Origin of the sequence: Enterobacter sp. BIDMC92, assembly GCF_001030225.1 — a bacterium.
Lineage (GTDB): Bacteria > Pseudomonadota > Gammaproteobacteria > Enterobacterales > Enterobacteriaceae > Enterobacter > Enterobacter sichuanensis.
The window spans coordinates 2,511,414-2,569,084 of the sequence record NZ_KQ087598.1 but is presented as its reverse complement, the minus strand read 5'-3'; the positions used below and the strand labels follow the sequence as shown (position 1 = coordinate 2,569,084).

The window sequence follows — 57,671 nt, the reverse complement described above, 5'->3', positions numbered from 1 at the left end:
CTCAGCCTGTTCGATTCCCTTCTGCCATCACAGGTCCTGTCTCACTATCCGTTGCAGGGCATCACCGCCGATATGGTGTATGCCGCGGCGATGGCGCAGCCCTTTCAGGGGCGGCTGATGAGTGAGTGGGCGGAGAATCTGGAATCGGACAGGTTGGCGCGGATAGTGAACGCCGTCCGCAGGGGGTATCTTGCCGGCGACTCGGTAGAAACAATCGCGCGCAGTGTTCGCGGCCACGCCAATAAAGATTATCGCGACGGCGCGCTGCAGATGAGCAGGGCAAACGCCGCCAGCATCGCTAAAACAGCTGTGAATCATCTGGCTGCCACAGCACGCAACAGCTTCACCAGCGCCAACAGCGATATCGTAAAAGGTAAGCAGTGGCTGTCCACACTGGACAATAAAACCAGCCACGACTGCATTATTCGTGACCTGCTGCGCTACACACTGGATAACAAACCGGTCGGGCATAAGGTGCCTTACCTTCAGGGACCCGGGAAGATTCATTTCTGCTGCCGTTCTACCGAAACCCTGATCCTCAAGTCGTGGCGCGAACTTGGCATCGATATCGACGAGATGGACGAGGGGACTCGTGCCAGCATGGATGGGCAGGTACCGGGGAAAACCTCGTATCTGGAATGGCTCGCACGCCAGCCGGCACAACGCCAGGATCAGGTTCTGGGTGCCGAGCGTGGCCGTCTGTTCCGCTCGGGTGAAATCGACCTGGCTGATATGTTCACTGACAAAGGCGAATGGATCAGCCTGGAACGTCTGAAACAGCTCTCAGGCACAGACAACTAACAATCACATCTTACTCCACGCCCTGGCATCCGCTGGGGCTTTTTTATGGGCGAGGCCCGGCAAAATCCCGAGGGGAAATTATGTTAATTCGAAACATGCTTCTGAAATATTACGCACCAGAAAGCGGCGGTGAGGGCGGCGGTGGCGGTGGTATCGAAATCACTCCTGAAATCCAGAAGCTGATTGATGAGCGTGTGACCAGCGAAGTCACGGGACTGAAATCGAAAAACTCTGAGCTGCTGGGAACCATTAAGCAGCAAAAAGAAACTCTGTCACGCTTCGATGGTATCGATCCTGATGCAGTGCGCGGGATCCTCCAGCGTTTTTCCGACGACGAAGAGGCAAAGCTGATTGCCGCCGGAAAAATCGATGAGGTGCTCGATAAGCGCACCGAGCGTCTGCGTGCTGACGTTGATAAGCAAATCAAAGCCGCAAATGAACGCGCCGACAAAGCCGAAGCGTTCTCCAACAAATTCCGGGATCGAGTTCTGGGGGATGCAATCCGTGCAGCAGCGTCCAAAGCTGGCGCGCTGCCGGAAGCATCTGACGATCTGATCCTACGTGCCAAAGGCACATTCCAGCTCAACGACGAAGGCGAGGCCGTAGCAGTTGATGCAAATGGCGATGTTCTGTTCGGTAAAGACGGTAAAACTCCACTAAGCCCACTTGAGTGGGCGGAGTCTCTTAAGGAGACGGCTCCGCATCTCTTCCCTCGCGCAGAAGGAACCGGCGCGGGCGGACACAAACCAAACGGCGGTGGCAGCCTGAAACGTTCCGAAATGAGCGCCAGCGACAAAGCGGAATACATCCGCAAGCATGGCCAGCAGGCCTTCCTCAAACTTCCGAAATAAGGGATTAACCCATGTCTACCACTGTTAATAGTGACCTGATCATTTATGACGATCTGGCGCAGACCGCTTTCCTCGAGCGCCGTCAGGACAACCTGGCAATTTTCAACGCGTCCTCCAACGGTGCGATCCTGCTAGATAACGAGCTGATTGAAGGCGATTTCCGCAAGCGTGCCTTCTACAAAGTGGGCGGCTCAATCGAATCGCGTGACGTTAACTCCACCGAAAAGGTGACGGGTAAGAAGATTGGCGCCGGTGAAGCCGTATCCGTCAAAGCACCGTGGAAATACGGTCCATACGAAACTACTGAAGAAGCGTTCAAACGCCGCGGCCGCTCGGTTGATGAGTTCTCAGAAGTAATCGGCACTGATGTGGCTGACGCGACGCTGGAAGGCTACGTGAAATACGGCCTGAAGGCGCTAACGGCTGCTATTGGCGCCAACGCCGACATGGTCGTAACCGCCGATATCGAAACAGACGGCAAGAAGACCCTGACACGAGGCCTGCGTAAGTACGGCGACAAGTTCAACCGTGTCGTGCTCTTCGTTATGCACTCCGCCACTTACTTCGACATCGTGGATGAGGCGATCGCAAACAAAATCTACGAAGAAGCGGGTGTGGTGGTTTACGGCGGGCAGCCAGGCACCCTGGGCAAACCTGTGCTGGTTACCGACACCATGGACGCTGATGCGATCCTTGGGCTCGTAGCCGGAGCGGTTACCGTCACCGAGTCTCAGGCGCCGGGGTTCCGTTCCTACGACATCAACGATCAGGAAAACCTGGCAATCGGGTACCGTGCTGAAGGCGTTGTGAATGTCGACTTGCTGGGCTACAGCTGGGACACCTCGAAAGGTGACAACCCGGACCTGACTAAAATCGGCACCGCAGGCAACTGGAAGAAGCATTTCACCAGCAACAAATCAACGGCAGGCGTGCTGATCAAACTGGAATCCGCAGCGGGGGAGTAACGCTGTCAGCGGATAAAACCTCCGCAACCGCTGACAGCACCGATGCGGTCACCATTTCCCTGAAGTACACGCTAAACGGCGCAGGTGTTTCCGGTAAAACTGTTGTATGGAGTTCAACGGGCGGCACGCTCAGCACGGCCAGTTCTCAGACCGGTTCTGCTGGTGGGGCGACGGTCAAACTTACCTCTGATATGGCAGGTACTTTCACAGTCACCGGTACTGTTGATGGTATTGCTAAATCGAGTGAGGAAATCACCTTCAACGCACCTGCTGCAGGCTAACCGATGGGGCGTAAGCCCCATTCAACGGAAGTTCAGATGATTATTACTGATATTACCGCCGCTGACGTTAACAGTTACGCCAGCGAAGATGAACTGGCGTCATTTGCCGCGCTGAGAGGGATTGAGCTGCCTGAAAAGCTCGCACCGTTGCTGATTAAGGCGATGGACTACCTGGAAGGGCTTGATTGGGTAGGTTCCAAAGCAGACCCTCAACAGTCTCTGGCCTGGCCACGCGCAAATGTCAATCTGGATGGACACGACTTCCCACCCGACCAAGTGCCGCGGCAGGTTATCACCGCACAATGCATGCTGGCTATCGAGGCAATTGATGGCGATTTGCTTTCAAGCGTTCGTGAGGCCGCGGTTAAAACCGAACGTGTCGAAGGCGCCGTTACCATGACCTATGCGGTTGCCGATGGTGAGGTGTTCACACCATCCTACCCGGCGGTAATGGCTATTCTCGGCGACCTGGCTGGTGGGCGTGGATATGAAATCAATGCTTTCGCGGAGCGCGCGTAATGACCATCAACTATCAGCGAATGCAGGCGACAACGACTCGTATGCTCAAGCAGAACGGCATTGCATACAACGTCACGCGTAAGGGCACGTTAATCGTCATCGGTGGTGTGGAACATCGTTCCGATGATATCCAGTTCACCGCCATAGGAGTGAAGACGGATTACGCGCCAGGCGAAATTGATGGAACCGTCATTGAAAACGGCGATGTTCGGATTGTCTTCACCGCTGAGAAGGAAATTAAAACCGGCGATCTGATCGTCGTGGACGGCGTAAGCCACCGCGTAGTTAAACCTAACCCCGTGAAACCGGGTGCGGTGGTGCTCTGCTACAAATCTCAGTTGAGGACATAGCATGAGCGATAATAAGGCGTTTACGGCTGCCATCACCGCGTTCGTGGACAAAGCCAAAGCGAATCAGGAAGCGGTCGTACGTGCTGTCGGCATTCGGATCCTTAATCAACTGGTGATGATGTCACCTGTCGGCAATCCCGAACTCTGGGGCATCAACCAGACGGCAGCTTCTTACAATCAGGCGGTATACGACCATAACGAAGCGCAAAAATCGGACCCTGCCAACCTGACCAAAACAGGACGGCTTAAGAAAAAGGCACGGCTGGTGGATGGGATGGATATCAAAGCGCCGCCCGGATATACCGGTGGACGGTTTCGGGGCAACTGGCAGGTGTCTTTTGATGCACCGACAACAGATGAAACAGGCCGTATTGATAAAACCGGAAATCTGACAAAAGCAGCAGGGAATAACACGCTGTCGCTGTTCAAAGTCGGGATGAAGGCTATTTATTTCTGCAACAACGTCCCTTACGCGTATCGACTGGAGATGGGGCACTCTTCCCAGGCTCCGGGAGGGATGGTACGCATTACTGCTGCTGAGTTTCAGCGATTTTTTGAGGATGCAGTAAGGGAGGTGACTAAATGATCCCCGATATCGCGGCGGCGCTGGCCGCCAGGCTCGGCGAGTGGGCTGATGCTGAAGGTATCCCGGTTGCCTGGGAAAACGTGCCTTTTACACCGCCGTCTGATGGGCTCTATCTTGCAGTCCATGACATGCCCGCCACGCCGCGTACGCTGGACCTTGGATTGCACTGCCGCATTTATTCAGGTGTATACCAGATTAACGTTGTGGCCCCAGCAGGCACTGGCCGTACCTCCGTCGTTGCCCTGGCGAGCAGAGTGGCGGAATTGTTCCCCGAGGGGCAGGAAATTGCAGGCAAAGACTTTACCTGTTGGATTAGCAGCGCACCTGGCATATTCCGCGGCGTCCCTACACCTCTGTCCTACACCATTCCTGTCAGCCTGAATTATCGGGCAGACATTACCAGCTGATTCCCCTCTGATGTCCCACAACTGACCGGCCTTGAGCCGGTTTTCCCGTTTCTGAAGGAGAAACCATTATGGGCTTTGCACTGCCTAACGGCGCTCATGTTTATCTGGCGTCGGGCTACGGCCCGGCCATTACTTTCACCGGCGCGACGAATGCTGAGCACGCGGTGATCACCGTCAGCGCCGCAGACGATATCGCGGTCGGCGATATCGTTCACGTTAACTGCAACTGGTCGGGTATTGATAACGTTATCGCGAAAATCGACGCGATTGCGGAGAATGCTGTCACTCTTCGCAATATCAATACCACCAACAAAAACAAATATGCTGCTGGTGGCGGTACCGGTTCGATCCGCAAGGTGCTTGAATGGACCGAGTTGCCGCAAATCACTGAGGTATCGAAATCCGGTGGCGATCAGAACACAACGCAAATTCAGTTCCTCAGCGATGATCGCCAGCGCAACCTGAACACCTATAAATCCGCAGTCTCGCAGACCTACTCGATCGCGCATGACTCCACGCTCCCGGTATATCCATTGCTGCGCCAGCTGGACGAAGACGAAGAGACCGTGGCGGCTTACATGTACGTGCCGAAGGCGAAGGAGAACCGTTACTGGGCAGCCACGGCATCTTTTGACGACACGCCGACTACTGCGGTTAACGAGGTAGAGACAGTAAGTGTGGTACTGAACCTGCAGTCACCGGCGATGACGTTCTACAAGGTGACTGACGCTGCCGCCTGACCCGTCAGAGCTTTCAATATTCTATGCCTCCCTTTGCGGAGGCTTTTTTTTCTTAAGAGGTATCAATGGCGACTAAATTCACCCTTCAGCCCAAACCAACTTTCAAGGCCAACGTCTCGATCCCGCGCGCTGGGGATGAAGATGGCGTGCTTACTTTCACGTTTAATCACAAGCCACTTAAAGAGCTGGCTGATCTGGAAAAACTGGAAGGCAAAACCGCCACTGATTTTCTGATGGAAATTATTTCTGGCTGGGCGCTCCCCGATGCATTCAACGCGGAAAACCTGTCGGTGCTGCTGGAAAACTATCCGGCGGCGATGAAGGCCATCCCGGAAACCTACTACCGAGAGCTGATGGGGCAGCGCGAAAAAAACTGATAGCGGTTGCCTCTGCATTCTATACGCCTGAACCCACAGCGGCAGACCTGGCGCCATATGGCCTTTCCCCGGATGACTACGACGATCAATACATCGAAGTCTGGCCAGATGTATGGCCTTCATTCCTGGTGTTTCAGGCTGTCAGCACGCAGTGGCGCACGGGCATGGGAGGCGCATCAGGGCTTGATTACAACGTGCTGCCCTGGGTGATGCGCCTGCACCACGTAGAGGACGAGGCAACCGCACTTTCGGACATCCGAATCATGGAGAGCGCCGCACTAAAAGTTATGCATAAAGAGAGGGCGGAATGAGTAACGATATCGCCACGATTTCCCTGCGCGTAAATACCAGTGAGCTGGAGCGCGGTAACCAGGCACTGGATCGCTTTCAGGAGACCGCGTCCGCCGCGGCAGGTAAAGCGGATGACCTGAACAGCACGTTCCGCACCGGTATCGATAACCAGAAGAAAAACAGCGAAAGCCTGAAGCAGCAGCGTCAGGAACTGCAGAACCTGCTGAATAAAATCAGCCCGGTAAACAAGGCGCTGGATGAACTGGACACTATCCAGGAGAGCCTGGCGAAATTTCGCGGTAAAGGGCTGGTGGGAGACGAGGACTTTACTCGTTACAACAGCGTGCTTGAGACGACGCGGGCAAAACTGGCACAGGTAATGGAGTCTGAAACCGCAGAGGGTCGGGCTCGCATTGAACAGGCTCAGGCAGCGCAGCGTGCAGCTGCGGCGGGCAAAACCTTTATCGATTCGCTGGAGGAGCAGGTCACAGCAATCGGAAAAACGCGCGCAGAACTGTTAGAGCTAAAAGCTGCCCAACTCGGCGTATCCGATCGTGCTGCACCAATGATCGCAAAGCTGAAAGAGCAGGAGGATGCGTGGAAGTCTGGGGCTATCAGCGCGGGGCAATACCGCAATGCTATGCGTTATCTCCCGATGCAAATTACCGACATTGTGACCTCACTGGCTTCCGGTATGCCGGTTTATATGGTTGCTATTCAGCAGGGCGGTCAGCTACGTGACTCGTTTGGCGGTGTAGGCAATGCGCTGAAAGCGATGTTGTCGATGGTGACCCCTGCCCGAGTGGCAATTGGCGGCCTGGCCGGTGCTGTACTGATTGCGGCCAAAGCGGGATCGGACTACTTCACCGCCTACGACGAAATCAACAAGGCCATTATCAGGACTGGCAACATTGCCGGCACGTCAGCGCTCCAGATCATGGCTTCCTCCCAGTCTATTGCTGCCTCTACTGGCGCTACTATAGGAACCGTTCAGAGTTTGATGACTGAGCTGGTTGGCATTGGATCGCTGACACAGCAGCAACTTGAAAAAGCAGCGGGCTCCACGGCGCTGGCGGTTCAGACCGGTATAGTCTCGGCGCAGGACATCACCAAAGCCTATAAGGACATCGAAAAAGACCCTGTTAAAGCGCTGCAGAGTCTCAACGAACAATATAATTTCCTGACAGTTTCACAACTTAAGCATGTTGACGATCTGATAAAGCAAAAGGACCAGACCGCGGCTGTTACGCAGGCTATGGACCTGTTTGGCGATACGATGGCAAAACGTGGAGAGCAGGCTTACGACTCGCTGACACCGTTTGGTCGCCTGTGGCTGGATATCAAGGGCTGGGCGTCTGAGGCCATGCAGAGTATCGGTCAGTGGGTAGCTGAGCTGGCATCAAACACTCTGAAGGAATTCAACGCAATTTATTACAGCGTTGCGATCGTTTTCCAGAAGCTGAACCAGATCATTTCATCCTCTATCGCTGCCGCGATTAACCTCGTTCCCGACTGGGCGAAAACAGATACTTTGCAGGGATGGCAGGACTACAACGAACAAATGGCCGGCGCTTATGGCGACAGCGTCTCTCAGCTGAAAAAAGACTGGGATGCCGCTGATATCAGTGCAGGTAAATACCTCGATACGACCAGAAAGATAAGTACCGCAACCACCCAGAAGGATCGGGAAGGAGTCGCTTCTTTTGGTAAAAAGACGCAAACCGGAAAGCAGGGCACTTTATCGGCTGGCGATCGCAGCACGGATGCTGCCCAGGCCGAGTTGCTGGCGCTTCAGTCTCAGTTACGCGCGCTGCAGCAGCATAAAGGGCTGAACGACACTATCAGCCAGCAGCGCAAAGATCTGTGGACGACTGAAGCGAAATTTCAGGTGCTGGAGGAGGCCTCCCGATCTCGCTCTCTGACAAAGCAGGAGCAATCCCTGCTGGCGAGTAAAGACCAGGTGCTTCAGTTGGCACGGCAGAAAGCCCTGTTAGGTGATCAGATTACCGCACAGGAACAGCTGAACAAGCGAATGGATACCTCGCAGAAATACGTCACACAGATGGCAGAGAAGCAGGCTGCATTAGTGAACGGTGCCGGGATGAGTGACCGTCAGGCTCAACGTGAGCTGGCAAAGAGCCAGCTTTCCTCTGGCTGGTTCAACTCCGGCGGCACGCTTGACGACGAGGGCTATCAGAAGCAGCTTAAGGCGGCGAATAATTACTATGATGCAGAGGACAGGTTGCGTGGCGACTGGTTGACCGGCGTGAAAAAGGGTTGGGCTGAATTTGAGGACAGCGCGACTAATGTTTACTCGCAGGTGCAGACGATTACCAGCAATGCGTTCACCGGGATGGCCAGCACGCTCACCGACTTTTTTACTACAGGTAAATCTAACTTCTCAGACTTCCTTTCTACTTTCCTCAAGGGCATCGCCCAGATGCTGACACAACTGGCTTTGGTTAATGGAATGAAGTCAGCGTTTGGTGGAACGGGTATCGGTGCGTTCTTTGGTTTCTCTGGTGGTGGTCTGGTGCCGGGATTTGATAGCGGCGGTTACACCGGTGATGGCGGTAAATACCAACCGAAAGGCGTAGTTCATGGTGGTGAGTTTGTATTTACGAAGGAAGCAACCAGTGCACTTGGTGTTGGCAATCTCTATGCGCTTATGCGTGGAGCTCAGGGGTATGCAAACGGCGGCTACGTCGGAAACGCACCGATGTTCGGGTTACAGGGAGGTAGTTCCGCTATAAATGTTAATGTCGGTGGTGTTGTGATTCAGGGACGTGAGCAACCAACGACAAGGTCGGCTCCAGCAAATAATGTGGATATCATCAAACAGCTCAAGCCGGCAATAGTTAACGTAATATCTGAGCAGGCGCAGCGGCCGGGGACGCCTTTATGGAATGCAATAAAAGGAACGCGATGAAGCTTAGTCAGTCCTTCGAAATACCGTTCCATGGCTCTAACGATTAGCACGACAAACAGCCTACTCAGGTGGGCTGTTTGTCGGTGATCAGTTGTAATAACTTACAATGCTCGTCAATTGCATCCCATATCATATCCTGCTGATCTCCATCCCACTCTTCAACCATCGCTAGTTCAGAGCGGAACTGTTTGAGCCTGATGTTAATGGCGGCTATTTCATTGCGGCCACATTTCTTAGCCATTTTAATCAATGATGCTTCAGGTGTCTTTTCATAGGGAGACAGCCCGGCCCGCGCTTTAATATATAGTGTCGTCAGTCTGTTCATAGGACTTCAATCGCGAATATTGGGTTGCTCTAACCTAAATTTATAGTGGGGTGTTTTTAACTGCCTGAGACAGGTATCTTTCCATAACCCGCATTTTGCTAGATATGTGAAGGGGTGACCGCTTCGACTTTTTTTGAGTTTTTTTATCAAATCACAAAAACGCACGGTTCGTCGACAACATTTCAAAAGATTAATATTAAACGAATCCCACTACTGTTCTTTGTGATAACTAACCCTTCAATCGTAGGTATTTAGCATTCTTTCTATGCGATAATAGTGTTAATGCAATGAATGGATGAAGGGCGATGGGATTTTCATATTGGTTTACCGTATGTGCTTGTTTTTTGATTGGTCCTATAACATTGGTTCAGTCTTTCGGCTACCTGCGCAAGGGAATCTATACCAAAACATTCAAGGGAACGAGTCGAAAGGAGTACATTCACAAGGATGCCAGGCCCTTTGAATACTGGTTCAGCATTATCTTTGAGTTTGGAGCGAGCTTCTTGCTAATTGGCGTAGGATTCTGGCTCTTAAGGGATATCCCCGCTGTCAACGAATGGTATGCTGAAATCCGCGCGATGTTACCTTATTGATTTTATGGCCAGACAGCACTTCAACGTTACTCCATTTAAGAACACATCATTTTTGTTAAGCAATTGACCCGCTTCGGCGGGTTTTTTTATACCCGGAGGAAAGTTGGCGATCGAAACATTTATCTGGCGAACCCAGATTCAGGCGGGCATGGAAGGGGAGTTTACTTACGTAACGCGCTCTGCTTCCTTTGGAGACGGCTTTGAACAGATCGCCGGTGAAGGCATCAATCCTGAAAAACAGTCATGGCCGATGACCTTAACGGGAAAAAAGGCAGAGATGCTCGATGTGCTGAGTTTTTGCCGCAAGCACATCACAAAATCCTTTATCTGGACGTCTCCTGTTGGCGAAACCGGTTTATACCGGATTGAAGCTGATTCCATTAAAGCCCAGCCGCTATCCAGCAAAGTGATGACCATAAAAGCAACCTTCAAACAGGCATACGCACCATGATTACTGAAGATTATCAACGCCTCGAACCGGGTGAAAAAATACGTCTTCTTGAGGTAGACGGTTCTGCGTTTGGTCTGGACGATGTCCTGCGCTTTCACGCTTATAACCTCCCGCATACTGAAGAAGAGATTGCGGCTGCTGGTGGCGACGAATCAAAGTTAAAGGCGAAGAGTATCTGGTGGCAGGGCGAAGAGTTTGGTGCCTGGCCATATAAGCTAGAGGGACTGGAAGCTTCAACCGATGGCAGTAGCGCCCAGCCGACTCTCACCGTTGCCAACATTGACAGCTCTATCACTGCGCTCTGTCTGGCCTATGACGATATGCTGCAGGCCAAAGTTACGATTCATGACACTTTTGCGCATTACCTGGATGCGCGCAATTTCCCGGATGGAAATCCCACAGCAGATCCCTTGCAGGTGAGGAAGCGGGTTTTCTATATCGACGGTAAAAATAGCGAGCTTCCCGGTGAAAGTATCGAGTTTGTTCTTACCAGCCCGATGGATCTACAGGGATTGATGATCCCGACCAGGCAGCTGCATTCCCTTTGCACATGGTGCATCCGGAATAGGTACCGCACCGGCGATGGGTGCGATTATGCCGGCACGCTTTACTTCGACAGAAACAACAATCCGGTAAGTGATCCCTCATTGGATGAATGCAACGGCACGCTCACCGCCTGTAAGCTCCGGCATGGAGACGGCAACGAACTGCCGTTCGGTGGGTTCCCTGGCACGTCTTTGATCAGGAGTTGATATGCGTCAGAAAACCATCGATGCGATTATGGCTCATGCTGCAGCTGAGTATCCTCGCGAGTGTTGCGGCGTGGTGGCGCAGAAAAGCCGTGTTGAACGTTATTTCCCGTGCCGGAATCTTGCCGCTGCGCCGGAGGACAATTTTGTACTTTGCCCCGAAGACTATGCAGCTGCAGAAGACTGGGGGAAGGTGATCGCCATCGCTCACAGTCACCCGGATGCCACGACGCAACCGAGCGAGCTGGATAAAGCGCAATGCGATGCAACCCTTTTACCCTGGCATATCGTGAGCTGGCCGGAGGGGGATTTACGGACCATCCAGCCGCGTGGAGAACTGCCGCTGCTGGGGCGCCCGTTTGTGCTTGGTCACTTCGACTGCTGGGGTCTGGTGATGAGCTATTACCGGCAAACGCACGGGATAGAGCTTCACGATTACCGGGTCGATTATCCCTGGTGGGAAAACGACTACCCAGACAACTTCTATCAGGATTGCTGGTATGAGTGCGGATTCCGTGAATTCGACGGGCCGCCAAAACCTGGCGATATGGTGATCATGCAGGTTCAGGCTGATAAGTGGAATCATGCGGGGATTCTGCTGGAAGGCAACATGCTACTGCATCACCTTTATGGGCATCTGAGCCAGCGCGTGCCGTATGGAGGTTACTGGATGGAAAGGACCATGAAGATACTCAGACATAAAATTTTATTAGGGCGCGGTTAAAAACTGAGCGCCACATTCAAGGGGGCCGAAATATTACAGCAATCTTTGTTGTCGTGCATTCCAACCAAGTCATGCATTTTGTGCAAAAAGTGCTATTTTTGGCCTTCTTGAACTCTTCAAGCAGATCATAGGCACAGCCTATCTCCTGAGAAAGTGATAATAGTTTACTATTACCTGAGGGGTAAGTTCTGCGAAAAGGTGGCTAACTTGCAAAATGGCCACGATAAAGTTCGTCGAACTTGCATCTATCTTCAGACATGGGCCCATTGCTCAAAAATGAGCAATGGTATTAAATAACTCCATATATATAGCTGCGGCTATCAAGATGGAGGTGTGTTTATGCTTACTTGTTTTGATGTTGCCGACTACTTCTTGGCGCATTGCGATGAAGAAAGTGGCGACATTATCTCGAACATGAAAATTCAGAAGCTTGCCTATTATGCGCAAGGATTCTCCCTTGCATTACTAGGGAAACCTCTATTTGATGAAAAAATTGAGGCGTGGATGCATGGTCCGGTAGTACCGGAGCTTTACCATCGCTTTAAGGAGCATGGGAATGGCGCTCTTCCAGTTCCGCAGGCAATTGAACTGGACAAGTTTTCTGAGGACGAGATCGAATTGCTAGATGAAGTCTACAAGGTTTATGGCCAGTTCTCAGCATGGAAGCTTCGCAACATGACACATGAAGAGGCTCCTTGGAAACAGGCGTATGTCGAGGGTGCTCCGAGCCAGGAAATTAAACCCGATACAATGTTAGATTTCTTTAAAACTCTGATTAATTGAAGTTTATTCAATGGGTAAGTCTAAGGGTAGGATTAGGTCCAGGGAAAAGGAAAGCTCTGCGTCAGTAGGGCTTTCGGCTCAGGTCAATGCTCATGATATTGATAACAGCCCACCCGTTTTCTCATTGAGATATCTTCAGCGAGATTTTTGTATTGATTGCTGTGAAAAAAACGAAAAGGCAGCGTTTGCTGACAGGCTCTTCAGGTTAAGTCAATTATCTTGGGCTGATATTCGAAAGGCTGATAGGCACGGGCTTGGTACCGAAAAGATCTCAAGGGACTCGATTAAAGCGGCGATACCAGTACACATATCCCCGGATGTAGATTTTTTAGCATTTAGATTTTGTGCGAAAGCTCCTATGGTCGGCTATAAACTCGGCTCAGTCTTTTATATTCTATGGCTTGATAGAGCTTTCAAACTTTATGACCATTAGATAATAAAAACACGACCCGCCTTCTGGCGGGTTTTTGCTTTCTGATATCTGCCACACCCGCTTCGGCGGGTTTTTTATGGAGTAAATATGACCATTTCGCTAGATATGGAGCAGCTCAGAACCGTCCGGCTTTATGGTGTTCTTGGCGCCACCTTCGGGCGTGAATATCATTTATCAGTAGCTTCACCAAAAGAAGCCATCCGTGCATTGTGCATTATCGTGCCAGGCTTCGAGCGGTTTTTGAATACCAGCAAGCAGCGTGGGCTTACTTACGCTGTATTCAGTGGAAAGCGTAACCTGAACAATGATGAACTCGTCATGGATCAGAGCTCCGCTGATATTCGCATCGCACCAGTTATCGTTGGTAGTAAGCGAGGGGGTATTTTCCAAACCATCCTCGGCGTTGCACTTGTTGCTGCTGCAGTATGGATGCCTGGAGTAGGTATCGCAGCGAGTAACATTATGTTCCAGATTGGAGGGGCAATGGCCTTGGGCGGTGTCGTACAAATGCTCTCTCCACAGACAACCGGACTTGCCAGCAAGCAATCGGCAGACAATAAGGCCAGTTATGCCTTTGGGGGAGTAACCAATACGACAGCCCAGGGTAATCCTGTGCCGCTCCTTTACGGCAAGCGCCGCATCGGTGGAGCGATCATTTCTGCTGGCATTTATGTTGACGATCAGCAGTAGCTATAGTGCCAAACTAAGAGTATCTTCTTGAAAGAACGCATTATAATACTGGAAATGCTTATGGATGGTTATGCTATAGACTTTCAAGATTTGCTTGGATTAAGAAAATTAAACGAGCCTGGTTTGGACAGAAGGGCGTTCACAGACTGGGCTGAAAACCAGATTTCTGCCGGCAATGAGTCTTCAAATCTTTTGATTTTGGCATCTTTGGGATTAGATAAGGAAATCTCGAAAGATGAGGTGTTTCGCTATTTTGATGGCTACGTTGATGAGATTGGAGAAGTGATGCCAACTGAACGAGTCGCGTTCATATTGGCAATGAGACTAACATTCAAAAAGCTCGCCTATGCTGAACTTGAGGATGAGGTCTGGAGTGAATTAACTAGAACTTTTGTTAAATGGTATGACTTGCCAAATGGCCTTTTATATAGAGCAATGACGTACTGGAGCGCATTGCATGATGATTTTATAAATAATTATGAATATGAGGTTGGGTATTATTACCTGAACTATCCGCGACACGGTGACATTCCTCGCTCGAAACAATTAGAGTACGTTCGTAATTGTGCAATTCGCTTTCTCCGTATTTTCGATGAACACTATTATTTTGGTTTGCTTATCAAATAATATTTAATTCAACATTGTTCTAATCATGGCCACCTCTGGATGGCTTTTTTTATGGGCGCAATATGGCTATAGCAACCGCTATTAAAGGCCGCAAGGGCGGCAGTTCAAGCTCAAGAACTCCTACAGAACAGCCAGACGATCTGCAGTCAGTAGCCAAGGCAAAAATCCTTCTCGCGCTGGGAGAGGGGGAATTTGCTGGTGGCCTTACTGCGCGCGATATTTATCTCGATGGCACTGCACTTGAAAACGCAGATGGTTCGCAGAACTTCAGCGGTGTGGCGTGGGAGTTTCGTTCTGGAACTCAGGCGCAAAAATACATTCAAGGGATCCCGGGTACTGAAAACGAAATCAACGTGGGAACTGAGGTATCGAGCGCTACAGCGTGGACGCGCACGTTTACCAATACGCAGCTTTCAGCGGTTCGCCTGCGCCTGAAATGGCCTTCGCTTTTCAAGCAGGAGGACGACGGCGATCTGGTCGGTTACTCGGTTAATTATGCGATTGACCTGCAGACGGACGGTGGCACATGGCAGACGGTACTCAATACCAGCGTGACCGGCAAAACGACTTCAGGTTACGAGCGCAGCCACCGTATTGATTTACCTCAGGCTGGCAGCAACTGGACAATCCGACTCCGTAAGATTACGTCTGATTCCAACAGCGCGAAGATCGGCGACACGATGATGCTGCAGAGCTTCACCGAGGTAATTGACGCCAAATTACGCTATCCAAACACAGCGCTGCTTTATATCGAATTCGATTCCAGCCAGTTTAACGGCTCAATCCCGCAGATCTCCTGCGAGCCCCGAGGCCGCGTTATCCGCGTTCCGGATACTTACGACCCCGACACCCGCACTTATAGCGGTACGTGGACTGGGACATTTAAATGGGCCTGGACCGATAACCCTGCCTGGATTTTCTACGACCTGGTGGTTAGCGACCGTTTCGGACTTGGGGATCGTCTTACAACGGCCAACATAGATAAATGGACGCTCTACCAGGTTGCGCAGTATTGCGATCAAATGGTACCGGATGGCAAAGGCGGAAGTGGTACCGAACCACGCTATACCTGCAACGTGTACATTCAGGAACGCAACGACGCTTATACGGTCCTGCGTGATTTTGCTGCCATCTTCCGTGGGATGACCTACTGGGGGGACGACCAGATTGTGGCGCTGGCGGACATGCCGAGAGATGTAGATTTTACATATACGCATGCGAACGTTATAGAAGGGCGCTTTACCTATTCCAGCAGCACCACAAAGAACCGTTACACCAATGCGCTGGTGTCCTGGTCTGATCCTGATAACGCTTATTCTGATGCGATGGAGCCTGTTTTTGAGCAGGCGCTGGTTGCACGTTATGGGTTTAATCAACTCGAGATAACTGCGATCGGTTGTACCCGTCAGTCGGAAGCGAATCGCAAAGGGCGATGGGGGATCCTCACCAACAACAAAGATCGCGTTGTTACTTTCAATGTAGGGGAAGATGGCAACATTCCACAGCCTGGCTATGTAATCGCCGTAGCGGACCGAAATCTCTCCGGGCGCGACCTGGGCGGCCGTATCTCTGCGGTGAATGGTCGCGTGCTGACGCTGGACAGGGCGCCGGATGCTTCGGCAGCCGACAGGATGATTGTCAATCTTCCATCGGGTGTTTCACAGTCACGCACCATTCAGTCGATAACGGGCAATAAAGTGACCGTTACGACCGCTTACAGTGAAACACCTGTGGCTGAGGCCGTATGGGTCATTGAGTCTGATGAGCTCTACGCACAGCAGTATCGCGTTATTACGGTAACTGATAATAACGACGGCACGTTCACAATCGTCGGTGCAAATCACGATCCGGATAAATTCGATCGCATTGATACCGGAGCCATCATTGACCAGCGGCCGGTTAGTGTGATCCCTCCGGGTAACCAGTCACCGCCTGCAAACATCGCGATCAGCTCGTTTTCCGTGGTGCAACAAAATATCAGCGTCGAAACGATGCGCGTGAGCTGGGACCAGGCGCAGAAAGCTATAGCCTATGAAGCGCAATGGCGCCGCAATGACGGGAACTGGATTAACGTGCCTCGCAGCTCCACCATGTCATTCGACGTCCCGGGGATTTATGCCGGGCGCTACCTGGTGCGCGTGCGCGCAATCAATGCCGCTGAAATTTCATCCGGATGGGGCTATTCAGAAGAGAAAACGCTGACAGGTAAAGTGGGCAATCCACCGAAGCCGGTTGGCTTCATCGCTTCTGAAAACGTGGTTTTCGGAATCGAGATGAACTGGGGATTCCCGGCGAATACCGACGACACGCTGAAGACGGAAATTCAGTACAGCCTGACTGGTACCGAAGACGATGCGATTCTGCTGGCCGATGTGCCTTACCCGCAGCGCAAATATCAGCAGATGGGCCTTAAGGCTGGGCAGATTTTCTGGTACCGCGCGCAGCTGGTGGACCGTAGCGGCAACGAGTCTGGTTACACAGAGTGGGTGCGTGGGCAGGCCAGTATCGATGTCTCCGACATCACCGATGTGATCCTGGAAGAGATTAAAGACTCGGATACCTTCAAGGACCTGATCGAGAGCGCCGTGGATACCAACGAAAAAATTGCTGGTATGGCTGACGATATCCTGCAGGCGAATAATGAACTCGAACAGCAGGCGCAGGAAATTGCCAAAAACGCGCATGACATCGGGCAGGTTCAGACCGATGTGAAGGAACTGACAAGCAACGTTGGAGATGTGTCGTCATCTCTGTCTCAGCTTGAGCAGACCGTGGCGACGGCTGACACCGCGCTGGGTCAGCGAATCGACAGCATCAGCGTGTCTATGGACGGCATGACGGGCGGGGTGAAAAACTCGGCCATTGCCATTATCCAGAACGGGCTGGCACAGGTGGCCGCGCGTAAAACCCTGTCCGCAACGGTCGCCGGTAACAGTGCGCAGATGGACCGTCTCGACGAAGTGATCGTCAGCGAGAAGGAAGCCACAGCACGTTCATTGCTGAGCCTGCAGACGGACGTTAACGGCAACAATGCATCCATCAACAGCCTCAACCAGACGTTCTCTGATTACCGGCAGGCGACGGCCACCCAGATAAACGGTATTACGGCAAAAGTCGACGGACATACTGCGGCAATCACCACCAACGCGCAGGCTCTCGCGAGCATGGATGGTGATCTCAGTGCCATGTACAACATCAAGGTAGCAGTCGATGCTAACGGTAGGCAATACGCTGCCGGAATGGGGATCGGCGTAGAGAATACGCCAGAGGGCATGCAGTCACAGGTAATGTTCCTGGCTGACCGTTTTGCTGTCATGACCCAGGCAGGCGGTAATGTTACGCTCCCGTTCGTTATCCAGAATGGCCAAACCATTATCAGGGATACGGTCATCGGTGACGGGACAATCGGCAACCTTAAACTCGGTAACTATATCCAGTCCTCAACATGGGACGGAACCGGTAATGTTGGCTGGCATATCAACAAATCGGGTTATGCCGTTTTCAATAACGTAACCGTGAGAGGAACGGTTTACGCCACGAACGGTGAGTTCACCGGGAAGGTAACTGCAACGAGTGGTTCGTTCAAAGGCACAGTGGAGGCTGATAGCTTTGTAGGGGATGTGGTTAACGCTGGCGTTGGTGTGGATAAATCCAAATTAGGGGCAGGTGGTGTAACTACCAGTCTGACCTATACGGATACAACCGGAACAAGCAAACCCAAGACTGCAATAGTGTCGGCTGTAGTGATGATATATGGCGTCTCAGCAGGCGATGCTACTGCACGGATATCTGTGACCATTGACGGCACAACAAAAGATTATCAGTGGGTAACTTGTCCAAGTAGAAACACCACCAATGCTATTGCGGTCCCGGTATTTTTTGCGAAAAGCGGAATTACAAAGCAAGTAGTCACCGCATCAATAAGTGTTAATGATATGTCGGGAGGAACAAACGCCTCAAGGAAAGATATTCTTTCACCTGTATTACAGATAGCTCGAGGTTCGGGTTCTTTTTCTGCCTCATAAAAATAAAGCCCCGTGAGGGGCTTTATTTGCTTGTTTATTTAAAAGGAGCTTTATATTTTTGGTCCGGGAGTTTTTGGCTTTTGTAAGATGCGCCGCCTACACATGGCTTAACATGAGAGCCATTGTCGTAAGAAGTCACACTGGACGTGTTTGCGTTTACGCAGGCATCAATCTGACGTTTTTGTGCGGTTCCGCCATTGCCATAACCAGGGTCTGATTTTTGCCCCTGTTCAGAAGCAAAAGATACAGAAGAAAGGGTCAGGAAAGTCACGCCAAGTAACACCGATAAATAATTCTTTTTCATTCTATATATTCCATTGGTTAGTGGGATATCCATATTCACAAATAAACGCCCATTATTCAGATCGTTTATATGAATCAATATTCATTTATTGATCGTTTCTAGCGATCGATAAATTCATGGAGCGCAAAATGCTTTATAACACTGGCACTATCGCAATTAACGGAAATACGGCAACCGGCACCGGCACGAACTGGACGGCACCCGCCAGCCAGGTTCGCGCTGGCCAGACGATTATTGTCATGTCTAACCCGGTGCAGCTGTTCCAGATCTCATCCGTGAACAGCGCCACGACAATGACGGTAACACCTGCTGCATCACCGGCGCTGAGCGGCCAGAAGTATGGAATCCTTGTGTCGGACAATATCTCGGTCGACGGTCTGGCACAGGCCATGTCACAGCTCATCAAAGAGTATGACGAGAATATTGGTGCCTGGGAGGCGTTCGCCACTACCTCGGCAAACCAGAGCATCACCGTTACCATCAACGGCACCCCTGTAACCATTCCTGGTATCGGTAAACTGGCGCAGAAAGGGGCCAACGGTGCGCTTGCAATTACTGACGGCGGGACCGGGGCAACGACTGCAGAAGCCGCTCGCACAAACCTCGGTTTGGGAAGTAGTGCTTTACTGGATGCTCAAAGTTCCTGGGGTGATTCCGGTCAAAAGAAAGTTCTAACTGTGGGGGCTTTTGGTCTGGGGCGTGAAATTACTGAATCAGTTCCACTTAATACTATGAGCGAGTCCTACCCCTCATCGTTTATATGGTCAGTAGAGGACGCCAGCTACATGGGGGTCTCAGGAAGTCAGAGCATTACCTCAATCGTAATAGCTCGCGGAGGTAGACCAACTCGCATTCATCAAATCTACACGTTAGGGCGGACTTTCTTCAGTTACCGAACACCTACAGGGTGGCTGTATCAGGAAGCCTACACAACGGGGAACACCACTAAGGCGAGCGACGGCACGCTAAAAGCGGCCTCACCAGTTGCGCGCATAGTGACGAGTCGGGATGCATGCCAGCGCGCTGACGTAGCCGAAGATGGTTTCTCCTGGTGCGGCTGTGGGACAGCAAACGCAGAGGCGGAGGGCATAACCCTTTCTCGCCTCGAGGCGGGCGTTTACCTGCTGACAGGTTCAGCAGGACTGGCTTCAGAGGGATGGCAGTTACTGCCACCGATGGACCCTGGTGGCACGGGAGAACTTGGCGTGGTTGAAGCTGAGCAGACGGAAAGCGGAGGCCTGACAATCCGTCTTTTCAAGCAAAAATACATCCTGAGCGGTAAAAGTGAGATCATTAAAACCAAAGGTGAACCGATGGACGTACCGGCGAACAGCTGGATCGATGTTCGCCTTGATATGCCTGACGATTCCCTGTTTAACCAGCGGATGAGCCAGGAGCCGCAACGTTGATCTCTTCCTCTAAGGCGCTGACGCGGACAGCCAGCGCTTTGATTGCCGCCAGCGCATCGAGCATCAGAGGATTGAGGTCGAGCGTCATTTTCCCCGACTCCTCAGCCGAGTGAACATATTGCGGATCTATCTTTTCAAGTTCCTGAGCAATGACGCCGCGGCGAGTCGTTTTGGCTTCATCTGCGAGGTAGTAGAAGGTCTTAAAATCCATTGCCACGATGTTGGCCAGAGACACTTCTAAATCCAGATCCCCTGTCACTTTCTTAAAGTTAATGTCCGATGTACCCGCAGACTGCAGCTGCACCCACGGCACTGAGGATTTTGGAGTTTGAGGGTCAGTGGTTGTAAGAAAGCGGCTGAATACCGCACTACCGGAAGTGATCCATAACTGCGCAATTCGCTGTCCAGTGTACGAACTCTGGAACCCACAGCCATTCGCAGGAGCCCACAGAGTATTGCCATCAGCATCACTGATGAAGGATGAACTGGCATCTGTGGGCTTATTTTGGAGAGCCGAACCAACCCCAAAATCCCCAACCGAAAGCATGTTGCCTGACGAGCTATAAGCATTCCTCGTCGCGCTACTTCCTAAACCGACGTTTTATAGATTGCCCTGGGCCAGCCTTGCCGATAACTTCACCTGATTTTTTTGAAGAAAAGGTGACTAAAAAACATGCAATATGGGTACGCAAGGGTGTCAACTTTTGACCAAAATCTTGAATTACAGTTAGAGGCGCTCAATCGATTAGAATGTGACCACATTTTTGAAGACAAAATATCCGGTGCAAAGGCCAAACGGCCAGGGCTGGATAAGATGATGAAATTATTGCGGCCAGGAGACACCGTCATCGTTTGGAAGCTGGACCGGCTTGGACGCTCACTCATACACCTCGTCGATTTACTGCGTTATTTCCGTGCGAACAACATTGAGTTTGTATCAATCACCGAAGGGATAAGAATCAGCACTTCAATAGGCCGTTTTGCATATACCATGCTGAGTGCAGCTGCCGAAATGGAAAGGGAAAACATTATTGAAAGAACGCGAGCAGGGTTAGCAGTGGCCCGGTCAAAGGGGCGAATCGGCGGCAGGCGTCCAAAGCTTACCCAGGAACAATGGGACCAGGCGGGCCGACTGATAGCTAACGGCGTAGACAGGAAGCAGGTAGCGATAATTTATGACGTTGCAGTATGCACGCTTTATAAAAAATTCCCCGTTTCAAAACCGGCTTAAATTTGCTCACACAGAGTTACTGTCACAAAATTTACAAAAATCATAATTCGAAGCGACATAGAAACTTAGAAACGAAACGGCGAAGCTTTAATCATTCATGGCAGACCCTCTGTCTTGCGTGCATACTCAAATGAAACTACTGTATATAAAAACAGTATTCGAGGTATGCAACATGGAATTTATCAGGCCTGCAGAACTGCGAGAAATTATTGCTCTCCCGCTTTTCAGTGACTTAGTGCAGTGTGGTTTCCCAAGCCCCGCGGCTGATTATGTTGAACAGCGTATCGATCTCAATGAGTTACTTATCGCTCACCCGAGTTCAACATATTTCGTTAAAGCCGCGGGTGATTCAATGATCGAAGCCGGGATCAGCGACGGTGATCTGCTGGTGGTCGACAGTTCGCGGACAGCTGTGCATGGTGACATTGTAATCGCTGCAGTTGAAGGCGAGTTCACTGTTAAACGACTGCAGCTGCGCCCGACCGTTCAACTCAATCCTATGAACAGTGCGTACAGTCCGATCGTTGTTGGCAGCGAAGATACCCTTGACGTTTTCGGCGTTGTTACTTTCATCGTGAAATCGGCGAGCTGAATATGTTTGCGCTCTGTGATGTGAATTCGTTCTACGCATCATGCGAGACTGTATTCAGGCCGGACCTGAGAGGGCGCCCGGTTGTCGTTCTCTCAAATAACGATGGCTGTGTAATCGCACGAAGCGCCGAGGCCAAGGCCGCTGGAATTACTATGGGAGAGCCGTTCTTCAAGCAAAAGGAGCTTTTCCGGCGCGCTGGCGTTGTTTGCTTCAGCAGCAACTACGAGCTGTACGCAGACATGTCGAACCGGGTAATGACGACGCTTGAGGAAATGAGCCCTCGCGTCGAAATTTACAGTATCGATGAAGCTTTTTGCGACCTGACAGGTGTTCGCAACTGCCGGGACCTTACGGAGTTCGGCAAAGAGATCCGCGCTACCGTTCTGAAGCGTACGCACCTCACCGTTGGCGTTGGCATTGCTCAGACAAAGACTCTCGCTAAACTCGCCAACCACGCCGCAAAGAAATGGCAGCGGCAAACGGGCGGTGTAGTGGACCTGTCAAATGTCGATCGGCAGCGCCGACTCCTTGCCCTGGTACCAGTTGAGGACGTATGGGGCGTTGGCCGCCGCATCAGTAAGAAGCTTAACGCCATGGGCATTAAAACGGCTCTGGACCTCTCAGAACAAAGCACATGGATTATTCGCAAACACTTCAATGTCGTGCTGGAGCGAACTGTCCGGGAGTTGCGCGGCGAGCCTTGTCTTGAGCTGGAAGAGTTTGCACCAGCAAAGCAGGAAATCGTATGCAGTCGGTCATTTGGCGAACGCGTCACCGAGTACGAACAGATGCGGCAGGCTATTTGTAGTTATGCGGCACGTGGTGCTGAAAAGCTACGCGGTGAGCATCAGTATTGCCGGTTTATCTCGACGTTCGTTAAAACCTCTCCCTTTGCGCTGAATGAACCGTATTACGGTAATAGCGCGTCAATGAAGCTTCTCACCCCTACACAGGATTCCCGCGACATAATCAACGGCGCGGTAAAGTGCTTGGACAAAATCTGGAAGGATGGTCACCGGTACCAGAAAGCTGGAATTATGCTTGGGGACTTCTTTAGCCAGGGGGTGGCGCAGCTGAACCTTTTTGATGAGAACGCGCCACGCGCTGGAAGCGATAAGTTGATGGAGGTGCTCGATCACCTGAACGCAAAAGACGGGAAAGGAACTATATATTTTGCCGGGCAGGGCATACAGCAACAGTGGCAGATGAAGCGTGAAATGTTATCTCCACGCTACACCACAAGATATTCAGACCTTCTCAGGATTCGATGATTTTGATTCTTAGGTCCGCTATGTGCCAGGAGCGGACGCTAATGAGAACATTCTGTGGAAATCAACGGGGTGTAGGTCAATTAGGCTGGACTGACCCCGCCCCGGTAGACGATCCTTGCCTATAGTTGGAGCATGAATTTCTCCCCAAGTATTAATCAAATTGGCGGCGAACCTCGATTTCAACAATGTGGCGAGGTGTTCGCCCAAGCTTAGCATCGCCGTTAGCGACAGCGATGATATCCTCATGCTCGTCGCCAGCCCACAGGCCAACAAGCTCGTGCAGAAAAAACTCCGCGTAGGAGCAGCTGGCGTCCCGCACCCGCATCGCCGAAACCGAGGTTTTGCTCGTGTCCAACTGGGTCAAATTCCTAACGAGCCGAGCTGGGGCAACCCAGAGAACCGGGCGAGGAGAGGGCGGAGTCGCGAAAAGATAGTAGGCGTGTTCTGACTGCGTGAGTATGTCCTCGCACTGCTTCAGGTCGATGCCTACCCTTGAACTGAACTCCCGCCCCGAATCAGTGCCTCTGCGCTTTTTCACCTGCATAAGGGTCGCACGCTGAATCACTGTTTCCCCCTTTTCCACGATACGGCTCAGGAACAGCACGTCTGCCCCCAGCGGAGCACCGGCTGGTGTGTTTGCCCCTTCCTCCCGCTTGCTGGGTTGACGCACATTTACTGTCAGGCTCGGATACCTCGCCCGCGTCATAACCGAGAGTTGGCGCAACTGGCTGCTCACGTTGCCAATCGCCTCCTTCGTCATAGTCAGGAGGCGCGCCGTATGGGCCTCCTCGTCCTCTCCCCAAGTCTTCGAATATTCGCGACAAAATTCTTCCTCAATCTGGCTAAGTGCCCTAAAGATGACTTGCTCCACGGAAGGATCGCTCAGCCAAGTTTTGGCTCCTACGCTAGGCAACGCAGTGTCTCCCTCGACCCGGCCTACCGGCCCCTCTAAGTCCAGTGCACCCTGCTTGGACCGCAGTAGTCCCTTGCACCTCAGTTGCAGTTGCCTTACATCAGTGCCGACAAGCCGATTCGCAAACGCCAGATGTTGATCGTCATCCATCAATCGCAAAAGCACTGGCTCGACTTCGGCAAATGCCGTCTGCTCGAGCCAAAGGCAAGCAAAACTGAGGAGCCCCTGAGCTAATTCAGGTTCCTCATTCGCTTGATCGAACAGATCCTGTCGCCAGGCCTCGCGGGCGGCCGGGCCTAGTTGTGTCCACAGCGTTTTTCGACCACTCGTCAGGGATGGCAATTCTCTGAGACTGGCTACGACGTTTTGCTGGCTAGACCGCACAGGGTCTTCAAACTCGTGCCAAGCCGCCGCAAGCGCGAGGTCCGAGGGTATGGTGTCCACGCACAATGTAGCAAGCCTCGAGAAGGCTTTGGCAACGCACCCCTTTAAATTGTCTTTCTTCTCTTTATGCGAATAGATGTGCCAGCGCAGGAACAGATTACGTACATCCTCAGGCAATATCATGCTGCTATGTTGGATTAGCTCAGGAAAGACTGACAGATCTGCTCGTTCCAAAACCTGTTCGCAAGCCCACCGGGACGTTTGCACTGTCTGCGAATTCGCAAAAAGAGAGAAGACGAGCTCAGGCATGCTGTAGCTTGGATAGCCCGACGGCTTGTCGATATGTTCTTCCAGGTATGCGCATACACGCTGCCAATGCTGCTGGACCAGTTGATCGAAAGCCCAATTATTCGCCCCCGGATGAGGGTCGACTAGTTGAAGGACATTGATGCAATCTTCCTCGGACGTATTGACCACCAACGCCTTCATGATCTGCTGATCTTCCAAATATTTATACCGAGTATATGAACGGTCAGCGAGCAACCAGTCCACCCAAATCGCACGTGGTTCGATTTCCGCCAAAATGATTTTACGTAAGCCCGGGGGATTATCATTAAGTATGCCATCCCAGAAAGTATCCTGAGCACGCCGGTAAGAATTTGGGTCCAAGATAGAAGACGACTTCTCGATCCCCGTGGCTCCGTGTCCGAGAATTTTTAAGGTCAGCGCTATCTGCCCCTTCTGTGCCGCATCCTCGAATTCGCTCATAAAGTGCTCGCGCTCTGTTTGCGAACTCCATAGCCTATTCATACCCGTAACACTGGGGTTATCAGTTGATAGATGAGAGTAGTTCAGATGAAGCATGTCTTTGTGGATGGTAAAATACCGTGCGAGGAATTCGACAAGCGGCTGAGCCCAGCCTTCCAACGAAATACTGGCAACTGCCGATTGATTCTCGAATTCAATATTTACGAACAAGATGCTCTCCCTTTCCCCGTAGCTGGCACCGACGACCTTCGCCATGGTGGTCTGCATATTCTCAATAAGTCTACCGTAGCCAAAACGCAGGCGGTTCAAAGAACCGCCCTTATACAACAACAGACATTATAGAATTCCGTTGATCTTTTTATTACTTCTAAATAAAAAATTTGCTAATTACCGATCCACTTTAGCCAGTCCATGGTTGACCTATTCCCAGTTAATTGACACACGGCATTGTCAGCAAGATTCATGGTGACTCAATTACGGACTTCTGCTCTTCGCTCATTTCGGACGTGCCAGATCTCTTTTACCTTTTATCGTGCTGCCTCGATTAACTCCGGACCCTGATTCTTCACATTGCCCACGGCGCGCGTCACGGCGTGCCAGATAAACTTGTCGGCCGGTACGGCACCGTCTGCTGCTATCTCTTCAGCTTCTTTCCCAACTATATCCTGTCGCATCCATTCGCGTGCCGCTTCTGCAGACAGAACCAAGGGGCGGCGGTCGTGAATGTCGACCAGTCCTTTATCAGCTGCAGACGTCACAATCAGAAATCCTTCCGCTTCGTCTCCGCGCTCAAATGGTGTGCTGCCGATAGCTGCCATAAATATCGGCTGACCGTCTGCACGGTGAATGAAATATGGCTGCTTCTTGTCGCCTTCCTTTTTCCACTCGAACCATCCATCGGCGAAGCATATCGCCCGGCCATGCTGCCAGAGGGGCTTAAACATTCGACTGGTGGCCGCAGTCTCGACACGTGCGTTAATCAGTGGCGGTTTATCCCACCACCCGGGCGCGTAACCCCAGAAAACCGGATCAAGATGCAGCTGCTCGTCGCGTTCGCTCAACAGCAGGACTTTGGTTCCCGGAGCCACATTGTAACGTCCGATTGGTTCAGGATCGTATGCAATGTCTCGATCACCTTCATCGGCTAGGTAAGCCAGATATTCTTCACGGGTTTGGGCTTGTGCAAAACGTCCACACATAGAAACCTCCAGTCAGTCAGACTGAAAGTATAGGGTAAGGAGAAAAAGTAGCGCGCGCTGGTTAAGTCTTACAAACGGATTCGTGGCGATTATGCTGATCGGCTTGGTAAGCGTAAAGGGGTGTGTTGCGAAACTGGAAGGAGCTACGCAAAAGAAGGTTATTTGGGGGCAAATTTAGGGGCAAAAATGCAGAATAGGGGCAAAAAAAGGGCACTGAAAATGTAGGTTTGGGTAGCTTTAGGGAGAAGTTATTATGTTATAACTAATTGAATAAGTAGAGAAAATAAATGATATCAATGAGTTGACAAAATCAGCGTAGCTTATTCAGGTTGTATTGCTCTTTTTTGTTAATTTCTTGATTCTGTTGCATTGAGTACTACCTTCGGAGCCAGCAGGGGCAATATTTGTCTGCCGCGTATGGTACGGATTCCAGCGACGAATACCAGCACGTTTTACAGCTGCGTTAAATCTGGTGCCGATAACTGATAAAGGTCGCTAACAATCACAGCCCGAAGATTACCGGCATTGGTGATGTTCGCCGGGGTGTTAATCCAACCTTTCATATTCCCACAGCTGAAATGGAACGAGAAAATTGAATAAAATCGCAGTCCTTCCTGTCTAACAGGAGGACTGCGAAGGATCAATTTACTTAGCGTTCAGTAAATTAAAGCTCGTCATAAGGTTGCGATAATCGGGGATATGATTAGAGAACAGGTTACCCAGACCTTCAATATCATTGCGCCAGTCACGGTGCAATTCACATGCAACGCCAAACCATGACATTAACTGCACGCCAGCGTTAGACATTCGATCCCATGCCGCATCCCGAGTTATTGGATTGAAAGTACCCGACGCATCGGTAACAACAAACACATCGAATCCTTCTTCAATGGCAGAAAGGGCAGGGAAGGCAACGCATACTTCTGTGACTACACCCGCGATGATTAATTGTTTCTTGCCCGTTGCTTTAACAGCTTTAACGAAATCTTCGTTATCCCATGCGTTAATATTGCCAGGTCTGGCAATATAGGGAGCATCAGGGAATTGTTCTTTAAGTTCAGGGACTAATGGGCCATTAGGACCGTTTTCAAAACTGGTCGTCAGAATAGTTGGAAGACCAAAATACTTTGCCAGATCACCCAGTGCAAGAACGTTATTTTTGAACTTGTCCGGGTCAATGTCGCGTACTAAGGACAGGAGTCCGGTTTGATGGTCTACCATCAGAACGGCAGCGTCGTTTTTATCTAGACGAACATATGGCTTACTCATAATGTCACCTTTTCCCTTTAGTTACAGTGTGTTGGTGGAAGTGTGTTACCGCGAAGGGTGAATTTATTATAGTTTGTTAAATCCACTTAGAAAGTAATGTTATTAGGACGCATTGTTCAGTTACTGGAACAATGCGCTCTGTTATAGTTTCCGGCTCAGAAATCTTTTTTGCGGAAGCTATCGCGGATGGCATCCCCCATCAGGCAGGTCAGGTTCATCCAGGTTGGCTCGACTGCGAAAGACGCCATGTTCGCGGCCATGTTGTCGAAAGCGCGCTTGTTCGTGTACAGCATGTGCCCTGGTGACATAAACCTGGCTTCCATGATCGCTTTCTCGACGTTTTCGTAATTGAGCAAATTGCCGAAGTTGCCGCGACCAGAAACGAACTTTTTGCCGGCCTCATTTCCGCCCCAGGTAAGATAAGGGTTAAGAAAAATGAAAGATGGCATGGCATTGATGGCGACCGCACCATATTCCAGGTCAGACACAGCCTGTTCGAGTACTTTCTGATGGGCTTTTCTGGTGTCCTCATCGATCAGGATCGCACTGGCGAGCGTGCCCAGTAGCTGGGTGTTGGCGAACTTGACGGCACCAGGGAGGAAGCCCGTGGCATTGGCTGGCAGGTCAAGTGGCACCTCAGCGAGTACCAGGCTGAACGCTTCATGTGAAGTGGCGTAGCCGCCGGGCTCAACTCCGGTGATCAATATGACATCGGAATGCGGATACTTGCCGCCTTCTGGGCGCAGTACTTCCGCCTCGGGATAGGCCTGTCGAAAACTCGCCACCACCTTGTCAGCTCCTGGGTAGTACATACCCATCGCCGGGGTCGTCTCCGCGAGTGCGACCCGCAGTGCATCAAGGAATTCTTTGCGCTGAGGCCAGTACTTACTTGTCACCAGGGTCTGAGGACGACCACAGTTCGCACCACCATTGAACTTTGCCATGGTGGCGATCTGCACTGCCTGGTGCTCAATTTCCTTCTTTGTCCAGGGCCGGTCGCCCGGCACGATGATGCACGGGTTGTTGCCGCCACATTCGGAGATCAGAGGTGTCTCAGTGGCTGACATGATGGCTTCGGCCGTTCCGGTTCCACCGGTAAAGTAGATCCTGGAGAGGCGGGGGTCGACGGTCAGGTCTTGTCCCTGATCGGCATCGCAGAAGCTCAGAACGTGCTGATCAATCAGTGGCTGCATGATCTTCGCCCAGATCCTGTCGGTTTCTTCGTTCAGGTGATGCGGCTTGTGCACGACCGCACAGTTCTCGAAGAAGATCGCTTTCAACACCTCGAGCGCCGAACTGTAGTTGCCGGCCCCCAGCACGGCAATAATACCGGCAGGCTTTTCCATCGGATTGATTTGTTTCGGTTCGCCTTTCACACGGATGCGACTCTTCTGATCCGCGTACATCAACTTGTCCTTCCGCTCCTGCGGAAAGACATAAATGTCGTAGAGATCCTCGCTAACTTTTTCCACGCTCAGCGGCTGAGGCATCTTGCCGTCGAGAATGGATTCGTAAAGGAGAATGGCGGCCGAGACTGTACTCGCCATAGGAACGACGGTCGCAACCTTAGACATGGGGTGTGAAAAAAGAGGCGCACCGAGGATGCCATTCTTCATCTTGCTGTCAGCGAGGGCAAGGTCATCACCGTACTTCTTCATGTTTGCACGGATTTCCTCCAGAAGACGCAAACGTTCTGCGGGAGATGTTTCGGTCCATTTTTGGGGGGCCAGTTGGTCGATAGCGTTGGTAGCATTCATTGGAATTTCTCCATTGTTCAGATTGGACAGTTCAGGACAGATGGAGCGTGTCCGACCTGGTGCGATGTTTACAGCTCACTATAGGACGCAAGCCGCGACAACGCTCTGGCAATCCGCGCCACGTTTAATGCGAGAGATGCCAGTACAGGGGCCAGAGCCCCGGAATGCTGCAGGATGGCGCAATGCGCTGTCATTGTGGCGCAGTTTGAAGGAGTATTAACGCATGACTGCTCTATACTCTGAGCGTCGGTTGAATGAGCAATAATGACGGAGTTCTGAGGGTGCAAAACAAAACGTTTCCAATGGATATCGGCTGGCTGGCCATACTGAAGGACCTGGGGGTTCAGCCTGGTCATGTATTGCGTCGGGCCGGTCTTCCGGACGACTTACTCTCCCGTGCGAGACAAGGACTGTCTACCGAAGACTATTTTCGTTTCTGGCGCGCTTTGGAAGCTGAGGCAAGTGATGTCATGTTTCCCTTACGCATCGTCGAGACCCTCTCGGCTGATTCTTTCAACCCACCACTGTTCGCTGCCCTGTGCAGCGCTAATCTGGTACAGGCCATGCAGCGCCTCGCCAAATACAAGCAACTTGTGGCTCCCATGAGCCTGGAAGTAAACACGGGCGACGCAGGCGAGCTGGTAGTAACGCCTCGCTGGTTGTTGATGCAAACCGATGTGCCCTATTCGCTGCAAGTGGCCGAGATTGCGTTTTTCGTGCGACTGGCCAGACTCGCTACCCGTGAGCCCATTAAGGCGCATCGCGTCATCCTTCCGCCGCTTCCGTCCGCTCATTATCCCCGACGTTACGAGAATTTCTTCGGTGTGCCCGTGCAAAACGGGGAGTGTCCAGGTATCGCTTTCGCCGCTGTGGATGCTTTGCGTCCATTTCTGACGGTCAACGAAAGCATGTTTCGCGCGTTCGAACCTGATCTTCGCCGTCGGCTCAGTGAACTCGATGCGACGGCGTCTACAGCGGATCGCGTGCGTGCTGTCTTACTGGAACTGTTGCCTGGTAATGCGGCTACCATCGAGAAAGCTGCAGAGCGACTGGGCTTGAGCAAGCGTACGCTTCAACGTCGCCTCGAGGAGGAGGGGGAAAACTTTCGAACCCTGGTCAATAGGGTGCGTGAGAGCCTCGCCCGCCACTACCTGGCAAATACCACGATGTCCGGCGCAGAGATCGCGTTCCTCCTCGGCTTCGAAGATCCCAACTCCTTTTATCGCGCATTTCAGCTCTGGACCGGGCAAACACCTGACAGTGCCCGCAATGCCATGCGCTTGAATTGAAGAAAAACATGGCGGTAGCCTTGTTGTTTGAAAGTGTGCACAGATGCAACCTGATTTGAGAGAAAATTACCGATCCCTTATATGGTATTTCTTTGTTTATCAACCATGCTTAAGACGATAACAATTCCACTCTGGTCGAGAACCTTAAATGCGCCATGCATCTATTCCCTTAGCTGCAGCCACGACAATTTTTATCCTGGGCGTTTTTATTATCAATTTACAGGTCTGGTATTCTGCACGAGCTGACAGCCTTGCCGGAGCCAATTATGTCGTCAGGAATGTGACTGTCATTCTTAAAGAGGCGCATCATGCCAGCCAGATGGCGATGCAGCTTGCTGAGCATGAGTGTGATGTGGAAGGGCAGTATCGGCTAGGTACTGAGGCAGCGTTACAGCCCCATCTCAGAACGATTATGATTTTGAAAAAGGATGCGGTCTGGTGCTCCTCGCTGCCAGGAAACCGTGTTCTGCTGGTCAACAGCTCCGCGCTACCCGAAACAACGTTGCTACTGGTTCCTTCAGGCAGTACCGTCAACGGCCTGCCTGTTCTCGTCTATCAAACACACCATGCCGGAAGCCGTGTGATGGTGAGCATCAGCGACAGCCATATTCGGGATGCCCTGGACATGCCATTAAATGGTGTGAAATATTCATTACGCGTCGGCAATCGTCTTTTAGGTTTGTCAGGGGATGTGGCGACAGCAGCGCCGTCAAATAACGAGATTTTAGCGGTAAAAGCATCTGATTATCCTTTCTCAATTGAATTTAACTCTCCGCCATTTTTTAGCCTGACGAGATTATTCAATCGGGCGGGCGGGGTGCTGTTATTCCTGCTGCTTATTTCCGCTTTTTCTGCGTATCTTCTTCAGCGATATCGTTCTAAGGACGTTTCTCCGGCAGAGTCGCTGCGCACCGCCATAGACAGAGATGAAATCATTCCCTATTACCAGCCTGTGGTGAGCGGTAAAGAGGGATCGTTGCGCGGGGTAGAAGTACTGGCCAGATGGAAGCATCCACAGTCAGGGTTTATCTCTCCCGCTTCATTTATTCCTCTTGCGGAGAAATCTGGCTTAATCATTCCCTTAACCCAGAGCTTAATGCGCCAGGTTGCCGCGCATATGAATTCAATCTCAACGTTGCTGCCCGAAGGGTTTCATGTCGGTATTAACTTCAGTGCGCCTCACATCGTCTCCTCCACTTTTTTTGACGAGTGTCTGCATTACAAACGCAGCTTTGTTCGACAGGATCTTAACCTTGTCGTTGAGGTGACCGAGCGTGAACCGCTTCATGTTGATGAACATCTCGTGAAGACCCTGAATGCGCTGCATGAGATAGGGTTTGCCATTGCCCTGGATGATTTTGGAACGGGATATTCAGGTTTGTCCTACCTGCAGGATCTGCACATTGATTACATCAAAATCGACCAAAGCTTTGTGGCGAGGGTGAATGCCAGTGAGGACTCAACCGTGATACTGGATTCGGTACTGGAGCTGGCAAAAAAACTGTCAATCAGTATTGTGGCGGAAGGGGTTGAAACACAAGAGCAACTTGATTATCTCAGCCGAAATCACATTAAGTTTTTACAGGGTTTTTACTTCTACAAACCCACGCCGTTTAAGGAACTGGTAAAAGTCCTGTTGTCGAAGCCGAAAGTGAAGGTAATGGTGGAATAAGGTTTGTCACATCGTAAAAATGGGGGGACATCACCCCCCTAAAGGTATGCAGACATTATTCTTTTAACTACGGTGATATTTTGTTATTCCTTGACCATCTGGTCAAATTAATTGTGTGCAACAGTAATTTTAAACGCTGGGCATTACGCGACACGCCTGAAAATTCACTGCCTGTTTTTTAAATTGATCTTCATCAATATTCCTGTTCTCTCTGTTTAAACAATCGGTGCATTCGTTTTTATCTTGTTAAAGGGATGCGCGGGCAATGTCTTTTTAGGGTGAGACGTTTCAGGATAATTTTTTAAGAAAAAAATGTTCACTTCCCAATTATAATGAAAGGAGGCTTCACTGATTAATGCTGTTTAAATGTTAATCAGGCAACATCAGGCGTTCAGTCTGTTTTACAGAATTAAACTTCCTCATTTTTGGGTATACTGTGTCGTCGAAAACATTTAACAGCCTCTGGTTTGAACAATGACGCTCAATCGCTTTTGCTATCTACTCCTGATTTTCGCTGCTATCGGCAGTCTGCTGACCCCGAATTCGTTGGTTATCTGGTTTCTGCTGATCAATGTGCTGACGATGGCCATATATGGCGCGGATAAAATGGCGGCGCGCAAAGGGATGCGCAGGGTCCCGGAAACCACGTTGCTGGTATTCGGCGTGACGGGCGGCTGGCCTGGCGCCATTGTGGGCCAACAACTCTTTCGCCATAAAACCCAAAAGCAGCCCTTTAAAACCTGTTTTTTTATCAGCGTCGTTATCAGCATCGCGGTGATGGCGGCAGCGTATCATTTTTTTCCCTTTTTCTTCTCAATGAGCGCATCGCTCCTGGCTAATTAACTCTCCGTCACTGCCAATAGTGGTAGGGTTATTTTTGAGGGGTTGCTGTTTTTTGCACAATCTGAATAATACGTGCAACAACACGGACGACAACATCCCATGAAAATAGCCTCTATTACACTGGCAGTACTGGTGGCCTTTTCTGCACCTTGCTGGTCTGCTTTTCAGGAGCGGGAATATAATACTTGGTATCTGAAGAATGCGGTGCTTTATGACATGACGCAAACCTCAGAGGGTTTCCCCGTCATGGTCAGCATATCCCAACCCGAGCGGCGTTCTGCCAATTTGCTGGTGTCCTATATAACTGAAGGGCAATGCAGCGAGAATAAACCACTGCTCAACGTTAACGGTAAAGTGCTGCCGGCAAAATATTTTTGTGTTCAGGTCGGGCGAAACAAAATTGAGCATTTTTCTGTGATCGATGCACAGAGCGTCAATGAGATGGTGACGCATCTGAAATCTGATTTCACTATCCTCCTGCAAAACGATATCAAAATTTGGGCCGCCAATATTAAAACGCCCAAATACGGGCTGACGCCGCGTTTTTAAAAATCCTGCTAAGCTTGTGGATTGTACCAGGAGCATGCGCATGATGAATAACGATGAACAAACAGGGCTAGTGGGGCTGGCGATTGGGGCCGCGGTTATTGGGCTGGTTTCAGCACAAACACCGATCCATCGCGATAGCATTGTTGATGAACTCGTCAGGCTCGGCAGGCAAAAAGGCGACGGTGTTGAAGATGAGGTTTTCCTTAAAGCTGCCGAACTGGTAAGAAAAGGGGTATAGCCAATGGCTGAAAAACGTCATGCAAAGTGCCATTGCGGTGCGGTGGCATTCACCGTTGAGCTCTCTGATGGCCTGAACACCGCGCGGCGCTGCAGCTGTTCCTTCTGTCGAATGCGGGGCGCGGTCGTTGTCTCCGCGCCGCTGTCGGGGATTACGGTGACGAAAGGTCAGGATAAGCTCACCGAGTATCGCTTTAATACGGGAACGGCGCGGCACTTCTTCTGCTCGGTGTGCGGGATTTACACGTTTCATCAGCGGCGGTCGAATCCCAATGAATACGGCGTGAATGTCGCCTGTTTAGAAAACGTTTCTCCCTTTGATTTCCCGGAGGTCACGGTGATGGACGGTGTTAACCATCCCATGGATGGGGAAAGCGGGGTGTTTGGCTATCTCTCTTTTCGTGAGAAAGGGACGGGTCAGGCGTAATTGCCGCCTGGCCACTCTTTAAAGAGCCTGGCTATAGTGGAGAGTGGTTAACTGAAACAGGAGACATTATGCTCTGTGTTGAAAAAGACGATCCGCGTGAGGCCCCGGAATCAGGGGATAAAAAGCCACAACCCGTGAAAAAATAACGCAACAGATGCGTTTATCCGCCACCGGCACTGCTGGTGGCTTTTTATTTGCCAGGTAATAAGGCTAGCTGCCATCCAGGTGATTTAACAGCGCGCCAAGATGCCCGACAATATCAGCAAAATCAAAAATTAATGCCATCCATAGCAGCGCTAAAAGGGCAAGGACGGTAAGGGATACTCGATTAAACAACGCTATTATCCTTAGTGGGTAAAGGCTTTCAGCTTAGTTTAATCACTTTTATCTCAACCTACAGTCAACCACGGCATTCAGGAATGCCTTTTTTGTGACACACGTACAAAACTGGCGAGCCCGCACCGTGATGCGGGCTCAGGCAATCAGAACTGGTAGACCAGACCTAACGCGACGACATCATCCGTGCCGATGCCGTTGTTTTTGTAGAAGCTGTCATCTTCATCCAGCAGGTTGATTTTGTAATCAACGTAGGTGGACATGTTTTTGTTGAAGTAGTAAGTCGCGCCGATGTCAGCGTATTTAACCAGATCCTGGTCACCCTGGCCGTTGCCGAGGTCTTTACCTTTAGACTGCAGGTAGGAAAGGGTCGGACGCAGGCCGAAATCGAACTGGTACTGCGCGGTCACTTCGAAGTTCTGGGTTTTATTCGCCACGGCGTCGGTGTTATCACCATACGGCGTCATATTGCGGGTTTCAGAGTACATTGCCGCCAGATAGATGTTATTGGCATCATATTTCAGACCCGCTGTCCATGCATCCGCTTTGTCGCCACCGGCGGTCGTGTTCATCACCTGCTCGTTGGTACGGTCAGAAGAGGTGTAGGCTGCGCCCGCGGTGATGCCCATGCCAAAGTCATAGGTGGTGGAGATACCGAAACCGTCGCCGTTCTCGTGACGCGTGTCACGACCGTTGTTGGTCCCTTCCTGATTGTTGCTGGCGTCTTCATTTTTGCCCTGATACTGCAGCGCAAAGTTCAGGCCCTGTACCAGGCCATAGAAGTCGGTATTACGGTAAGTTGCAACACCGTTGGCACGGCCAGTCATAAAGTTGTCGGCTTTGGTGTAGGAATCGCCACCAAACTCCGGCAGCATATCGGTCCAGCCTTCCACGTCGTACAGAACACCATAGTTACGACCGTAATCGAAGGAGCCATAATCACCCACTTTTACGCCGGCAAAGGCCAGACGCGTCCAGGACTGATTATCTGAACCTTCTGTGTTGTTGGCCTGAATGTTGTATTCCCACTGTGCATAACCGGTCATCATGTCGTTGATCTGGGTTTCACCTTTGAAGCCCAGACGCATGTAGGTTTGATCCCCGTCAGCGCCTTTATCGTCGGAGAAGTAGTGCAGACCATCTACTTTTCCGTACAGATCTAATTTATTGCCGTCTTTATTATAAATCTCTGCTGCATGCGTTGCGCCAGCCATTAACAGAGCCGGAATCATCAGGGCCAGTACTTTTCTTTGCATTATGATATTCCTTTGCGGTTGTTTTTATTTAATAACCTGTTGAACTTCCCGAATCAGAAAGTTGTCTCATGCTAAATCACTCCTGAGTAAGAGTAATAAATTATAATTGTTACTAATTAAGTAAAATCTAAACCGAATAAATCAGCAGTAATGATCATTGGGTTGATGAATGTTTTAAGGTTAAGTATATTAAATTAAAATTATTAAACTGAACTAAATTACGTTAATCTTAGCGGCGTTATATGCCTTTAAGATTATTTATCCATAATTCCCATGAATGTTATTCAGGAAACTAAATAGATATTCATTAATTATCTGGATGCGCCCGGTGTGAAAATACCGGGCTTTTTTATGGCAAAAAAATGCCCGGACAAGCCGGGCAGAGAAACTAGTCGCTGGTCGATTTTTCGGCTTTACCCGCCATTTGCGCGAGGAAATCATACCGTTTTTGCAGGTCGGCTGCGGCGTCTTTCCAGAGCTGTTCAGCCACCTCCGGCTGCTGGGCGTTAAGGCGACGGAAGCGTTGTTCCTGCATTAACGTCTCGGCCAGGGCGTCTGACGGCGGACGCGAATCAAGCGCCAGTGGTAATTTCCCTTCGTCCGCACGGCGTGGGTCGAACCGGTAGAGCGGCCAGAAACCGGTCGCCGTCAGCTGTCGCATCTGATCGTGGCTAAGCGCCAGGTCATATCCATGCTCTTCGCAAGGGCTGTAGGCAATGATCAGCGACGGGCCAGGGTACGCTTCCGCTTCCTGAATCGCTTTTACCGTCTGGTTAAGCTGCGCGCCCAGCGAGATTTGCGCGACGTAAACGTGACCATACATCATCATGCTCACACCAAGATCTTTACGCGCTTTGCGTTTACCGTGTTCACCAAATTTCGTGACCGCGCCTAACGGCGTGGCTTTCGATGCCTGGCCGCCGGTATTGGAATAACACTGCGTATCCAGCACCAGGATGTTGACGTTCTCGGTCAGGCTCAGCACGTGATCCAATCCGCCGAAGCCGATGTCGTAGGCCCAGCCGTCGCCGCCAATCAGCCAGATCGATTTTTCGACCAGGGCGTCGGCGTCAGTCAGCAGCTGCTGTGCACCGTCTACGTCCTTCAGGGCATTGCGCAGTGCTGCGACCTGCTCGCGACGAACCTCCGGTGTGGCTTCAGCGTGCAGCGCCGCGTTCAGCTCAGCAGGGATGTTATCGGTAAACTGGTCCAGCAGGCGCATCACGCGGGCGCGATGCTGATCGACGGTTAAGCGGAAGCCCAGACCAAACTCGGCGTTATCCTCAAACAGTGAGTTCGCCCAGGCCGGTCCGCGGCCGTTGGCGTCGGTGGTGTACGGCGTGGAGGGCAGGTTACCGCCATAGATAGACGAACAGCCGGTCGCGTTGGCAATCAGCATCCGGTCACCGTACAGTTGGGTAAGCAGCTTGATATACGGCGTTTCCCCACAGCCGGAGCAGGCACCGGAGTATTCGAACAGTGGGGTGATCAGCTGTGAAGTCCGGATATCAATACGTTCCAGTTTGCTGCGATCGATTTCCGGCAGACTCAGGAAGAAGTCATAATTCACTTTCTCTTCTTCGACGTGCTCCAGACGCGACATCATATTGATGGCTTTGATGTCCGGGTTCTGCCGATCCTTCGCCGGGCAGACCTCAACGCACAGGTTACAGCCGGTGCAATCTTCCGGTGCGACCTGCAGTACGTATTTCTGTCCACGCATATCGCGGGATTTCACGTCCAGCGAGTGGAGGCTGGCCGGGGCGGACTCCATCTCTTCCGGGGAAACCACTTTGGCGCGAATGGCAGAGTGCGGGCAGGCCGCCACGCAGTGGTTGCATTGCGTACACAGCTCTTCTTTCCAGATAGGGATCGCTTCGGCGATGTTGCGTTTTTCCCAGCGGGTGGTGCCCATCGGCCAGGTGCCATCCGGCGGTAGCGCCGAGACGGGCAGGGCATCGCCCAGCCCGGCCAGCATCGCCGCCGTTACGGTCTTAACAAAATCAGGCGCCACATCGGACACTACCGGAGGACGGTTCGGGCTTGCGGCATTGACCGGCTGTAGCGGGACCTCAAACAGTGACTCGCGGGCCAGCGCCAGTGCCTGCCAGTTGCGTTCTACCAGCTCCTGACCTTTACTGCTGTAGCTTTTGGCAATTGCCCCCTGAAGTTCCATTAACGCGCTGTCACCCGGCAGAATGTTGGTCAGATGGAAGAAAGCCATTTGCATAACGGTATTAATACGCGCGGCCAGGCCACATTCGCGGGCAATTTTCGCCGCGTTAACCACGTAGAAGCGGGCTTTTTTCTGATTAAGCACCGCCTGAACCTCCTGCGGCAGGCGCGCCCAGACCTCCTCTGCGCTGTATGGGGTATTCAGGAGAAAAATACCGCCGGGTTTCAGGCGCTCAGCCATCTGGTATTTATCGATAAACTGCAGCTGGTGGCAGCCAACAAAGTCAGCCTGAGAAATAAGATAGGCAGAACGGATAGGCTGTTCACTCACCCGCAGGTGGGAAACGGTCAGACCACCGGCTTTTTTGGAGTCATAGACAAAGTACCCCTGGGCATACCATGGCGTCGAATTACCGATGATTTTGATGTTGTTTTTGGTCGCGGAGACGCTCCCGTCGCTGCCCAGACCGTAGAACAGCGCCTCAAGTTTGGCCGTCGAGGGCAGGGTGTTTTCCGGTAAGGTCAGGGACAGATTCGTCACATCGTCATAGATGCCGACGGTAAAGCGCGGCCTCGGCTTCGCTTCGCTGAGTTCGTTGAACACCGCCAGCACGCAGTCTGGTCCGAACTCTTTGGAGGACAAACCATAGCGACCCCCGATCACGCGCGGTAGCGTTTCTCGCTCGCCCTGATTAAAGGCTTCTGCCAGGGCCGTCATCACATCCAGATACAGCGGTTCCGCCTGCGCGCCCGGCTCTTTGGTGCGATCAAGCACCGCAATGGCACGCGCACTTTCCGGCAGCGCAGAGAGCAGATGTTTCGCCGAGAACGGGCGATAGAGCCGCACTTTCAGCACGCCAACTTTTTCACCGCGCGTCAGCAGTTCATCCACGACTTCCTCGCAGGTACCAATCGCTGAACCCATCAGCACAATAACGCGCTCTGCCTGCGGATGGCCGTAGTACTCAAACGGCTTATATTCCCGGCCGGTGGCAGCGGCAAAGTCATTCATCGCCTGTTCAACATGGTCGTACACCGCGTTGTACCACGGGTTAGTGGCCTCACGAGACTGGAAATAAGTATCCGGGTTTGCCGATGTCCCGCGAATAACAGGGTGTTCCGGGTTAAGGGCACGGGCGCGATGGGCGTCGATCTCCGCCTGCGGCAGCAGATTCAGGATAGTATCGTCAGCCAGCGGAACGATTTTGTTGATTTCATGCGAGGTGCGGAACCCATCAAAGAAATGAATAAACGGAACCCGGCTTTTGAGTGTGGCGATATGCGAAATGAGGGCAAAGTCCTGAGCTTCCTGAACGCTGCTGGCGCACAGCATGGCGCAACCGGTCTGGCGCACGGCCATCACGTCAGAGTGATCGCCAAAGATGGAGAGCGCGTGGGTGGCGACGGTACGTGCAGCAACGTGCAGAACGAAGGGGGTCAGTTGACCCGCGAGTTTGTACAGCGTCGGGATCATTAACAACAATCCCTGAGAAGAGGTAAAGGACGTGGAAAGTGCGCCGGTCTGCAGTGCGCCATGTACCGTCGCAATCGCACCGGCCTCGGACTGCATTTCAACCACTCTTGGGACATCGCCCCAGACGTTTTTTAACCCGTTACCGGCCCAGGCATCTGCCTGCTCAGCCATGGTGGAGCTTGGTGTAATCGGGTAGATGGCGATAACTTCACTGGTGCGAAACGCGACTGAGGCAACTGCACCATTACCGTCAATAGTTTGCATAGGACAACACCCTTACATTGCGCAAAAAATAGGGGTCTGTATTACGGCAACAAACCCTGAATATTATCTGTGTATTCTAGCAAACAGGGGATTTTTCGATTTTCGCTTTTGTGTCCTCGTTATTCTTGCCATCAATGAGTAGATCAAACTTTTGGCAGAAAAATTGCGAGAATTTGTTTCAGAAGCGCATAAATACGCACTTCCGATCTCGACGGCACGGGATGGGATGCCTATTATGCATAGGTTTCGCATTATTCATGGGGGAGAGAGCATGCGCTCAGCGTTTTTGGTAGGGTGTGCCGCATTATTGTTGTCGGCATGCAGCAGTGAACCTGTCCAGCAGGCAACGGCCGCCCACGTGGCGCCGGGAATGAAAGCCGCGATGTCCAGCTCCGGTCAGGCTAACTGCGCGATGATTGGCGGTTCGCTGTCGGTGGCCCGCCAGCTCGATGGTTCGGCTATTGGGATGTGCGCCTTGCCAAATGGCAAACGCTGTAGTGAACAGTCGCTTGCCGTTGGAACCTGCGGTAATTACTGATTAGTCTGCACGCTTAAACATCAGCGTTTTATCGGCTGTCGCCAGCGTTAACTGGTCTTCAGTCAGGTCGACCTGCGCCCCTTTGCGCAGCATGTCGCCGATGGCCTGATCCAGTTCGTTAAGCTGTGGTTCAGTACAGAGCTTGCGCGTCATGGCCAGCGTTTTCACCTTCAGCTCGCCTTCGGACAATTTCCCCTGTCCGCTGAAGCGGTTACACATTGCGCCTGAAACGCTGATGTTATTAACCAGGCTGATATCTGACAGTGCGTTAAAACTGATCTCAGGTGGCGTCGTCGTGTTCTTCACGGCCTTACCGTTCACATTTTCCAGCACAAAGCGGTGGCTGGTGAGCTGTTCCGGCTGAACGGAAGCTTTACCCGGATTAACGCAGCCGGTGAGGACAAGGCTGATAACACTTAACGCCATGAGCTTTTTCATTTTTCTTCTCAAACTATAAATACCGTGAATCTGTTTCCAGTGTAACGATACGCCAGCGTGGGTTAATGGGGTTTATCTGAAAGTGCGGGGGAGAAGTCGGGCAACGCGACGGCTGCCCGGAATAACGTTAGTGCGATTTAAACCCTGCCGCTGTCATCAACATGCGAAAGAGCATACTGACAGCAGCCAGCGCGAGTACGCTGCCGGCCCAGATAATGGCCAGCCACAGTAATCTTTTCCAGACCGGTTGTTGCATCAGTGATAACCCTCCCCATGCTGAACTTTGCCGCGAAATACGTAGTAACTCCAGAAGGTGTAGACCAGGATAACGGGAATGATCAACAGCGCGCCCACCAGCATAAAGCCCTGACTCTGCGTCGGTGCGGCGGCCTGCCACAGGGTGATTGACGGAGGAATGATGTGTGGCCAGATGCTGATCCCCAGCCCGCTAAAGCCGAGGAATATCAGCCCCAGCGTCAGGACGAACGGACGATTATGGCTGTCGGGATTACTCAGACAGCGCCATTGATACAGGCTCAACATCACTACCAGCGCCGGGACGGGCAGCAGATAAAACAGATTCGGCAGCGTAAACCAGCGCGCGGCGATGGCCGGCTGCGCCAGTGGCGTCCAGAGGCTGATCGCCGCAATAAACGCCAGCAGCACGAGTAACAGCATTTTCGACACCTCACGCATCCGCTGTTGCAGGGGATTTTCGCTTTTCATCACCAGCCAGGTCGCGCCTAACAGCGCATACGCGACGACCAGCCCCGCACCGCAGAACAGATTAAACGCGGTAAACCAGTCAAATGGCCCGCCGGTATAGGCCCGGCCGGTGACGGTAAAGCCGTTAATGACCGCGCCGACCGTTACACCCTGGGTAAACGTCGCCAGAATGGAACCGCCAATAAACGCCTTGTCCCAGAACGGACGGTGCGCTGGCGTGGCTTTAAAACGAAACTCAAACGCTACGCCACGAAAAATAAGACCGATCAGCATTAATGTCAGCGGAATGGTGAGGGCATCAATAATCACGGCGTAGGCTAGCGGAAACGCGCCGAACAGGGCGGCCCCGCCAAGGACCAGCCAGGTTTCATTCCCGTCCCAGACCGGCGCGACGCTGTTGACCATCACATCGCGATCGTCGGCGTTTTGCGTAGCCGGGAATAAAATACCAATCCCCAGATCAAAGCCGTCCATGACGATATACATCAGCGTGGCGAAGACAATGATGACAAACCAGATAATGGAAAGATCGATACCCATTATGGCTGCTCCTTATGTTCAGTTGTGACGGCAGAAAGCGGGCGCGCCGGACGTCCATCGGACTCAGTGGCGAAAGATTCATGCGGCTGCGGGCCTTTGCGGATGAGACGCACCATATAGCTGTAACCCACGCCAAACACCGAGGTGTAAACGATGAAGAAAACCAGCAAACTCACGCTCATATGCAGATCGCCATGGGCGGAGACCGCGTCCTTCGTGCGCTGAAGGCCGTAGACCACCCACGGCTGGCGGCCCACTTCGGTGGTTACCCATCCCGACAGAATAGCAATCAACCCGGATGGCCCCATCAGCAGGGCAAACCACAGGAAAGGACGGGAAGAATAAACGCGCTTTTTGTAGCGCAGCCAGAGTGCCGTCACGCCAAGCAGCAGCATCAGCATGCCCAGGCCCGCCATGATACGGAATGACCAGAAGACGATAGTGGAGTTAGGCCTGTCTTCCCTGGGAAACTCTTTGAGTGCCGGAACCTGTTTATCCAGGCTGTGCGTCAGGAGAAGGCTGCCGAGTGCGGGGATCTCCAGCCCAAAGCGGGTGCGCTCCTGTTCCATATCCGGCCAACCGAACAGCAGCAGCGGGGTAGGTTCACCGGGTGGGTTTTCCCAGTGGCCTTCAATGGCGGCAATTTTCGCCGGCTGGTGCTTTAAGGTGTTCAGCCCGTGCATATCGCCAACCATGGCCTGGATGGGGGCGACAATCAGCGTCATCCACAGCGCCATCGAAAACATCGCGCGAATAGCGGGAGTATTATTCCCGCGCAGCAGATGCCATGCCGCGGATGCGCCAACAAACAGGGCGCTACTCAGAAACGCGGCTATCGACATATGCAGCAGGCGATAAGGGAAGGAGGGGTTAAATACCACGGCGAACCAGTCCACCGGTACCACCTGACCGTTGACGATCTCATAGCCCTGCGGGGTCTGCATCCAGCTGTTTGAGGAGAGGATCCAGAAGGTGGAGATGATGGTCCCCAGCGCCACCATACAGGTGGAGAAAAAGTGCAGCCCCGGCCCGACTTTGTTCCAGCCGAACAGCATCACCCCGAGGAACCCGGCTTCGAGGAAGAAGGCGGTGAGCACTTCATAGGTCAGCAGCGGACCGGTAATGCTGCCCGCAAACTGTGAAAACCCGCTCCAGTTGGTACCAAACTGGTAGGCCATCACCAGCCCGGAGACCACACCCATGCCAAAGTTAATCGCAAAGATCTTCGACCAGAAATGGTACAGCGAGCGCCAGACCGGATTTTTTGTTTTTAACCACAGGCCTTCGAGCACGGCAAGATAGCTGGCGAGACCGATGGTGATTGCCGGGAAAATAATGTGAAAGGATACGGTAAAGGCAAACTGTATCCGTGCAAGGTGAAAAGCATCTAAACCAAACATGCACAACCTCAATGTCAAACGGTGTGCTGTTATGGTATAGAGGCGCAAATCAGAGTATCAGACGCAGAAAAGCAATTTTTAACCATAACAGTTGGTTTAAAACCCATGCTTAAAGCATCTGATATACTTCGCGTTTAGGGAATAAAAACACTTCTTTTATGAATTTTCCGCATAAAACCGCTTGCTTTGTCGTCAGCATCGTGCGTTAATGATCTTCTGGTTTTGAGTCCAAATAAATATCTGACGTAGTTTTATAAAGCAGTTCTCATCACGTTGTGCCTCTCCGCAGCCTCTCTTGGGTCTTTATCTACATTCCGATTAGTTTTGTTTCAAACCACTATCGCCTGATCGGCTCATGAGTAATTTTACGTTTTTACGTTTACAGGAGAATCCTATGACTTCTTATATCCATTTTCGCTGCCCTTGCTGTCATGGCTCGCAGTACCGTACCTCAGCCTTTGATGTGTCTGAGAAAAACCCTTACGGCGCGAAATGCATCTTTTGCAAATCGCCAATGATTACGCTGGACCATCTGGCCGCGGCGCGTCAGGCGCAGAACCACGTTACCGGTTACCGTAAGTAATTCATTTAGCAAACTATAACAGTTACCTAAATCTTCTCTTTTTCTCCTGCTGATATACACTGTCGGTCATAAGGAGAATCTGATGAAAAAATACCAGCGTCTGGCGCAACAAATTATCTCGCAGATCGAACTTGGCGTTTGGCTGCCGGGCGATAAGCTGCCTTCCCTGCGAGAGCAGGTGGCGAGCAGCGGCATGAGTTTTATGACCGTTGGCCACGCGTATCAGATGCTGGAAAGTCAGGGGCGCATTGTCGCCAGACCGCAGTCGGGCTATTACGTTGCCTCGCGCCCGACCGCGCAACAGCCTGCGCCACCCGCTCAGGTCATGCGTGACGAAGCGGTGGATATCAACACCTACATCTTCGAGGTCTTACAGGCCAGCCGCGACCCCTCCGTTGTGCCTTTTGCTTCCGCGTTTCCCGACCCCCGTCTTTTCCCGCTTCAGCAGCTTAACCGCTCGCTGGCGAACGTCAGCAAAACGGCGACCGCGATGAGCGTGATTGAGAACCTGCCGCCGGGTAACGTCGATCTTCGCCACGCCATTGCCCGCCGCTACGCGCAGCAGGGGATGAACATCTCCCCGGAAGAGATCGTGATCACCGCAGGCGCGCTTGAAGCGCTGAATCTCAGCCTGCAGGCGGTCACCGAGCCCGGCGACTGGGTGATTGTCGAAAACCCCTGTTTCTACGGTGCGCTGCAGGCGCTGGAACGCCTTAAATTGAAAGCCCTGGCGATTGCGACGGACGTCCGCGAAGGGATCGATCTCAATGCGCTTGAGCAGGCGCTGAATGATTACCCGGTCAAAGCCTGCTGGATCATGACCAACAGCCAGAATCCGCTCGGCTTCACCCTGAGCGCGGAGAAAAAAGCACAGCTTGTCGCGCTGCTGACCCGTCATAACGTGCCGCTGATTGAAGATGACGTTTACAGCGAGCTCTATTTTGGGCGTGAAAAGCCGCTTCCGGCGAAAGCCTGGGATCGTCAGGACATGACGCTGCATTGCTCGTCATTTTCGAAATGTCTGGTGGCCGGCTTTCGTATTGGCTGGGTGGCGGCAGGAAAGCACGCGCGGCGCATTCAGCAACTGCAACTGATGAGCACGCTGTCCACCAGCTCTCCGATGCAGCTGGCGCTGGTGGATTACCTGGCGACCAAACGTTACGACGCCCATCTGCGCCGCCTGCGGCGCACGCTGGCCGAGCGAAAACAGCAGGCCTGGCAATCGCTGTTGCGTCATATGCCTGCCGGGGTCAAAATTCACCATAACGACAGCGGCTATTTTTTATGGCTCGAACTTCCGGCCCAGCTGGATGCCGGGCTGTTGAGCGAACAGGCATTGAGTCATCACATCAGCATTGCTCCGGGAAAGATGTTTTCCACCTCTGACGCGTGGACTCCGTTCTTCCGTTTTAATACCTCCTGGGCCTGGGGGGAACGGGAAGAGCAGGCGGTGATACAGTTAGGGAAATTAATTAGCAGTATGCTGAAATAAATATTCCCGCCTTTTACTCAATAATCATTCCTTATCTTTTTACCGGCGCGGCGACTATTTCGCCGCGCTGCGTCATACGAAATGTGCATACTGCCTCTCACGGCTAACCCCTTGTCTATAATCCAGTTAACGGGGAATGCGCCCCCGGTCACACCTTGATGAAATTTCCTTAAGCCGCACGGTGCGGCGCATTTGCGCGGTCTACGTTTATTAAGGGAGATATTTTTACGGCACGGCTGCCGCTAAATTTCATTGCGACAGGAGTAACTCTTATGAGCAAAAAATTTGCCCGCAGCAGCCTGTGTGCGCTCGGCATGACGATCATGGCCGCGCAAGCCGCAGAACCGCCAAAAGCCATTGGCGACGGGGAAGGCCGGCTGGATATTATTGCCTGGCCGGGATACATCGAACGGGGGCAGACGGATAAAAATTATGACTGGGTCACCCAGTTTGAAAAAGAGACCGGCTGTGCGGTAAACGTCAAAACCGCGGCAACCTCGGATGAAATGGTCAGCCTGATGGCGAAAGGGGGATACGATCTGGTCACCGCGTCGGGCGATGCATCGCTCCGCCTGATCATGGGCAAACGCGTTCAGCCGATTAACCCCGATCTTATTCCCAACTGGAAAACCCTCGACGCACGGATAGTAAAAGGGGAATGGTTTAACGTCGGCGGGAAAGTCTACGGCACGCCCTATCAGTGGGGGCCCAACCTGCTGATGTACAACACCAAAACCTTCCCGACGCCACCGGACAGCTGGAGCGTGGTCTTTACCAGACAGGATCTGCCGGACGGTAAAACCAATCAGGGACGCGTTCAGGCCTACGACGGTCCGATTTACATCGCCGATGCGGCGCTGTTTGTCAAAGCCACGCAGCCGCAGTTGGGCATCAAAGACCCGTACCAGCTCACGGAGGAACAATATGCCGCCGTGCTTAAGGTGCTTCGCGACCAGCATGCGCTGATCCACCGCTACTGGCACGACACCACCGTCCAGATGAGTGATTTTAAAAATGAAGGCGTCGTGGCCTCCAGCGCGTGGCCGTATCAGGCGAATGCCCTGAAGGCCGAGAACCAGCCCATCGCCACCGTGTTCCCGAAAGAGGGGGTGACCGGCTGGGCAGATACCACCATGCTGCACGCACAGGCAAAACACCCGATGTGCGCCTATAAATGGATGAACTGGTCGCTCACGCCGAAAGTGCAGGGCGATCTGGCCGCCTGGTTTGGCTCGCTTCCTGTCGTCCCGGAAGGGTGTAAGGCCAGCACGCTGCTGGGCGAAAAGGGCTGTGAAACAAACGGGTATAACGAGTTCGACAAAATCATGTTCTGGAAAACGCCGGTCGCAGAAGGCGGCAAATATGTGCCTTACAGCCGCTGGACGCAGGATTACATCGCCATCATGGGTGGCCGTTAATCGCCCGGGAGCAGAACATGACGTACGCGGTAGAGTTTAACAATGTTTCCCGCCTGTACGGCGACGTGCGGGCGGTGGATGGGGTGACCATTGCAATCCGTGACGGAGAGTTTTTCTCCATGCTGGGGCCTTCGGGCTCCGGCAAGACCACCTGCCTGCGGCTGATCGCCGGTTTTGAGCAGCTGTCAGGCGGCACGATTTCTATCTTTGGCAAAGAGGCGAGCGAGCTGCCGCCCTGGGAGCGGGACGTGAACACCGTGTTCCAGGACTATGCGCTGTTCCCGCATATGTCGATCCTCGATAATGTCGCCTACGGGTTGATGGTAAAAGGCGTCGATAAGAAAAAACGCCATGCGCAGGCTCGTGATGCGCTGGAAAAAGTGGGGCTGAGTTTTGCCGTTGCCCGCAAACCTTCGCAACTTTCCGGTGGCCAGCGTCAGCGTGTCGCCATCGCCCGGGCGCTGGTCAATGAGCCGCGCGTGTTGCTGTTGGACGAGCCGTTAGGTGCGCTCGATCTCAAACTGCGTGAACAGATGCAGTTCGAGCTGAAGAAACTTCAGCAGGAACTCGGCATCACCTTTATTTTCGTCACCCACGATCAGGGCGAAGCGCTGTCCATGTCAGACCGGGTGGCGGTATTCAATAATGGACGCATCGAGCAGGTGGATACCCCACGCGATCTCTACATGCGTCCGCGTACGCCGTTTGTTGCCGGTTTTGTTGGCACGTCCAACGTCTTCGATACGGTCCTTGCGCAAAAAATATGCGGCATGGAAGGCGCTTATTCACTGCGTCCGGAACATATTCGCCTTAACCAGAGCGGTGACGTTCAGGTTCAGGGATGCGTGCAGGCCGTTCAATACCAGGGGGCCGCCACGCGTCTGGAACTGAAACTGGATAATGGCGCAAAACTGCTGGTGAGCCAGGCCAACGTCAGTGACGTCTCGTCGCTGAACGGCGTTGCGCCGGGGCAGGTCGTGATGGCTTCGTGGTCACGCGAGGCGATGATCCGCCTTCACGAGGAGAGGTGAAATGGAGATGAGCGTTGCGCATCCTGGTCCCTCTCGTAGCCACATGAGCCGTTTAACCGCACTGTTCTGGCGTAAGCCGTCGCTTGGGCTGTTCCTGCTGCTGCTTGCGCCGCTGATGTGGTTTGGCATTGTCTATTTAGGGTCGTTGCTGACCCTGCTGTGGCAAGGGTTTTACACCTTTGATGACTTCACCATGGCCGTCACGCCGGATCTGACTCTGGCGAACATCCTGGCGCTCTTCAACCCGGCAAACTACGACATTATCCTGCGTACGTTAATCATGGCGATTGCGGTGACCATTGCCAGCGCTATTCTGGCATTCCCGATGGCGTGGTACATGGCGCGATACACTCACGGCAAGTGGAAGGCGTTTTTCTATATTGCGGTGATGCTGCCGATGTGGGCAAGCTACATCGTCAAAGCCTATGCCTGGACGTTGCTGCTGGCGAAAGATGGTGTGGCGCAGTGGTTTCTCAGCCATCTGGGTCTGGAGCCGATCCTGACCTCACTCCTGACGCTTCCGGCCATTGGCGGCAATACGCTTTCCACCTCCGGGCTGGGACGGTTTCTGGTCTTCGTCTATATCTGGCTGCCGTTTATGATCCTGCCGGTCCAGGCGGCGCTGGAACGCCTGCCTGCGTCTTTATTGCAGGCCTCGGCCGATCTCGGGGCGCGACCCCGCCAGACCTTTCGCTACGTCGTTCTGCCGCTGGCCATTCCGGGTATTGCGGCGGGTTCGATATTTACCTTTTCCCTGACGCTGGGGGATTTCATTGTTCCCCAACTGGTGGGGCCGCCGGGCTATTTCATCGGCAATATGGTCTATTCCCAGCAGGGCGCCATTGGCAATATGCCGATGGCCGCCGCGTTCACGCTGGTGCCCATCGTGCTGATTTCGCTTTATCTGGCGTTAGTGAAACGCCTGGGAGCATTCGATGCACTCTGAACGCGCACCACTGTTCCTGAAAGTGGCAGCCTGGGGAGGCGTTATCTTCCTGCACTTCCCGCTGCTGATCATCGCCACCTACGCCTTTAACACCGAAGACGCCGCCTTCAGCTTTCCGCCGCAGGGGCTGACGCTGAAGTGGTTTAGCGTGGCAGCGGGGCGAGGAGACATTATTGAGTCCGTGACGTTGTCACTTCAAATTGCGGCGTTATCCACCGCGATTGCCCTTGTCCTTGGCACGCTTGCTGCAGCGGCCCTGTGGCGAAGTGCGTTTTTTGGCAAGAATGCGATCTCCCTGTTGCTGCTATTGCCGATTGCGTTACCGGGGATCATCACCGGACTGGCGCTGCTGACCGCGTTCAAAACCATCAACCTTGAGCCGGGCTTTTTCACTATCGTGGTGGGACACGCCACCTTTTGCGTGGTGGTGGTGTTTAACAACGTGATTGCCCGGTTCCGACGCACCTCCTGGAGCCTGGTGGAAGCGTCGATGGATCTTGGGGCCGACGGCTGGCAAACCTTCCGCTATGTCGTGCTGCCCAATCTGGGTTCAGCGCTGCTGGCCGGGGGAATGCTGGCGTTTGCCCTGTCGTTTGACGAGATAATCGTCACAACCTTTACGGCGGGACACGAGCGCACGTTACCGCTGTGGTTGCTTAACCAGCTCGGGCGTCCCCGCGACGTGCCGGTCACCAACGTGGTTGCACTGCTGGTGATGCTGGTTACAACCGTCCCCATTCTGGGAGCCTGGTGGCTAACCCGCGACGGCGAGAGCATTGCCGGCAGCGGGAAATAACATTCATTTCAACAGGACAATGCTATGCAAACACATCTGCTGATTAAGGGTGAACTGGTTGCCGGAGAAGGAGAGGTGCAGCCGGTTTATAATCCGGCCACCGGAGAGGTACTGCTGGACATTGCTGAAGCGTCACCGGCCCAGGTCAATGCGGCGGTAGAGGCCGCTGATCGGGCGTTCATCGACTGGGGGCAGACCACGCCCAAAGCGCGTGCGGAGTGCCTGCTGAAACTGGCTGACGCCATCGAGGCGAATGGTGAAGAATTTGCCCGGCTCGAATCTCTCAACTGTGGCAAGCCGCTGCACTGCGTTCTGGGGGATGAGATCCCGGCGGTGGTCGATGTTTTCCGTTTCTTTGCCGGGGCGGCCCGCTGCCTGAATGGCCTCGCCGCCGGAGAGTATCTTGATGGCCACACGTCGATGATCCGCCGCGATCCGGTCGGCGTGGTGGCCTCTATCGCGCCGTGGAACTACCCGCTGATGATGGCGGCATGGAAGCTCGCGCCAGCGCTCGCTGCCGGTAACTGCGTGGTGATCAAACCCTCTGAAATTACGCCGCTGACGGCGCTGAAGCTGGCGGAGCTGGCAAAGGACATCTTCCCGGCGGGAGTGCTGAACGTGCTGTTTGGCCGCGGTAAGACGGTCGGCGATCCGCTGACCGGGCATGAAAAAGTCCGCATGGTCTCGCTGACCGGTTCGATTGCGACCGGGGAACATATCATCGGCCATACGGCTTCCTCCATTAAGCGCACCCACATGGAACTGGGCGGCAAAGCGCCCGTTATTGTGTTTGATGACGCCGACCTGGATGCGGTGGTCGAAGGGGTACGGACGTTTGGCTTCTACAATGCCGGGCAGGACTGTACGGCCGCCTGCCGTATCTATGCTCAGAAAGGGATCTATGCTGCGCTCGTGGAAAAACTGGGCGCCGCGGTAGCCAGCCTCAAAATGGGCGCCCCGGAGGATGGGGATACCGAGCTGGGGCCCCTCAGTTCTGCCGCCCATCTTTCACGCGTCTGTCAGGCTGTCGATGAGGCGAAAGCGCTCGGCCATATCCGCGTGGTTACGGGCGGGAGCAAAAAAGAGGGGGCGGGCTACTACTTCCAGCCAACCCTGCTGGCGGGGGCAAAACAGGACGACGCCATCGTCCAGCGCGAGGTGTTTGGCCCGGTGGTGAGCGTCACCGAGTTTGATGACGAGGCGCAGGTGCTGGCCTGGGCGAACGATTCACAGTACGGCCTGGCGTCATCGGTCTGGACCAAAGACGTGGGCCGCGCCCATCGCCTGAGCGCGCGCCTGCAGTATGGCTGCACCTGGGTGAATACCCATTTTATGCTGGTGAGCGAAATGCCCCATGGCGGCATGAAATTATCCGGCTACGGCAAGGATATGTCGGTCTACGGACTGGAGGATTATACGGTCGTCCGGCACGTCATGATTAAGCACTAAGCCTACGCGCCTGGCCGCTTGCGCGGTCGGGCGTTCACCTTGTCCGCGATGAGTGTTAAGCAAGATACTCAATTGTTATTAGCCGTAATTTTTAAGTGGTTATTCTGTAACGAAAAAACTTGATCTGTGTCAACATATGACGCATATTGCGTGCGGTTATTTTTTCGGCTCTGGTATACAGAATGACGTTGTATCAAAAGATGTTGGTTTTTTACGCAATCATGGCTTCCATCTGCGCATTAATCACCTGGTTCCTCTCTAAAGACCGCAAACGTATCCGACTGCTCAGTGCTTTTCTGGTGGGGTCAACCTGGCCAATGAGCTTTCCCGTTGCACTGCTGGTCTCGCTTTTCTGAAGCACGCTTCCATTTTTAATAGATGAATATGGCATTCCAGATACGGTAACTGTATAAATACACAGTACATCGTAAAAGGAGTGCTTATGAACAGTTTTTACTCGCAACAGGCCGGTTGCACCGTGCGCTGGCATGATTTGCCCGGCAATGGCGATCCCGTGGTGTTCATTCACGGGTTGGGCTGTGCCGCTTCCTATGAATATCCCCGTGTCGTGCATGACCCTCAGTTCGGGGCGCGCTGGGCCATTCTCATCGATCTGCCGGGTAGCGGCTACAGCGACAAACCTCTGCACTACTCCTACCGAACAACTGACCAGGCTCGTGTCGTCGTGGAGCTGATTAACCATCTCAAACTGGACACCTTCTGGCTGTATGGTCACAGCATGGGCGGCAGTATTGCTATCGAAACGGCGGGGATGCTGCCCGCGCGCGTAAAAGGGCTAATGGTGTCGGAACCCAATTTTCATGCGGGTGGGGGCATGTTCAGCCAATCTATCGCAGCACAAACCGAGCAACAGTTTCTGGAACAGGGCTATGACGCCATGCTGCGCGCCGAAACCACGGCGTGGGCAGGGTGCCTGCAGAGCAATGCCCCTTACGCCGTCTGGCGCGGTGCCGCGAGTCTGGTGGCGGGCGTTGAGCCGGAATGGGAGGCGCAGTTCCTGTCACTCCCGTGCCCGGTAACGCTGATTTTCGGCGAGCGGTCGCTGCCTGATGACGATGTGGATAATCTGAAGCAGAAGGGCGTTGCGGTAAAAATCATCCCTGCAGCGGGCCACTCAATGTCCTGGGAAAACCCCTCCGCGCTGGCGCAGACGCTAGCCGGGTGTATGACGGAGTGATCGCCCGGCGGTGACGGATCTGCAGCGGTGAAGAATCCAGGCCGGGTAAGCGCAGCGCCACCCGGCAAGAAAGGCGGCTACAGTGTTAATCCGCCCTCAGCGTAATAACGCCTGCAGAGCCTTGCGCGCCCCCGGCTGAACATCATGCGGGTGCTGGTAATCAATGTTCTCTATTGCGCGGCTATAGAGCGCAACCAGCCAGTCGTAAACGTACGCGGTGGCCGCATGCACAGGCTGTTCCCCCAGGCGCGTCAGGCGGGGACCGGCGCTGCTGACGACCGGCGTGACGAAGATAGCCTGACCCTTACGGATGCGGCTGGCCGGACGTGTCGCCACGGGCGTCTGGTCATAACCCAGCCAGCCAATGAAATTGCCCATCACGGCATGCAGTTGCGCCGCGCTACTCTTATCCGCTTCGACAATACGCTGTAGCTGCTGAGGCAGATCCAGCCGGTAACTGGTGACTACCAGCACATCTGCGATTTGCTGCAACACGGCGGGTTCCAGCCCCAGACGGGCGGCGGTAGCTTCATTGCGGCTCCACTGACGCAGATGGTTTATCCAGACCCGGTGCGCAAGACGCGCTTTGTCTTTTGTCTGGTACTGCGCGGTATTCTCCTGGGCGCTGTCGGCAAACAGGTCAATGGTGTCCGTGAACAGTCCGTTAACCTGCTCCTCACGCGGTTGCTGAACGGCCAGCAGCGTTTCAAAGGCTTTGAGCGGCGGCAGCAGACCATCCAGCAGCTCACCGTGGCGGGCGGCGCTGCTTTGCAGCGTGCGTACCATGTTTTCCGCCTGAGCACGTCGGGTGCCCGGCTCTTCAACCAGCGGTACCAGATAACTTTTCATCAGCGATGAAAGCGCCTGGCGCAACCCATTTTTCAGGGTGCTGAGACGCTTGTGTCGCAGCGCAGGCAGCGTGGCCTGAGACAGCCACTCGATGACGCGCTGCATGCTGTGACTGTCCAGCGCCTGCAGCGTACCCCAGCGCAAACCCGGCTTGCCGAGCAGGTGTTGAACGGCTTCATCAAGATTCTGCCGGGTAGTGAAGCGGGCGTCATGGGGGGTAATTGCCCAGACCAGGCCCGGCAGAGCAGAGTCTTCCGCGGGCTGCGTCTCCTTGACCCAGTTCATTAACACTTTTGCTTTTTTGGCCGTCTGCTCGTGCTGCGCCGTGGCGTTGCAAATGACCAGCACATCCGGCTCGAGCTGTTGACGGTAATGCTCCAGCAACCACTGGGATTTCGCCTGACGCAGCGGGTCAGCATCGGTATCTTCAACAAGCGGGATATCAATGATATCGACGTTATCCAGGGCCGCGTTCTCAACCGGCAACACCAGCTCGCGGGTGAGAAAGGCAAGCACATCGACGGGGATGCTGATCGCGTTAAGCATTTCACCGTCATTCAGCGGATGAAGCAGCGTCTCCTGGGCGTCCTGCAGGGCTGGCGTACCGTCGTGCGTCAGGAACCCTTCACCCGGCAGCCCAAAGCTATCCACCAGCAGGCTCAGCGGGGCGGCGAGGGCGCTGGCATGGCTGGTCTGATGCAGCACATGGGCCAGGTTTAACCACTGCTGGGTCAGCTCCTGCTGCTCGCCCCACAGCAACGACCAGACGCTGGCGCGCGTGCTGAGATCCAGCGACGGCACCAGCTGGGCAAACTCATGCCACAGGGCGTCATCAATTTGCTGTTTAGCGGCAGGCACCGTGCTTTGCCAGAAGCGGGCAATCGCCCCCACTTCCTGCGCCGTGATGCCGGGCACGCCCTGCGGCTGGCGCAGGCCGCGCCATTTCTCCAGGCGTGTCTCAATAACCGCCTTATCCACCGCGCGTATCTGCGGATGCAGCGTCGTGCGGGCAATGAACAGCTGTACCAGCTCGGCCTCGGTCACCAGACTCAGACGCAGCGGGAATGCTTCATCCACCACGTCAGGGGTTTCGCGGGTGAAGCGAACGGCCATGTTGGTCAGGGCATGTCCCGGGTTGATATGCGAAAAATAGTCAAAGCTGCGCTGGCCCGGCGTCACGTTCAGGCGGCCATTCCCGCTGCCGCACAGGGACAACAGCAGGTGTGCTTTCGCGCTCTGGGAATGACCGTAAAGCCCGATGCTGCTCTGGCGGGTCATGGCGCGTTCAATGGCCTGCTCACGCGCCTGCACCGCGTTGATGCGGGCAAGCAGGGCGTCGGCATCGTTATCCAGTACAGGGGCGTTCAGGCGCGTCTCATTAATCCACCCGATTAAGGCCTGAGTGGTGGTGGTCGTCGCTGTCATTTCAGGTATACGCTCCCGCTGTCGATCCAGTAATGGCTGCCGCTGTGTCGGCGATCGGCCAGAGTATTCAGTTTGAAGGTTAATGCGTCAGCTGCCACCGGCGTGCCGTCCTGCAGCCAGGCATCACTCAGTTCAAAGGCCTCCGGGCCCTCCTGCTTGCTGCCGCCGCAGAGTTTGAGCCGCACGTTCAGCACGCCGTCGCCGGCAATCGCTTTTGCCAGTTCAGGTGAGTTAATGCTGAGCGTGTAGAGCGGCGTGGCGGGCCAGCGCGCGTTCGCCAGCTGACGGAAGCCGAGGGTGACGTTACCGCGTAGCGGGAAGTGCAGGCGCGCGTCGAGCTTCGCACCGGGCTTATCGAGGTCGATGTCCTGGTACCAGACGTTTTCCTCGCGCAGGGTATTCACGGTGTTATCCAGCACGCCGAGATAACGCACGGTGGAATACGCCCCAATGTCCGCGGCTTTAAAGTTGAAGCGCGGCAGGCGCAGATCAAGGGCCAGGCTGCAGAGCATGGCTCCCACGGCAGCCGTCGATTTCGGGTTGCCAATCCGCCCCTGCTGGCTGAACGGATACCATTCGTGCACCTGGTATTTATCCAGCCAGACGATGCGGTTAACCGGCACCGGCTGCAGATGGCGAATCAGCGCCTGAACACCGGGCAGGCAGCCAGGACGCCCGGTGATGAGCAGAATATCGCAGCTGTAATGTGAAATCGCCTCACACACCGCGTGCAGCGGCGAGGCCAGCGTAAACTGCCCGGCCAGCATCGCGTCCTGCATTTCGCGGAAATTGACATGCAGCGGTACGGCGAACAGGTCAAAAGCGTCTGAACCCGCCGGCAGAGCATGATCGATGGCCTGCTGCAGATAATTCATCACATTGCGGGTCGGTTTCTGCGGCAGAAGATCGCCAAAGGTGGCATGCAGACCGGCCAGCGGATCGTCAACGTCGCTGGATTCCCACGCGGCAAGAATGGCATGACCAATCGGCATAAAGAGCTGAAGGGCTGTTTGCTGGCGAAGTACGGCCTGGGTATCAATGCGCCCGGAGTCGCCGAACAGTGACGCCATCAGCAAGGAGGCATCCGCAATGCCCGATTTCTGTAACTGCGTTTGCAGGGCGGGCAGTACGTAGCGCTGAATCACGTCCAGTAACGTATCGTCGCCCGCCACCTTAAACCCTTCGCGGAACAGGAGCTGCGGAGTGATTTTGACGTTATTACCGGAACCGTCATCCAGCTGGTAATGGGTGATCGCCATATCCGTGGTGCCCCCGCCAATGTCGATGGAGGCGATGCGCAACGCCCGGCCCGGCTGCGCACCGGGCTCAGGCTCACGGTCCGGACGTGCAAGGGAGGCGAAGAAGGCTTCCGTCTGACCGCCAAAGCGGGAGATCGCTTCGTTATACAGCCAGACCAGTTGACCGCAGCTGGCTTCGTCCCACTCCATCTGGATTTCCGGGACCGGCACCACGCTTTTTTCCTGCTGTTTGCGGGTGACAAAATCCTCATCCTGCGGGTGCCATCCCATCGCTTTCCAGACAATGGCGATGGCTTCGAACATGCGGCGGCGGAAAATTTCGCGCTCCTGCTTAGGCATGGCCGAGGGCAGCGTCAGGATCAGGGTACGCAGCTGGCGAGGCGACGCGGGGAAGCCCAGACGCAGGCGCGTGGCGACGCTGTTGATCTGCCCCAGCGCCTGCGCCAGCAGTTCGCACAGCATGTGCGTCATCAGCGTGCTGCGGCTGTACTGCGGCGAGAAGACCGGCAGTCGCTCATCCTGCGGCAGCGTGAAGAGCGGCTCGCCGTCATCGTTCATCAGGTTCATCAGCGGGAACGCGGTGGCAAGCGGTTCACGCTGGGTTTTGCTGTTCATCTGGCTAAAGCGCCAGTCCTGTACCACCGGTGTTTCATCCCACAGGTAGCGACGCGGACTGGAGATTCCGCTGTTACCTTCGGTTCCCAGACGCTGCATCGCCAGCTTGCGGGCCTCATCACCGACGCGGACAATCGACGGCCAGACAAAGGCATCTTCGCGACCGCTTTCAACCGAGAAGTGCTGCTTGCCAAAACGCGCCTCCGAAAACTCAAGACGGCTGGTAAACAGCGGCTCATTAAGGAATTGCGGCTCGCTTAATGAGCGTACCTGCAGTTCGGCGGTCTGGCGTAGACCATCGTTCGCATCGCCGTGGTCTTCAATAATCACGCCGCAGGTGTGGGTATTCCCCACGTCGAGGATCAGGTCGACCGGAATGGCCGGGGTGCTGAGCGTATGGGTAACAAATTTGACTTCCGGCACGGTGAGCTGTTCACCGAGCATGGTCAACAGGTTAAGCCAGTGCGCCTGATATTCAAAACTGCGCATCGCCTGCTGCAGATCGCGCTCGGAACGGTTTTCTACGCCATCGGCATACTGGGTAAACGCCTCGCGCAGCCAGCCGTCAATCCAGGTCTGATCGAGGAAATTTTCAACTTCCGCATCGCGCCATGCCAGGGCAAAGCGGGTCCCGTTCAGGATATCGTTCTCAACCGGGGAGAGGGCGGATGTGGCATGACCGGCAATCTGGCTGTCCAGCGCCAGGGTCACGCGGTGGGTATTGCCTGCCGTGTCGGGGGTGTCAAGCTTGCGCACCTGCACGCGGGCCCAGTTATCCGGCCCTTCCACAAAAGTCCGCGGCGGGTTGAAGCGCAGGAAAGGCACGGGGAGCCAGACGCCATCCAGAACCGC

General features: G+C 53.3%; 55 protein-coding genes and 1 pseudogene (2 of these 56 cut by a window edge). 40 read left to right on the top strand and 16 right to left on the bottom strand.

What is annotated here, in order from left to right:
- The 12 genes from SP99_RS12040 to SP99_RS11990 form a co-directional block, all read left to right on the top strand.
- On the top strand, positions 1-801 hold the 3' portion of the coding sequence (locus SP99_RS12040; RefSeq protein ID WP_047958745.1) for a phage minor head protein. Its footprint begins 297 nt before the window's first position; 801 of the gene's 1,098 nt are visible here — the last part of the coding sequence; the start codon falls outside the window, past its left edge; the stop codon is at positions 799-801.
- An 80-nt stretch (positions 802-881) separates the two neighbouring features.
- Positions 882-1,652: a hypothetical protein gene (locus SP99_RS12035; protein WP_047958744.1), complete on the top strand. Its 771-nt coding sequence runs from the start codon at positions 882-884 to the stop codon at positions 1,650-1,652.
- Between the two features lie 11 nt (positions 1,653-1,663).
- Entirely contained in the window at positions 1,664-2,617 is a 954-nt protein-coding gene (locus SP99_RS12030) for a major capsid protein (RefSeq protein ID WP_047958743.1), read from the top strand.
- Positions 2,542-2,898 carry an Ig-like domain-containing protein gene (locus SP99_RS25340; protein ID WP_197086109.1) on the top strand — a complete coding sequence of 119 codons (357 nt, stop codon included), beginning with the start codon at positions 2,542-2,544 and terminating at the stop codon, positions 2,896-2,898. The genes SP99_RS12030 and SP99_RS25340 overlap by 76 nt, the downstream gene beginning before the upstream one ends.
- 36 nt (positions 2,899-2,934) lie before the next feature.
- Positions 2,935-3,417 carry a DnaT-like ssDNA-binding protein gene (locus SP99_RS12025; RefSeq protein WP_047958742.1) on the top strand — a complete coding sequence of 161 codons (483 nt, stop codon included), beginning with the start codon at positions 2,935-2,937 and terminating at the stop codon, positions 3,415-3,417.
- Positions 3,417-3,767, top strand: a complete 351-nt coding sequence (locus SP99_RS12020) for a hypothetical protein (protein WP_047958741.1) — start codon at positions 3,417-3,419, stop codon at positions 3,765-3,767. The genes SP99_RS12025 and SP99_RS12020 overlap by 1 nt, the downstream gene beginning before the upstream one ends.
- A gap of 1 nt (position 3,768) precedes the next feature.
- Positions 3,769-4,353 carry a hypothetical protein gene (locus tag SP99_RS12015; RefSeq protein ID WP_047958740.1) on the top strand — a complete coding sequence of 195 codons (585 nt, stop codon included), beginning with the start codon at positions 3,769-3,771 and terminating at the stop codon, positions 4,351-4,353.
- Positions 4,350-4,760 (top strand): DUF4128 domain-containing protein, encoded by a 411-nt coding sequence (locus tag SP99_RS12010; protein ID WP_047958739.1) that lies wholly within the window; start codon positions 4,350-4,352, stop codon positions 4,758-4,760. The genes SP99_RS12015 and SP99_RS12010 overlap by 4 nt, the downstream gene beginning before the upstream one ends.
- Before the next feature lie 68 nt (positions 4,761-4,828).
- Complete coding sequence (locus tag SP99_RS12005; protein WP_047958738.1) at positions 4,829-5,500, top strand: phage tail protein; 672 nt, start codon at positions 4,829-4,831, stop codon at positions 5,498-5,500.
- Between the two features lie 65 nt (positions 5,501-5,565).
- The gene (locus SP99_RS12000; RefSeq protein ID WP_023344275.1) at positions 5,566-5,877 is read left to right on the top strand and encodes a phage tail assembly chaperone; all 312 of its coding nucleotides are present in this window, start codon (positions 5,566-5,568) and stop codon (positions 5,875-5,877) included.
- Positions 5,769-6,188: a DUF1799 domain-containing protein gene (locus SP99_RS11995; RefSeq protein WP_331456726.1), complete on the top strand. Its 420-nt coding sequence runs from the start codon at positions 5,769-5,771 to the stop codon at positions 6,186-6,188. The genes SP99_RS12000 and SP99_RS11995 overlap by 109 nt, the downstream gene beginning before the upstream one ends.
- Positions 6,185-9,097, top strand: coding sequence for a phage tail tape measure protein (locus SP99_RS11990; RefSeq protein ID WP_047958736.1), 2,913 nt, complete (start codon positions 6,185-6,187; stop codon positions 9,095-9,097). The genes SP99_RS11995 and SP99_RS11990 overlap by 4 nt, the downstream gene beginning before the upstream one ends.
- 64 nt (positions 9,098-9,161) lie before the next feature.
- Here the strand turns inward: SP99_RS11990 and SP99_RS11985 are convergent, their stop codons facing one another.
- Positions 9,162-9,422, bottom strand: coding sequence for a hypothetical protein (locus SP99_RS11985; protein ID WP_045371007.1), 261 nt, complete (start codon positions 9,420-9,422; stop codon positions 9,162-9,164).
- 696 nt (positions 9,423-10,118) lie between these two features.
- Between SP99_RS11985 and SP99_RS11975 the strand changes: the two genes are divergently transcribed.
- The 7 genes from SP99_RS11975 (at position 10,119) to gpJ (ending at position 18,497) form a co-directional block, all read left to right on the top strand.
- A complete protein-coding gene (locus tag SP99_RS11975; protein ID WP_047958735.1) occupies positions 10,119-10,466 on the top strand; it encodes a phage tail protein in 348 nt (115 codons plus the stop codon).
- Entirely contained in the window at positions 10,463-11,218 is a 756-nt protein-coding gene (locus tag SP99_RS11970) for a phage minor tail protein L (RefSeq protein WP_047958734.1), read from the top strand. The genes SP99_RS11975 and SP99_RS11970 overlap by 4 nt, the downstream gene beginning before the upstream one ends.
- Position 11,219: 1 nt before the next feature.
- Positions 11,220-11,939, top strand: coding sequence for a C40 family peptidase (locus tag SP99_RS11965; RefSeq protein WP_047958733.1), 720 nt, complete (start codon positions 11,220-11,222; stop codon positions 11,937-11,939).
- Positions 11,940-12,278: 339 nt separating this feature from the next.
- Positions 12,279-12,722, top strand: coding sequence for a Panacea domain-containing protein (locus tag SP99_RS11960; protein ID WP_047958732.1), 444 nt, complete (start codon positions 12,279-12,281; stop codon positions 12,720-12,722).
- Positions 12,723-13,242: 520 nt separating this feature from the next.
- Positions 13,243-13,845, top strand: coding sequence for a tail assembly protein (locus SP99_RS11950; RefSeq protein WP_047958730.1), 603 nt, complete (start codon positions 13,243-13,245; stop codon positions 13,843-13,845).
- A gap of 60 nt (positions 13,846-13,905) precedes the next feature.
- On the top strand, positions 13,906-14,472 hold the full coding sequence (locus tag SP99_RS23155) for a hypothetical protein (RefSeq protein WP_053060150.1): 567 nt from the start codon (positions 13,906-13,908) through the stop codon (positions 14,470-14,472).
- Positions 14,473-14,534: 62 nt separating this feature from the next.
- Positions 14,535-18,497 (top strand): TipJ family phage tail tip protein, encoded by a 3,963-nt coding sequence (gene gpJ, locus SP99_RS11940; protein WP_082137902.1) that lies wholly within the window; start codon positions 14,535-14,537, stop codon positions 18,495-18,497.
- A 34-nt stretch (positions 18,498-18,531) separates the two neighbouring features.
- Here the strand turns inward: gpJ and SP99_RS24625 are convergent, their stop codons facing one another.
- Positions 18,532-18,801 (bottom strand): hypothetical protein, encoded by a 270-nt coding sequence (locus SP99_RS24625; protein ID WP_141237576.1) that lies wholly within the window; start codon positions 18,799-18,801, stop codon positions 18,532-18,534.
- 128 nt (positions 18,802-18,929) lie between these two features.
- On the opposite strand from SP99_RS24625, the gene SP99_RS11935 reads away from it, so the two are divergent.
- Complete coding sequence (locus tag SP99_RS11935; RefSeq protein ID WP_047958729.1) at positions 18,930-20,210, top strand: phage tail fiber protein; 1,281 nt, start codon at positions 18,930-18,932, stop codon at positions 20,208-20,210.
- Here SP99_RS11935 and SP99_RS11930 read toward each other — a convergent pair.
- Entirely contained in the window at positions 20,176-20,757 is a 582-nt protein-coding gene (locus tag SP99_RS11930) for a tail fiber domain-containing protein (protein WP_047958728.1), read from the bottom strand. The two genes, SP99_RS11935 and SP99_RS11930, sit on opposite strands and share 35 nt — an antisense overlap.
- A gap of 126 nt (positions 20,758-20,883) precedes the next feature.
- Between SP99_RS11930 and SP99_RS11925 the strand changes: the two genes are divergently transcribed.
- The 3 genes from SP99_RS11925 to SP99_RS11915 all read left to right on the top strand — a co-directional run bounded on the left by SP99_RS11925 (position 20,884) and on the right by SP99_RS11915 (position 23,304).
- Positions 20,884-21,441 carry a recombinase family protein gene (locus tag SP99_RS11925; protein ID WP_047958727.1) on the top strand — a complete coding sequence of 186 codons (558 nt, stop codon included), beginning with the start codon at positions 20,884-20,886 and terminating at the stop codon, positions 21,439-21,441.
- Between the two features lie 172 nt (positions 21,442-21,613).
- The gene (locus SP99_RS11920) at positions 21,614-22,033 is read left to right on the top strand and encodes a translesion error-prone DNA polymerase V autoproteolytic subunit (RefSeq protein WP_047958726.1); all 420 of its coding nucleotides are present in this window, start codon (positions 21,614-21,616) and stop codon (positions 22,031-22,033) included.
- Positions 22,034-22,035: 2 nt separating this feature from the next.
- Complete coding sequence (locus tag SP99_RS11915) at positions 22,036-23,304, top strand: Y-family DNA polymerase (RefSeq protein ID WP_047958725.1); 1,269 nt, start codon at positions 22,036-22,038, stop codon at positions 23,302-23,304.
- Positions 23,305-23,455: 151 nt separating this feature from the next.
- On the opposite strand, the gene SP99_RS11910 is transcribed toward SP99_RS11915, so the two are convergent.
- The 5 genes and pseudogenes from SP99_RS11910 to SP99_RS11895 form a co-directional block, all read right to left on the bottom strand.
- Positions 23,456-25,678, bottom strand: a complete 2,223-nt coding sequence (locus SP99_RS11910; protein ID WP_231584228.1) for a hypothetical protein — start codon at positions 25,676-25,678, stop codon at positions 23,456-23,458.
- 218 nt (positions 25,679-25,896) lie between these two features.
- Positions 25,897-26,568, bottom strand: coding sequence for an SOS response-associated peptidase (locus tag SP99_RS11905; RefSeq protein ID WP_047958724.1), 672 nt, complete (start codon positions 26,566-26,568; stop codon positions 25,897-25,899).
- A gap of 405 nt (positions 26,569-26,973) precedes the next feature.
- A pseudogene (locus tag SP99_RS25335) lies at positions 26,974-27,057 on the bottom strand (hypothetical protein); the annotation flags it as partial.
- Between the two features lie 156 nt (positions 27,058-27,213).
- Positions 27,214-27,837: an isochorismate family cysteine hydrolase YcaC gene (gene ycaC / locus SP99_RS11900; protein WP_047958723.1), complete on the bottom strand. Its 624-nt coding sequence runs from the start codon at positions 27,835-27,837 to the stop codon at positions 27,214-27,216.
- Positions 27,838-27,992: 155 nt separating this feature from the next.
- Positions 27,993-29,594: an aldehyde dehydrogenase family protein gene (locus tag SP99_RS11895; protein ID WP_047958722.1), complete on the bottom strand. Its 1,602-nt coding sequence runs from the start codon at positions 29,592-29,594 to the stop codon at positions 27,993-27,995.
- Between the two features lie 281 nt (positions 29,595-29,875).
- On the opposite strand from SP99_RS11895, the gene SP99_RS11890 reads away from it, so the two are divergent.
- From SP99_RS11890 to SP99_RS25025, 7 genes are all read left to right on the top strand, one after another.
- The gene (locus SP99_RS11890) at positions 29,876-30,883 is read left to right on the top strand and encodes an AraC family transcriptional regulator (protein WP_082137901.1); all 1,008 of its coding nucleotides are present in this window, start codon (positions 29,876-29,878) and stop codon (positions 30,881-30,883) included.
- Between the two features lie 148 nt (positions 30,884-31,031).
- Positions 31,032-32,555 carry an EAL domain-containing protein gene (locus tag SP99_RS11885; protein WP_047958720.1) on the top strand — a complete coding sequence of 508 codons (1,524 nt, stop codon included), beginning with the start codon at positions 31,032-31,034 and terminating at the stop codon, positions 32,553-32,555.
- Positions 32,556-33,029: 474 nt separating this feature from the next.
- Positions 33,030-33,398 carry a DUF1294 domain-containing protein gene (locus tag SP99_RS11880; protein WP_047958719.1) on the top strand — a complete coding sequence of 123 codons (369 nt, stop codon included), beginning with the start codon at positions 33,030-33,032 and terminating at the stop codon, positions 33,396-33,398.
- Between the two features lie 99 nt (positions 33,399-33,497).
- Positions 33,498-33,947: a hypothetical protein gene (locus tag SP99_RS11875; protein WP_025759102.1), complete on the top strand. Its 450-nt coding sequence runs from the start codon at positions 33,498-33,500 to the stop codon at positions 33,945-33,947.
- Positions 33,948-33,987: 40 nt separating this feature from the next.
- Complete coding sequence (locus SP99_RS11870) at positions 33,988-34,185, top strand: hypothetical protein (protein ID WP_025759104.1); 198 nt, start codon at positions 33,988-33,990, stop codon at positions 34,183-34,185.
- 3 nt (positions 34,186-34,188) lie between these two features.
- Positions 34,189-34,611 (top strand): GFA family protein, encoded by a 423-nt coding sequence (locus tag SP99_RS11865; protein WP_045285061.1) that lies wholly within the window; start codon positions 34,189-34,191, stop codon positions 34,609-34,611.
- A gap of 68 nt (positions 34,612-34,679) precedes the next feature.
- Positions 34,680-34,757 carry a hypothetical protein gene (locus SP99_RS25025; protein ID WP_223239581.1) on the top strand — a complete coding sequence of 26 codons (78 nt, stop codon included), beginning with the start codon at positions 34,680-34,682 and terminating at the stop codon, positions 34,755-34,757.
- 336 nt (positions 34,758-35,093) lie between these two features.
- Here the strand turns inward: SP99_RS25025 and ompC are convergent, their stop codons facing one another.
- Both ompC and nifJ read right to left on the bottom strand, forming a co-directional pair.
- A complete protein-coding gene (gene ompC, locus SP99_RS11860) occupies positions 35,094-36,203 on the bottom strand; it encodes a porin OmpC (RefSeq protein ID WP_025759106.1) in 1,110 nt (369 codons plus the stop codon).
- 388 nt (positions 36,204-36,591) lie between these two features.
- Positions 36,592-40,116: a pyruvate:ferredoxin (flavodoxin) oxidoreductase gene (gene nifJ / locus SP99_RS11855; protein WP_047958718.1), complete on the bottom strand. Its 3,525-nt coding sequence runs from the start codon at positions 40,114-40,116 to the stop codon at positions 36,592-36,594.
- Between the two features lie 271 nt (positions 40,117-40,387).
- Here nifJ and SP99_RS11850 point away from each other — a divergent pair, with 271 nt between their 5' ends.
- The gene (locus SP99_RS11850; RefSeq protein WP_025759109.1) at positions 40,388-40,654 is read left to right on the top strand and encodes a putative hemolysin; all 267 of its coding nucleotides are present in this window, start codon (positions 40,388-40,390) and stop codon (positions 40,652-40,654) included.
- On the opposite strand, the gene hslJ is transcribed toward SP99_RS11850, so the two are convergent.
- The 4 genes from hslJ to SP99_RS11835 all read right to left on the bottom strand — a co-directional run bounded on the left by hslJ (position 40,655) and on the right by SP99_RS11835 (position 43,758).
- Complete coding sequence (gene hslJ / locus SP99_RS11845; protein ID WP_045285059.1) at positions 40,655-41,092, bottom strand: heat shock protein HslJ; 438 nt, start codon at positions 41,090-41,092, stop codon at positions 40,655-40,657.
- 127 nt (positions 41,093-41,219) lie between these two features.
- Entirely contained in the window at positions 41,220-41,348 is a 129-nt protein-coding gene (locus SP99_RS23150; RefSeq protein WP_053060149.1) for a DUF2474 domain-containing protein, read from the bottom strand.
- Entirely contained in the window at positions 41,348-42,358 is a 1,011-nt protein-coding gene (cydB, locus tag SP99_RS11840; RefSeq protein ID WP_047958717.1) for a cytochrome d ubiquinol oxidase subunit II, read from the bottom strand. The genes SP99_RS23150 and cydB overlap by 1 nt, the downstream gene beginning before the upstream one ends.
- On the bottom strand, positions 42,358-43,758 hold the full coding sequence (locus SP99_RS11835; protein WP_047958716.1) for a cytochrome ubiquinol oxidase subunit I: 1,401 nt from the start codon (positions 43,756-43,758) through the stop codon (positions 42,358-42,360). The genes cydB and SP99_RS11835 overlap by 1 nt, the downstream gene beginning before the upstream one ends.
- 394 nt (positions 43,759-44,152) lie before the next feature.
- Here SP99_RS11835 and ymcF point away from each other — a divergent pair, with 394 nt between their 5' ends.
- The 9 genes from ymcF (at position 44,153) to SP99_RS11795 (ending at position 52,671) form a co-directional block, all read left to right on the top strand.
- Complete coding sequence (ymcF, locus tag SP99_RS11830) at positions 44,153-44,341, top strand: cold shock small protein YmcF (RefSeq protein WP_032672600.1); 189 nt, start codon at positions 44,153-44,155, stop codon at positions 44,339-44,341.
- Between the two features lie 82 nt (positions 44,342-44,423).
- Positions 44,424-45,833, top strand: coding sequence for an aminotransferase-like domain-containing protein (locus SP99_RS11825; RefSeq protein ID WP_025759115.1), 1,410 nt, complete (start codon positions 44,424-44,426; stop codon positions 45,831-45,833).
- Positions 45,834-46,105: 272 nt separating this feature from the next.
- Positions 46,106-47,251, top strand: coding sequence for a putative ABC transporter substrate-binding protein YdcS (gene ydcS / locus SP99_RS11820; protein WP_047958715.1), 1,146 nt, complete (start codon positions 46,106-46,108; stop codon positions 47,249-47,251).
- Positions 47,252-47,268: 17 nt separating this feature from the next.
- Positions 47,269-48,282 carry an ABC transporter ATP-binding protein gene (locus SP99_RS11815; RefSeq protein WP_045285053.1) on the top strand — a complete coding sequence of 338 codons (1,014 nt, stop codon included), beginning with the start codon at positions 47,269-47,271 and terminating at the stop codon, positions 48,280-48,282.
- A 1-nt stretch (position 48,283) separates the two neighbouring features.
- Entirely contained in the window at positions 48,284-49,228 is a 945-nt protein-coding gene (locus SP99_RS11810) for an ABC transporter permease (RefSeq protein ID WP_047958714.1), read from the top strand.
- A complete protein-coding gene (locus SP99_RS11805; RefSeq protein WP_045285051.1) occupies positions 49,218-50,024 on the top strand; it encodes an ABC transporter permease in 807 nt (268 codons plus the stop codon). The genes SP99_RS11810 and SP99_RS11805 overlap by 11 nt, the downstream gene beginning before the upstream one ends.
- A gap of 24 nt (positions 50,025-50,048) precedes the next feature.
- Positions 50,049-51,473 (top strand): aminobutyraldehyde dehydrogenase, encoded by a 1,425-nt coding sequence (gene patD, locus SP99_RS11800; RefSeq protein WP_047958713.1) that lies wholly within the window; start codon positions 50,049-50,051, stop codon positions 51,471-51,473.
- Positions 51,474-51,655: 182 nt separating this feature from the next.
- Positions 51,656-51,829 (top strand): GhoT/OrtT family toxin, encoded by a 174-nt coding sequence (locus SP99_RS23145; protein WP_013096478.1) that lies wholly within the window; start codon positions 51,656-51,658, stop codon positions 51,827-51,829.
- Positions 51,830-51,915: 86 nt separating this feature from the next.
- On the top strand, positions 51,916-52,671 hold the full coding sequence (locus tag SP99_RS11795) for an alpha/beta fold hydrolase (protein ID WP_047958712.1): 756 nt from the start codon (positions 51,916-51,918) through the stop codon (positions 52,669-52,671).
- A gap of 96 nt (positions 52,672-52,767) precedes the next feature.
- Here the strand turns inward: SP99_RS11795 and SP99_RS11790 are convergent, their stop codons facing one another.
- Together SP99_RS11790 and SP99_RS11785 are read right to left on the bottom strand one after the other, a co-directional pair.
- Positions 52,768-54,945 (bottom strand): virulence factor SrfC family protein, encoded by a 2,178-nt coding sequence (locus SP99_RS11790; protein WP_047958711.1) that lies wholly within the window; start codon positions 54,943-54,945, stop codon positions 52,768-52,770.
- Positions 54,942-57,671: the 3' portion of a virulence factor SrfB gene (locus SP99_RS11785; RefSeq protein ID WP_047958710.1), read on the bottom strand. Its footprint extends 252 nt past the window's final position; 2,730 of the gene's 2,982 nt are visible here — the last part of the coding sequence; the start codon falls outside the window, past its right edge; the stop codon is at positions 54,942-54,944. Before SP99_RS11785 ends, SP99_RS11790 begins: the two co-directional genes overlap by 4 nt.

Bases quoted from the DNA above. Each gene is read 5' to 3' on its own strand.
- SP99_RS12035 (WP_047958744.1), top strand. From the start codon at position 882: ATGTTAATTCGAAACATGCTTCTGAAATATTACGCACCAGAAAGCGGC.
- SP99_RS12030 (WP_047958743.1), top strand. From the start codon at position 1,664: ATGTCTACCACTGTTAATAGTGACCTGATCATTTATGACGATCTGGCG.
- SP99_RS12025 (WP_047958742.1), top strand. From the start codon at position 2,935: ATGATTATTACTGATATTACCGCCGCTGACGTTAACAGTTACGCCAGC.
- SP99_RS12020 (WP_047958741.1), top strand. From the start codon at position 3,417: ATGACCATCAACTATCAGCGAATGCAGGCGACAACGACTCGTATGCTC.
- SP99_RS12015 (WP_047958740.1), top strand. From the start codon at position 3,769: ATGAGCGATAATAAGGCGTTTACGGCTGCCATCACCGCGTTCGTGGAC.
- SP99_RS12010 (WP_047958739.1), top strand. From the start codon at position 4,350: ATGATCCCCGATATCGCGGCGGCGCTGGCCGCCAGGCTCGGCGAGTGG.
- SP99_RS12005 (WP_047958738.1), top strand. From the start codon at position 4,829: ATGGGCTTTGCACTGCCTAACGGCGCTCATGTTTATCTGGCGTCGGGC.
- SP99_RS12000 (WP_023344275.1), top strand. From the start codon at position 5,566: ATGGCGACTAAATTCACCCTTCAGCCCAAACCAACTTTCAAGGCCAAC.
- SP99_RS11990 (WP_047958736.1), top strand. From the start codon at position 6,185: ATGAGTAACGATATCGCCACGATTTCCCTGCGCGTAAATACCAGTGAG.
- SP99_RS11985 (WP_045371007.1), bottom strand. From the start codon at position 9,422: ATGAACAGACTGACGACACTATATATTAAAGCGCGGGCCGGGCTGTCT.
- SP99_RS11970 (WP_047958734.1), top strand. From the start codon at position 10,463: ATGATTACTGAAGATTATCAACGCCTCGAACCGGGTGAAAAAATACGT.
- SP99_RS11965 (WP_047958733.1), top strand. From the start codon at position 11,220: ATGCGTCAGAAAACCATCGATGCGATTATGGCTCATGCTGCAGCTGAG.
- SP99_RS11960 (WP_047958732.1), top strand. From the start codon at position 12,279: ATGCTTACTTGTTTTGATGTTGCCGACTACTTCTTGGCGCATTGCGAT.
- SP99_RS11950 (WP_047958730.1), top strand. From the start codon at position 13,243: ATGACCATTTCGCTAGATATGGAGCAGCTCAGAACCGTCCGGCTTTAT.
- SP99_RS23155 (WP_053060150.1), top strand. From the start codon at position 13,906: ATGGATGGTTATGCTATAGACTTTCAAGATTTGCTTGGATTAAGAAAA.
- gpJ (WP_082137902.1), top strand. From the start codon at position 14,535: ATGGCTATAGCAACCGCTATTAAAGGCCGCAAGGGCGGCAGTTCAAGC.
- SP99_RS24625 (WP_141237576.1), bottom strand. From the start codon at position 18,801: ATGAAAAAGAATTATTTATCGGTGTTACTTGGCGTGACTTTCCTGACC.
- SP99_RS11935 (WP_047958729.1), top strand. From the start codon at position 18,930: ATGCTTTATAACACTGGCACTATCGCAATTAACGGAAATACGGCAACC.
- SP99_RS11930 (WP_047958728.1), bottom strand. From the start codon at position 20,757: ATGCTTTCGGTTGGGGATTTTGGGGTTGGTTCGGCTCTCCAAAATAAG.
- SP99_RS11925 (WP_047958727.1), top strand. From the start codon at position 20,884: ATGCAATATGGGTACGCAAGGGTGTCAACTTTTGACCAAAATCTTGAA.
- SP99_RS11920 (WP_047958726.1), top strand. From the start codon at position 21,614: ATGGAATTTATCAGGCCTGCAGAACTGCGAGAAATTATTGCTCTCCCG.
- SP99_RS11915 (WP_047958725.1), top strand. From the start codon at position 22,036: ATGTTTGCGCTCTGTGATGTGAATTCGTTCTACGCATCATGCGAGACT.
- SP99_RS11905 (WP_047958724.1), bottom strand. From the start codon at position 26,568: ATGTGTGGACGTTTTGCACAAGCCCAAACCCGTGAAGAATATCTGGCT.
- ycaC (WP_047958723.1), bottom strand. From the start codon at position 27,837: ATGAGTAAGCCATATGTTCGTCTAGATAAAAACGACGCTGCCGTTCTG.
- SP99_RS11895 (WP_047958722.1), bottom strand. From the start codon at position 29,594: ATGAATGCTACCAACGCTATCGACCAACTGGCCCCCCAAAAATGGACC.
- SP99_RS11885 (WP_047958720.1), top strand. From the start codon at position 31,032: ATGCGCCATGCATCTATTCCCTTAGCTGCAGCCACGACAATTTTTATC.
- SP99_RS11880 (WP_047958719.1), top strand. From the start codon at position 33,030: ATGACGCTCAATCGCTTTTGCTATCTACTCCTGATTTTCGCTGCTATC.
- SP99_RS11875 (WP_025759102.1), top strand. From the start codon at position 33,498: ATGAAAATAGCCTCTATTACACTGGCAGTACTGGTGGCCTTTTCTGCA.
- SP99_RS11870 (WP_025759104.1), top strand. From the start codon at position 33,988: ATGATGAATAACGATGAACAAACAGGGCTAGTGGGGCTGGCGATTGGG.
- SP99_RS11865 (WP_045285061.1), top strand. From the start codon at position 34,189: ATGGCTGAAAAACGTCATGCAAAGTGCCATTGCGGTGCGGTGGCATTC.
- SP99_RS25025 (WP_223239581.1), top strand. From the start codon at position 34,680: ATGCTCTGTGTTGAAAAAGACGATCCGCGTGAGGCCCCGGAATCAGGG.
- ompC (WP_025759106.1), bottom strand. From the start codon at position 36,203: ATGCAAAGAAAAGTACTGGCCCTGATGATTCCGGCTCTGTTAATGGCT.
- nifJ (WP_047958718.1), bottom strand. From the start codon at position 40,116: ATGCAAACTATTGACGGTAATGGTGCAGTTGCCTCAGTCGCGTTTCGC.
- SP99_RS11850 (WP_025759109.1), top strand. From the start codon at position 40,388: ATGCGCTCAGCGTTTTTGGTAGGGTGTGCCGCATTATTGTTGTCGGCA.
- hslJ (WP_045285059.1), bottom strand. From the start codon at position 41,092: ATGAAAAAGCTCATGGCGTTAAGTGTTATCAGCCTTGTCCTCACCGGC.
- SP99_RS23150 (WP_053060149.1), bottom strand. From the start codon at position 41,348: ATGCAACAACCGGTCTGGAAAAGATTACTGTGGCTGGCCATTATCTGG.
- cydB (WP_047958717.1), bottom strand. From the start codon at position 42,358: ATGGGTATCGATCTTTCCATTATCTGGTTTGTCATCATTGTCTTCGCC.
- SP99_RS11835 (WP_047958716.1), bottom strand. From the start codon at position 43,758: ATGTTTGGTTTAGATGCTTTTCACCTTGCACGGATACAGTTTGCCTTT.
- ymcF (WP_032672600.1), top strand. From the start codon at position 44,153: ATGACTTCTTATATCCATTTTCGCTGCCCTTGCTGTCATGGCTCGCAG.
- SP99_RS11825 (WP_025759115.1), top strand. From the start codon at position 44,424: ATGAAAAAATACCAGCGTCTGGCGCAACAAATTATCTCGCAGATCGAA.
- ydcS (WP_047958715.1), top strand. From the start codon at position 46,106: ATGAGCAAAAAATTTGCCCGCAGCAGCCTGTGTGCGCTCGGCATGACG.
- SP99_RS11815 (WP_045285053.1), top strand. From the start codon at position 47,269: ATGACGTACGCGGTAGAGTTTAACAATGTTTCCCGCCTGTACGGCGAC.
- SP99_RS11810 (WP_047958714.1), top strand. From the start codon at position 48,284: ATGGAGATGAGCGTTGCGCATCCTGGTCCCTCTCGTAGCCACATGAGC.
- SP99_RS11805 (WP_045285051.1), top strand. From the start codon at position 49,218: ATGCACTCTGAACGCGCACCACTGTTCCTGAAAGTGGCAGCCTGGGGA.
- patD (WP_047958713.1), top strand. From the start codon at position 50,049: ATGCAAACACATCTGCTGATTAAGGGTGAACTGGTTGCCGGAGAAGGA.
- SP99_RS23145 (WP_013096478.1), top strand. From the start codon at position 51,656: ATGACGTTGTATCAAAAGATGTTGGTTTTTTACGCAATCATGGCTTCC.
- SP99_RS11795 (WP_047958712.1), top strand. From the start codon at position 51,916: ATGAACAGTTTTTACTCGCAACAGGCCGGTTGCACCGTGCGCTGGCAT.
- SP99_RS11790 (WP_047958711.1), bottom strand. From the start codon at position 54,945: ATGACAGCGACGACCACCACCACTCAGGCCTTAATCGGGTGGATTAAT.